Source organism: Clostridium sp. CM028, from assembly GCF_030585565.1.
GTDB lineage: Bacteria > Bacillota > Clostridia > Clostridiales > Clostridiaceae > Clostridium_AD > Clostridium_AD estertheticum_B.
Genome location: NZ_CP077766.1, coordinates 1,557,128 through 1,614,798 on the forward strand (window position 1 = coordinate 1,557,128; position 57,671 = coordinate 1,614,798).

Annotated in this window: 51 protein-coding genes, 1 pseudogene and 1 riboswitch; of the genes and pseudogenes, 16 read left to right on the forward strand and 36 right to left on the reverse strand. The window is 30.8% G+C overall.

The window, feature by feature from the left end:
* Nucleotides 1-17 precede the first annotated feature (17 nt).
* From KTC94_RS07330 to KTC94_RS07385, 12 genes are all read right to left on the reverse strand, one after another.
* The gene (locus KTC94_RS07330) at nt 18-473 is read right to left on the reverse strand and encodes a PadR family transcriptional regulator (RefSeq protein ID WP_165411550.1); all 456 of its coding nucleotides are present in this window, start codon (nt 471-473) and stop codon (nt 18-20) included.
* Nucleotides 474-479: 6 nt separating this feature from the next.
* Nucleotides 480-1,328: a DegV family protein gene (locus KTC94_RS07335; RefSeq protein WP_216303414.1), complete on the reverse strand. Its 849-nt coding sequence runs from the start codon at nt 1,326-1,328 to the stop codon at nt 480-482.
* Nucleotides 1,329-1,541: 213 nt separating this feature from the next.
* The gene (locus KTC94_RS07340) at nt 1,542-2,309 is read right to left on the reverse strand and encodes a cobalt-precorrin-6A reductase (RefSeq protein ID WP_216303413.1); all 768 of its coding nucleotides are present in this window, start codon (nt 2,307-2,309) and stop codon (nt 1,542-1,544) included.
* Between the two features lie 99 nt (nt 2,310-2,408).
* Nucleotides 2,409-3,125: a precorrin-3B C(17)-methyltransferase gene (gene cobJ / locus KTC94_RS07345; RefSeq protein ID WP_216303412.1), complete on the reverse strand. Its 717-nt coding sequence runs from the start codon at nt 3,123-3,125 to the stop codon at nt 2,409-2,411.
* A 20-nt stretch (nt 3,126-3,145) separates the two neighbouring features.
* On the reverse strand, nt 3,146-3,898 hold the full coding sequence (cobM, locus tag KTC94_RS07350; RefSeq protein ID WP_220286413.1) for a precorrin-4 C(11)-methyltransferase: 753 nt from the start codon (nt 3,896-3,898) through the stop codon (nt 3,146-3,148).
* Nucleotides 3,899-3,979: 81 nt separating this feature from the next.
* Nucleotides 3,980-4,645, reverse strand: a complete 666-nt coding sequence (locus KTC94_RS07355; protein ID WP_220286414.1) for a cobalt-factor II C(20)-methyltransferase — start codon at nt 4,643-4,645, stop codon at nt 3,980-3,982.
* A 67-nt stretch (nt 4,646-4,712) separates the two neighbouring features.
* The gene (gene cbiE / locus KTC94_RS07360; RefSeq protein WP_220319946.1) at nt 4,713-5,318 is read right to left on the reverse strand and encodes a precorrin-6y C5,15-methyltransferase (decarboxylating) subunit CbiE; all 606 of its coding nucleotides are present in this window, start codon (nt 5,316-5,318) and stop codon (nt 4,713-4,715) included.
* 59 nt (nt 5,319-5,377) lie between these two features.
* Entirely contained in the window at nt 5,378-6,463 is a 1,086-nt protein-coding gene (gene cbiD, locus KTC94_RS07365; RefSeq protein WP_220286415.1) for a cobalt-precorrin-5B (C(1))-methyltransferase CbiD, read from the reverse strand.
* 92 nt (nt 6,464-6,555) lie between these two features.
* Nucleotides 6,556-7,182 carry a precorrin-8X methylmutase gene (locus KTC94_RS07370; protein WP_165411542.1) on the reverse strand — a complete coding sequence of 209 codons (627 nt, stop codon included), beginning with the start codon at nt 7,180-7,182 and terminating at the stop codon, nt 6,556-6,558.
* A 77-nt stretch (nt 7,183-7,259) separates the two neighbouring features.
* The gene (locus KTC94_RS07375) at nt 7,260-8,585 is read right to left on the reverse strand and encodes a cobyrinate a,c-diamide synthase (RefSeq protein WP_220319945.1); all 1,326 of its coding nucleotides are present in this window, start codon (nt 8,583-8,585) and stop codon (nt 7,260-7,262) included.
* 41 nt (nt 8,586-8,626) lie between these two features.
* Nucleotides 8,627-9,745: a histidinol-phosphate transaminase gene (locus KTC94_RS07380; protein WP_220286417.1), complete on the reverse strand. Its 1,119-nt coding sequence runs from the start codon at nt 9,743-9,745 to the stop codon at nt 8,627-8,629.
* Between the two features lie 69 nt (nt 9,746-9,814).
* Entirely contained in the window at nt 9,815-10,648 is an 834-nt protein-coding gene (locus KTC94_RS07385) for a sirohydrochlorin cobaltochelatase (protein WP_165411539.1), read from the reverse strand.
* 144 nt (nt 10,649-10,792) lie between these two features.
* A riboswitch (cobalamin riboswitch) is annotated at nt 10,793-10,977 on the reverse strand.
* A 214-nt stretch (nt 10,978-11,191) separates the two neighbouring features.
* Between KTC94_RS07385 and KTC94_RS07390 the strand changes: the two genes are divergently transcribed.
* The gene (locus KTC94_RS07390) at nt 11,192-12,103 is read left to right on the forward strand and encodes a transposase (RefSeq protein WP_216303405.1); all 912 of its coding nucleotides are present in this window, start codon (nt 11,192-11,194) and stop codon (nt 12,101-12,103) included.
* Nucleotides 12,104-12,425: 322 nt separating this feature from the next.
* Here the strand turns inward: KTC94_RS07390 and cobS are convergent, their stop codons facing one another.
* From cobS to KTC94_RS07410, 4 genes are all read right to left on the reverse strand, one after another.
* Complete coding sequence (gene cobS, locus KTC94_RS07395) at nt 12,426-13,178, reverse strand: adenosylcobinamide-GDP ribazoletransferase (RefSeq protein WP_216303404.1); 753 nt, start codon at nt 13,176-13,178, stop codon at nt 12,426-12,428.
* A gap of 118 nt (nt 13,179-13,296) precedes the next feature.
* Nucleotides 13,297-13,887 (reverse strand): alpha-ribazole phosphatase, encoded by a 591-nt coding sequence (cobC, locus tag KTC94_RS07400; protein ID WP_220286418.1) that lies wholly within the window; start codon nt 13,885-13,887, stop codon nt 13,297-13,299.
* A 19-nt stretch (nt 13,888-13,906) separates the two neighbouring features.
* A complete protein-coding gene (cobT, locus tag KTC94_RS07405) occupies nt 13,907-14,989 on the reverse strand; it encodes a nicotinate-nucleotide--dimethylbenzimidazole phosphoribosyltransferase (protein WP_216303402.1) in 1,083 nt (360 codons plus the stop codon).
* Between the two features lie 190 nt (nt 14,990-15,179).
* Complete coding sequence (locus tag KTC94_RS07410) at nt 15,180-15,440, reverse strand: DUF3892 domain-containing protein (protein ID WP_258280749.1); 261 nt, start codon at nt 15,438-15,440, stop codon at nt 15,180-15,182.
* A gap of 304 nt (nt 15,441-15,744) precedes the next feature.
* Between KTC94_RS07410 and KTC94_RS07415 the strand changes: the two genes are divergently transcribed.
* The 3 genes from KTC94_RS07415 to KTC94_RS07425 all read left to right on the forward strand — a co-directional run bounded on the left by KTC94_RS07415 (nt 15,745) and on the right by KTC94_RS07425 (nt 18,073).
* Nucleotides 15,745-16,404 (forward strand): metal ABC transporter ATP-binding protein, encoded by a 660-nt coding sequence (locus tag KTC94_RS07415; RefSeq protein ID WP_220286420.1) that lies wholly within the window; start codon nt 15,745-15,747, stop codon nt 16,402-16,404.
* 9 nt (nt 16,405-16,413) lie between these two features.
* Nucleotides 16,414-17,211, forward strand: coding sequence for a metal ABC transporter permease (locus KTC94_RS07420; RefSeq protein WP_165411532.1), 798 nt, complete (start codon nt 16,414-16,416; stop codon nt 17,209-17,211).
* An 85-nt stretch (nt 17,212-17,296) separates the two neighbouring features.
* On the forward strand, nt 17,297-18,073 hold the full coding sequence (locus KTC94_RS07425) for a nitroreductase family protein (protein ID WP_220319944.1): 777 nt from the start codon (nt 17,297-17,299) through the stop codon (nt 18,071-18,073).
* Between the two features lie 162 nt (nt 18,074-18,235).
* Here KTC94_RS07425 and KTC94_RS07430 read toward each other — a convergent pair whose 3' ends face one another.
* Both KTC94_RS07430 and KTC94_RS07435 read right to left on the reverse strand, forming a co-directional pair.
* Nucleotides 18,236-19,159, reverse strand: a complete 924-nt coding sequence (locus KTC94_RS07430) for an alpha/beta hydrolase (RefSeq protein ID WP_220319943.1) — start codon at nt 19,157-19,159, stop codon at nt 18,236-18,238.
* A 362-nt stretch (nt 19,160-19,521) separates the two neighbouring features.
* The gene (locus KTC94_RS07435) at nt 19,522-19,878 is read right to left on the reverse strand and encodes a hypothetical protein (protein WP_220286422.1); all 357 of its coding nucleotides are present in this window, start codon (nt 19,876-19,878) and stop codon (nt 19,522-19,524) included.
* A gap of 182 nt (nt 19,879-20,060) precedes the next feature.
* Here KTC94_RS07435 and KTC94_RS07440 point away from each other — a divergent pair, with 182 nt between their 5' ends.
* Nucleotides 20,061-20,663 (forward strand): flavin reductase family protein, encoded by a 603-nt coding sequence (locus KTC94_RS07440; RefSeq protein WP_220286423.1) that lies wholly within the window; start codon nt 20,061-20,063, stop codon nt 20,661-20,663.
* 16 nt (nt 20,664-20,679) lie between these two features.
* Here the strand turns inward: KTC94_RS07440 and KTC94_RS07445 are convergent, their stop codons facing one another.
* Together KTC94_RS07445 and KTC94_RS07450 are read right to left on the reverse strand one after the other, a co-directional pair.
* The gene (locus tag KTC94_RS07445; protein WP_216302762.1) at nt 20,680-21,645 is read right to left on the reverse strand and encodes an SPFH domain-containing protein; all 966 of its coding nucleotides are present in this window, start codon (nt 21,643-21,645) and stop codon (nt 20,680-20,682) included.
* Nucleotides 21,646-21,675: 30 nt separating this feature from the next.
* Complete coding sequence (locus KTC94_RS07450; RefSeq protein ID WP_220286424.1) at nt 21,676-22,104, reverse strand: NfeD family protein; 429 nt, start codon at nt 22,102-22,104, stop codon at nt 21,676-21,678.
* Between the two features lie 430 nt (nt 22,105-22,534).
* Between KTC94_RS07450 and KTC94_RS07455 the strand changes: the two genes are divergently transcribed.
* The 4 genes from KTC94_RS07455 to KTC94_RS07470 all read left to right on the forward strand — a co-directional run bounded on the left by KTC94_RS07455 (nt 22,535) and on the right by KTC94_RS07470 (nt 28,463).
* Nucleotides 22,535-24,445: an NAD(+) synthase gene (locus tag KTC94_RS07455; RefSeq protein ID WP_220286425.1), complete on the forward strand. Its 1,911-nt coding sequence runs from the start codon at nt 22,535-22,537 to the stop codon at nt 24,443-24,445.
* 266 nt (nt 24,446-24,711) lie between these two features.
* A complete protein-coding gene (locus tag KTC94_RS07460; protein ID WP_220319941.1) occupies nt 24,712-25,230 on the forward strand; it encodes a chromate transporter in 519 nt (172 codons plus the stop codon).
* On the forward strand, nt 25,231-25,755 hold the full coding sequence (locus tag KTC94_RS07465) for a chromate transporter (RefSeq protein WP_165411523.1): 525 nt from the start codon (nt 25,231-25,233) through the stop codon (nt 25,753-25,755).
* A gap of 44 nt (nt 25,756-25,799) precedes the next feature.
* Nucleotides 25,800-28,463: a cation-translocating P-type ATPase gene (locus KTC94_RS07470; RefSeq protein ID WP_220286426.1), complete on the forward strand. Its 2,664-nt coding sequence runs from the start codon at nt 25,800-25,802 to the stop codon at nt 28,461-28,463.
* Nucleotides 28,464-28,520: 57 nt separating this feature from the next.
* Here the strand turns inward: KTC94_RS07470 and KTC94_RS07475 are convergent, their stop codons facing one another.
* Together KTC94_RS07475 and KTC94_RS07480 are read right to left on the reverse strand one after the other, a co-directional pair.
* Entirely contained in the window at nt 28,521-29,360 is an 840-nt protein-coding gene (locus KTC94_RS07475) for a S1 RNA-binding domain-containing protein (RefSeq protein WP_220286427.1), read from the reverse strand.
* Between the two features lie 164 nt (nt 29,361-29,524).
* Nucleotides 29,525-30,055: a gamma carbonic anhydrase family protein gene (locus KTC94_RS07480; protein ID WP_220319940.1), complete on the reverse strand. Its 531-nt coding sequence runs from the start codon at nt 30,053-30,055 to the stop codon at nt 29,525-29,527.
* A gap of 563 nt (nt 30,056-30,618) precedes the next feature.
* On the opposite strand from KTC94_RS07480, the gene KTC94_RS07485 reads away from it, so the two are divergent.
* The gene (locus tag KTC94_RS07485) at nt 30,619-33,651 is read left to right on the forward strand and encodes a vitamin B12-dependent ribonucleotide reductase (protein ID WP_220319939.1); all 3,033 of its coding nucleotides are present in this window, start codon (nt 30,619-30,621) and stop codon (nt 33,649-33,651) included.
* Between the two features lie 118 nt (nt 33,652-33,769).
* Here the strand turns inward: KTC94_RS07485 and KTC94_RS07490 are convergent, their stop codons facing one another.
* Nucleotides 33,770-34,156 carry a hypothetical protein gene (locus KTC94_RS07490; protein ID WP_216302754.1) on the reverse strand — a complete coding sequence of 129 codons (387 nt, stop codon included), beginning with the start codon at nt 34,154-34,156 and terminating at the stop codon, nt 33,770-33,772.
* A gap of 322 nt (nt 34,157-34,478) precedes the next feature.
* Here KTC94_RS07490 and KTC94_RS07495 point away from each other — a divergent pair, with 322 nt between their 5' ends.
* Nucleotides 34,479-34,700 carry a DUF378 domain-containing protein gene (locus tag KTC94_RS07495; RefSeq protein WP_165411517.1) on the forward strand — a complete coding sequence of 74 codons (222 nt, stop codon included), beginning with the start codon at nt 34,479-34,481 and terminating at the stop codon, nt 34,698-34,700.
* Nucleotides 34,701-34,823: 123 nt separating this feature from the next.
* Here KTC94_RS07495 and KTC94_RS07500 read toward each other — a convergent pair whose 3' ends face one another.
* Nucleotides 34,824-35,543, reverse strand: coding sequence for a 1-acyl-sn-glycerol-3-phosphate acyltransferase (locus tag KTC94_RS07500; protein ID WP_220286430.1), 720 nt, complete (start codon nt 35,541-35,543; stop codon nt 34,824-34,826).
* Nucleotides 35,544-35,696: 153 nt separating this feature from the next.
* Between KTC94_RS07500 and KTC94_RS07505 the strand changes: the two genes are divergently transcribed.
* Nucleotides 35,697-36,563: a ComEC/Rec2 family competence protein gene (locus KTC94_RS07505; protein WP_216302752.1), complete on the forward strand. Its 867-nt coding sequence runs from the start codon at nt 35,697-35,699 to the stop codon at nt 36,561-36,563.
* Between the two features lie 101 nt (nt 36,564-36,664).
* Here KTC94_RS07505 and KTC94_RS07510 read toward each other — a convergent pair whose 3' ends face one another.
* On the reverse strand, nt 36,665-37,492 hold the full coding sequence (locus tag KTC94_RS07510; RefSeq protein WP_220286431.1) for an undecaprenyl-diphosphate phosphatase: 828 nt from the start codon (nt 37,490-37,492) through the stop codon (nt 36,665-36,667).
* A gap of 416 nt (nt 37,493-37,908) precedes the next feature.
* Complete coding sequence (pckA, locus tag KTC94_RS07515) at nt 37,909-39,486, reverse strand: phosphoenolpyruvate carboxykinase (ATP) (RefSeq protein WP_216302750.1); 1,578 nt, start codon at nt 39,484-39,486, stop codon at nt 37,909-37,911.
* Nucleotides 39,487-40,228: 742 nt separating this feature from the next.
* On the opposite strand from pckA, the gene KTC94_RS07520 reads away from it, so the two are divergent.
* Together KTC94_RS07520 and KTC94_RS07525 are read left to right on the forward strand one after the other, a co-directional pair.
* Entirely contained in the window at nt 40,229-41,587 is a 1,359-nt protein-coding gene (locus tag KTC94_RS07520) for a Mur ligase family protein (RefSeq protein ID WP_220319938.1), read from the forward strand.
* Between the two features lie 31 nt (nt 41,588-41,618).
* The gene (locus tag KTC94_RS07525) at nt 41,619-42,344 is read left to right on the forward strand and encodes a type 1 glutamine amidotransferase (RefSeq protein WP_165411511.1); all 726 of its coding nucleotides are present in this window, start codon (nt 41,619-41,621) and stop codon (nt 42,342-42,344) included.
* 36 nt (nt 42,345-42,380) lie between these two features.
* Here the strand turns inward: KTC94_RS07525 and KTC94_RS07530 are convergent, their stop codons facing one another.
* From KTC94_RS07530 to KTC94_RS07550, 5 genes are all read right to left on the reverse strand, one after another.
* Nucleotides 42,381-43,676, reverse strand: a complete 1,296-nt coding sequence (locus KTC94_RS07530) for a helix-turn-helix domain-containing protein (protein ID WP_220286433.1) — start codon at nt 43,674-43,676, stop codon at nt 42,381-42,383.
* A gap of 222 nt (nt 43,677-43,898) precedes the next feature.
* Nucleotides 43,899-45,197 carry a helix-turn-helix transcriptional regulator gene (locus KTC94_RS07535; RefSeq protein ID WP_165411509.1) on the reverse strand — a complete coding sequence of 433 codons (1,299 nt, stop codon included), beginning with the start codon at nt 45,195-45,197 and terminating at the stop codon, nt 43,899-43,901.
* A 263-nt stretch (nt 45,198-45,460) separates the two neighbouring features.
* A complete protein-coding gene (locus KTC94_RS07540; protein ID WP_165411508.1) occupies nt 45,461-45,637 on the reverse strand; it encodes a YtxH domain-containing protein in 177 nt (58 codons plus the stop codon).
* Between the two features lie 179 nt (nt 45,638-45,816).
* On the reverse strand, nt 45,817-48,549 hold the full coding sequence (locus KTC94_RS07545) for an ATP-binding protein (RefSeq protein WP_220319937.1): 2,733 nt from the start codon (nt 48,547-48,549) through the stop codon (nt 45,817-45,819).
* A 23-nt stretch (nt 48,550-48,572) separates the two neighbouring features.
* A complete protein-coding gene (locus tag KTC94_RS07550) occupies nt 48,573-49,502 on the reverse strand; it encodes a viroplasmin family protein (RefSeq protein WP_220319936.1) in 930 nt (309 codons plus the stop codon).
* Between the two features lie 416 nt (nt 49,503-49,918).
* Here KTC94_RS07550 and KTC94_RS07555 point away from each other — a divergent pair, with 416 nt between their 5' ends.
* On the forward strand, nt 49,919-51,682 hold the full coding sequence (locus tag KTC94_RS07555) for an ATP-dependent metallopeptidase FtsH/Yme1/Tma family protein (RefSeq protein WP_220286436.1): 1,764 nt from the start codon (nt 49,919-49,921) through the stop codon (nt 51,680-51,682).
* A 57-nt stretch (nt 51,683-51,739) separates the two neighbouring features.
* On the opposite strand, the gene KTC94_RS07560 is transcribed toward KTC94_RS07555, so the two are convergent.
* The 5 genes from KTC94_RS07560 to KTC94_RS07580 form a co-directional block, all read right to left on the reverse strand.
* Entirely contained in the window at nt 51,740-52,744 is a 1,005-nt protein-coding gene (locus tag KTC94_RS07560) for a rhomboid family intramembrane serine protease (protein WP_220319935.1), read from the reverse strand.
* A 139-nt stretch (nt 52,745-52,883) separates the two neighbouring features.
* A complete protein-coding gene (locus KTC94_RS07565; RefSeq protein ID WP_216302742.1) occupies nt 52,884-53,282 on the reverse strand; it encodes a DUF6762 family protein in 399 nt (132 codons plus the stop codon).
* 15 nt (nt 53,283-53,297) lie between these two features.
* On the reverse strand, nt 53,298-53,705 hold the full coding sequence (locus tag KTC94_RS07570) for a Fur family transcriptional regulator (protein WP_216302741.1): 408 nt from the start codon (nt 53,703-53,705) through the stop codon (nt 53,298-53,300).
* A 204-nt stretch (nt 53,706-53,909) separates the two neighbouring features.
* Nucleotides 53,910-55,370 (reverse strand): aminoacyl-histidine dipeptidase, encoded by a 1,461-nt coding sequence (locus KTC94_RS07575; RefSeq protein WP_220319934.1) that lies wholly within the window; start codon nt 55,368-55,370, stop codon nt 53,910-53,912.
* A gap of 17 nt (nt 55,371-55,387) precedes the next feature.
* The gene (locus KTC94_RS07580) at nt 55,388-55,936 is read right to left on the reverse strand and encodes a manganese efflux pump (RefSeq protein ID WP_165411501.1); all 549 of its coding nucleotides are present in this window, start codon (nt 55,934-55,936) and stop codon (nt 55,388-55,390) included.
* A gap of 234 nt (nt 55,937-56,170) precedes the next feature.
* Between KTC94_RS07580 and KTC94_RS07585 the strand changes: the two are divergent.
* A pseudogene (locus tag KTC94_RS07585) lies at nt 56,171-57,104 on the forward strand (magnesium transporter CorA family protein).
* Nucleotides 57,105-57,671 lie beyond the last annotated feature (567 nt).

A 57,671-nucleotide genomic window follows, 5' to 3' on the forward strand; every position in this document is an offset into this window, starting at 1 on the left:
TTCTTTTGTTATAATATTTAATTGTATAAATCACTATAAATAATTTTAAATACTTCTAAAGCCTCTTCTATTTTATCTTGTAGTAGGTATTTTTTATTTTCTAGCTGCCTTCTACCTTCCACCGTGATTTTATAAATTTTCTGTGCTTTCTTGGAATTACTCCATTCCCCAATAATCAATTTTTCTTTTTCTATTTTTTTTAAAAGAGGATATATTCCGCCTGTACTAGGAATCCAAAGACCATTTGTTCTATCACCAATTTTATGAGATATATCGTTTCCATTAGTTTCGCCTAAACTTAGAATGTATAGCACGTACAAAGGTAGTAACCCTTTTGTGAATACTTGACCTACAGCTTCTTTTTCCTTTTGAACTTTTCGAAGCTGTAAAAGTTTTTTCTTGTATTCAACATACAACCTCTTTTCCTGCACCCTAATGTCTATCTCACTTTCTTTATTCACTATATCATCCATTTTTATTTAAGGTTCCTCTATACAAACCATTCCTACCAAACCTGGTCCACTATGAACCCCTGATACAGGACTTATATATCCTCCGAATTCTACGGAAATAGCATTTGGATGGAGACTTATACTTTCCATTACTTTTTTAGACTCTTCTAATGCATCACCGTGTAATATATAAACCCTACACTTCTTTTTATCTAAAATGCTATTTGTAAGTTCTACAAGTTTATTAAGAGATTGCTTTCTACCCCTTACCTTTTCACATGTACAATACTTACCTTCATCATCAAACGAAATTATAGGTTTAATGTTTAAAAGCTCAGCTATTGTGCCTGCAACTTTCCCTATTCTTCCACCTTTTTTTAAGTACTCTAAAGTCCCTACTACAAAGTATAGATGGATTCTTTTTTTAATAGACGGAATAGCTTCAACAATTTCTTCAAAACTCTTTCCTTCTTGTATCAGCTTTCCACATTCCGTTACTATTAATCCTTCGCCTAGGGCTATAGATTGTGAATCACATACATGAGTAATAATACTTGGATGATTTTCACTTGTAAGCTTCACAGCATTAAATATACCTGATAACCCAGTAGATAAAGTTATTGCTATAACATGAGTGTATCCTTCTTCTTCTAATTTCAAAAACAGTTCTTCCATATCCTTCATTGATGGCAAAGAGGATGTAGGTACTTCTGTTTTCATATTATCGTAAACTTCTTGTGGCGATATATCTATATTATCCAAATATTCTCTATCAGAATAGATAATCCTAAAGGGTAATACATTTATATTATATTTCTCTATTGTTTCTTTACTTAAATCGCTTGTAGTGTCTGTAATCAACGCTATTTTATTCAAATTAAATCCTCCTACATTACATAATATCAATATTATATCACTATAATATATGTGTATCAATAGTGATACATCCACAATCATTTTAATTAGTTTGTACAAATAACTACAAATGTATGCATACAGGTATGTGAGACAGTTAATGAATTTAAATAATACATAATTATAAACCCCTTTAGCTAATATTAAACTAAAGGGGTTTGTATAAACTAATTTTTACATCGTTAATTCCGATATATATTTTATAAGTTCTATTTCACTATAAAACACCTGTGAATATACCATTGGTTTTCTTCCTATTATAAACGCTGGTATATTATTATCTATAGCTGCTTTTATTTTGTCGTAAGTTCCACCTTGAACTCCGCTATCCTTCATGAGTATTGCCTTAGCCTTGTATTCTTTAATAAAGCCACAATTTAATTCATAGCCTACAGGACCCTTCATCGCCACTATATCCTCAACTCTTATTCCTAATTCTAAAATCTCTTCTAGAACCTTAACAGAAGGTAAAACTCTATGTATTATCCTATTATTTAAATTAAAACTTAGAATTTTATCTATATTTCTGCTACCAGTGGTATTTAAAATATTTCCCTCTACTTTTGTAAGCTGTGTATATAGACTATCATAATCCTCCACCACAATAACATTTTTATTTTTCTTAAATTTTTCCACAACTGATGGCCTCTCATATCTAACATATTGTACTCCATAGATTTTACATGCTTCCATTGCATTTTCAGTAATTTCTAGAGCATAAGGGTGAGATGCATCAATTAATATTTTAATATCATGTAATCGTATGACTTTCATTAACCCTGAAAGGTCTAATGGTTTTTCATTGAAAATTTTATATTTATAATTTTTCAAAAGCTCTGCGCCATAAGCCGTAGCTGTTGAGATGAAAATATCCTCTGTAAACCCATTCAGTCCTGCAAGAATATTTTTCCCCTCTGAAGTCCCTACAATTAAACCTATCATTTTTATTCACATCCTAAAATAGTTGGGGACGGTTAACAACTTTTTCTTACTTATTAGTTTACTAATAGCTAAAAAGTTGTTAACTGTCCCTCAATTTTTTTAAACCTTATAACCTCTTGGTGTTATAAACTTACCATCTTTTACATAGCTTTGACTGTTACCAATTATAACAATTGAAAGCATATCAACTATGTTTTCATCAAAGGTATCTAATGTAGATATACTTACTTCTTGTCCATCCCTAAGCGCGTTTTTAACTACGGCTATTGGTACGGTTCCTTCTCTATATTTTTTTATTAAATCTATACTTTCTTTTAAATAATGAGGTCTACCCTTACTTTTAGGATTATATAATGAAATTATGAAATCGCCTTCTGCGGCTAACTTTACTCTTTTTGTAATTAATTCGTATGGAGTCATTAAATCGCTTAAGCTTATGTTACAATTGTCATGCATTAAAGGTGCTCCTAGTACTGAAGCTGCAGCTGACGATGCTGTAACTCCCGGAATAACCTCAACCTCCTCATCTATTCGAAGCTGAAGAATTAATCCCGCCATTCCGTAAATTCCAGCATCACCAGTACTTATTACACTAACTATCTTACCACGGCAAAGCTCTAATGCCTTTTTGCATCTTTCTTCTTCTCCCATCATGCCTGTAGAGAATACTTCCTTGCCTTGTAATAATGGTTTTATCATATCTATATATTTGTTATAGCCTACAACTATATCACTCTCTTTAATGGCTTCCATTGCTCTTATTGTCATATGAGAAAGTCCACCTGGTCCTATTCCTATTACATATAATTTACCCAATTCTACATCCCCTTCGCTATCTATTTTTTTCCTTCTCTAAACATATGTGTAAAGGTCTTGTCATACAAAAGGCTCTTTTCATATTCACAATCTATAAAATCGCCTACAAGAATTTGAGCACATTTTGTTATTTTAGCTATTTTTACCTTTTCTGCTATATCATCTAAAGTCCCAATAATAGCTCTTTCATCTGGCCAAGTAGCTCTTTCAATCACAGCTATTGGAACATTCCTTCCGTAACCTGCTTTAAGCTTTGCAACTACCTTGTCTATCATACTTATAGATAAAAAAATAGCCATAGATGCTCCAACTGATGCAAGTTTTTCTAAATCTTCTGTTTCAGGTACTGGGGTTCTACCCTCTACTCTTGTTAAAATTAAAGTTTGAGTTACACTTGGAAGTGTGAATTCTTTTTTTATAACAGAAGCTGCCGCTGAAAAGGAGCTTACTCCTGGTACTATTGAATAATCTATATTTAGTTTATCTAACTCATCCATTTGTTCTTTTATAGCTCCGTATATAGCTGGGTCTCCAGTATGTAGTCTTACTACATTTTTATTTTCAATATGTGCCTTTCTCATAACCTCAATAACTTCTTCGAGTGTCATTGAAGCGGAATTATGAATTGCTGCATCTTCCTTACAGAAAGTCATATGCTCAGCACTCACAAGCGATCCCGCATATATAACTACATCTGCACTAGATAATATATTTCTTCCCTTAACTGTTATTAAATCCACATCTCCTGGCCCTGCACCTATAAAATAAACCATAAAATCCACCTATCCCTTATTAATTATTATTGATATAGTTGTTAACCGTCCCCGCTTAATTAGTTGTTACCTGTCCCTACCCTATTCCTTCTTAGCAATTATTAAACTCATGTACTCTTTATTTTTTAATATATCCAAACGGCTTCTTAGAACTTCTTGTCCTTCCCTACCTGCTTTTTTAACATATACATAGCTATATCCCTTTGCTTCTAGATGATTTATTACTTCCTCTTCTACTTTATAAACCTTCATAATTACTAAGAATTTTTCATCCTTTATAGTATCAAGCCTAGATGCTGGAAGTATTAAAAGAGGCTCATTACCAATTACTAAATACTCATTTGCAATACTCGCACAAGCACAAAATGATGTTATACCTGGAATTGTTTCAACTTCATATCCGCTTTCCTTTATATAATTTAAAAGATATATATATGTACTATATACAAACGGGTCGCCTATAGTTAAGAAAGCCACATCTTTCCCAGCTTTTAGCTTTTCTTCAACAGCTTTAAATGCTTCATATATTTTAGATTCCTGCTCTTCTCCCCCCATAGGAAAATGCTTAACTAGCACCTCAGAGTCCTTATTAATATACTCTTCTGCTATTTCATGTGCTATACTTTTGCCTCCATTCATAGCACTAGGCACTACTATTACATCGCATTTTCCAATAGTTTTTATTGCTTTTATTGTAAGTAATTCCTTATCTCCTGGTCCTACCCCTACACCATATAATTTTGCCATGTTTAATCCCCCATATCTAAGTAAGCACAAACAAATCAATATTATTGTTTATTTTTATGTATCTTACTTAATTTAAATTTTCTATAACAACCACACTAAGGTCATTAAAAGTTTTTTCCTTAATTTCTTCCACTGTACCTTTTATTATTCTTTCATCCTCGTATGATAATTCTTCCCCAACATATGCTGTGGCTTTAATATTATTTTCATAGAGCTTTCTACATAAAGCCTGTGGCGAATTACTTTTATCCGTAAGCCACACAGATATCTCGTGTTCCCGCACTATTTTTATGAATTCTTCTCGTCTTCCATGCATACTACCTAAATAAGCGTTTTGCCACGGCTTTTGGAGCTTACACATTAAGTATTGAAAAGAACTTATACCAGGTACTATTTCTATTTTGCTTTTAAAATTACTCTTTATATAATTTGTGATACCATAAAAGCATGGATCACCTGATGCTATTATTGCGATATCCTTCTCTATGTTTTCTGTTATAAAATTCATAATATCCTTTAATGTTTTCACTACTATCTTTTCGACATTAATCTTTGGTATACTCATTGCAGCTCTTTCAAATCCTATGATTACATCAACCTTTTCCATAGTCTCTACTGCCAAAGGAATAATATATTTAGGGCTTCCAGGCCCAATACCCACTATATAAACCATATACTCTGCTACCTTTCATTATTTATTCATCTATTAGTTGTTAACTGTCCCTAACCATTCTAACTATTCTTTCTTGTGTCACAGAGAATTCCCTTATCCATCGAAAACATAATAACCTCTGCCGGAATTGTTTCATAAGTATACTGGAATAATCTTCGCTTTACCTTATTTGCAATGTTTTCATATATATCCTTATAATTTTCACCTACTAGCTTTATTGCTCCTTCAGTAGTTTTTTCCTTATATACCTGTGTAATAAGCTGCGTAGGTGCTCCAGCCAACGCCAGTTCTAAAGCTATTACTTCAAGCCTCACATCACATACTCTACTGTGAGTTTGAAAACATCCCGCTGCAATTTTACTTACCTTTCCTATATGTCCTACTAAAATTACACTTTCTACTTCCTTTTCCATACAGCTGTTTAGTGCAAATCCTATGAAATTTGAAATCATTACTATATTGTCAACTTTAAGGCCTACCTGTGCAGCCACATCCTCACCCATGTTACCAAAAACTAAGGTAAGATTTTTATGCCCCGCAGCTACCTTTTGACATATTTCTATATGTATAGATTGTGTGAGAGCTTCTTCTGACATTGGTGTCACAATTCCTGTTGTTCCGAGTATTGATATACCACCTTCAATGCCAAGTCTAGGATTAAATGTTTTCTTGGCTATTTCTTCTCCCTTAGGTACAAATATAGTTATTGTAATCCCAGATTTCTTAGGAAGCACCTCTTTTACTTCTTTTTCTATCATTTTTCTAGGTACTGGGTTTATTGCCCATTCCCCTTTGGGTACATATAATCCTTCTCCTCTAACTATCCCTACACCTTTTCCACCTTTTAATGTATATACTGATTCTGCTTTTTCAGCCCTTGCCCAAATTTCTATACCATTAGTTGCATCAGGGTCATCCCCCGCATCTTTTATAATACAACACTCAGCAAAATTTTCTCCCTTTGCTACCTTAGATATTGGTAGCAATAATTCTATACCCTTTGGAGTATCTATCCTTATCTCGTCTATTTCGGTATCATAAAATAAAATTTGTGTGGCAGCTTTTGCTGCCCCAGCAGCACAAGAACCAGTGGTATATCCACATCTAAGCTTTTTTCCATTACTATTAACATATAAATTCAGCATTATTACGTACCCCCTGTTAAGTTTCTTATTCATTTAAAGATACCTAACATTTATTTCAAAATGCCTAATAACTATGAAACTCTAGCGGATTACTAACTCCTATCTACTATCATGTACATCAGTGCATTTAAAATGGATGCAGCTACTGTGCTTCCACCTTTTCTTCCTCGCACTGTTATCATTGGCAGATCTAATTTTTCAATTTCTTTCTTAGATTCTGCTGCTCCAACAAAACCTATAGGTGCTGCCAATATAAATTTAGCATTACACTTTCCTTCCTCGATTAGTTCCTTTAATCTAAACAAAGCTGTAGGTGCATTACCAAATATGAAAAATTCTACTCCATCATCTACCGCTTTTTCAACTGCTGCCATAGACCGCGTTATGTGACGCGCTTTTGCTATCTCTGCCACTTTTTCATCACTTACATAGCATAAAGCCTTACAATTTAAATCTTTAAGAGCTTTTTTGTTTATACCTGCCAGTGCCATTTTTGTATCAGTATAAATGGTAGCTCCATTTTTAAGTAACTCTACAGCCTCATCAATAGCTCCATCCCTAATATAAACTATGTTTTTATAATCGAAATCTGCTGTAGTATGTATTACTCTTTTGATTATTGAAAGCTCTTTGTCAGAAAATTTATGTTCTCCCATTTCTTCTCCAATAATTTCGAAGCTTTTTTTTTCTATATCCATAGGAATCTTTATATAATCCATATTTTAATCTCCTTTTCTTTTAATTTAAATAATTTAAATAAGTGTTCATAGGTAGGGACGGTTAGCAACTAATTAATCTATTTGAAAATCTCCTTAAACCATTGTAAGTTTCCCCAAAAATGCACATGTCCATAAGCTGCCATAGTATTTTTTTTAACATATCCGCATTGCCAATTTTTCTCATATCCATCATAACCCTCTTTAGAAAGCTTAAATACCTTTTCTTCAGATAAATTAACAATAGATTTATGAAACTCATGACAGTTTATACTCATATTTTGTGGTAAAATATTATTTTCTACCCCTACCTTTATTTCTGCATACCCAAAGTTCTGAAGCTTTTTTGTTAAGGTGTAATACCCCTTAAAAAAGCCAACAGTATTATGTGATATTTTTTCTTCGCCTTGCAGTTTTTCTCCCTCAGTAAGATACATTAATCCTCCACATTCGGCGTAACAGTGTAGCCCATTATCAAGAGCTTTTTTTATACTGCCAAGCATTGATGTATTTTCAGATAGCTCCTTTATAAAAACCTCAGGGTACCCTCCACCTATGTAAAGAAAATCAATATTACTGGGTAGCTTCTTATCTTTAATTGGACTAAAATATATAACTTGTCCCATTTCCTCTAGAAGCTCTAAATTTTCTTTATAATAAAAACTAAAGGCCTTGTCATAGGCTACAGCTATCCTTTTCCCCTTATTCTCCACATGGAAATCATCTATATGCCTTTCACTTTCTTTAAATTGTTCTAACAATAAATCCATATCCAAATGCTTTTCTAATAACTTGGCACAGATTTCAATTTTCTCATCTAAATCCTCTGTTTCACTGCTTTGAATTAGCCCTAAGTGCCTACTTTTTAAGCTTAATCGTTCATCTTTTGGAAGATAGCCTAACACTTTCAAGTTACAGTTTTCTTTAATTGCTGCCTTAAGTAACTTATAATAATTTTCTGTTATATTATTTAGTATTATGCCCTTTATATTCGCATCTTTAAAATTTACTATTCCATTAATTTCTGCACAGAGGGTTGCTACCTGAGCCTTTGGAGACAATACAAGTATGATAGGCAAGTCTAAAACCTTTGACACGTGATACGTAGAATAGGATGTATTTATGCCTTTTCCATCATATAAACCCATTACACCTTCGACTACACCCAATTCTCCGCATCCTCTAGAAAAGCTAGCCTTAACTCCCGCCTCTCCCATAAGATACAAATCCAAATTTCTTGAACCTTTACCTGTTATCTTTGTATGAAAAGCTGAGTCTATATAATCAGGTCCTACTTTATACCCTTGTATCTCAAATCCCCTATTTTTAAACGCTTTCATAATTCCGAGTGTTACTGTGGTCTTACCACCACCACTTGAATCTGAAGCTATGACTATACTCTTCATTTATATTCACATCCTTTTGCGGACTATCCCCTAATGTGCAATTAGTTGTTAACTGTCCCCAATGTTTTCACTATCAATTCTAAGTTTTTCAAACACTGAATCAATTTTCTATTCCTATCATTATCCTTAATAGCAAGCCTTACATATTGTTTATCTAGTCCTCTAAAATTATCTGCTTTTCTTATAACAAATCCTTGAGCTAGGCATAGTTTATAAAGTGCCTCTGAGTCCAGTCCTTTTAATTTGCATAATACATAATTTCCATAGGTTAAATACACTTTATCTATAAATGAAATATTTTCAAGTGATCTTATAAACCTAGGCCTTTCCGCTCTTATCCACTCTTTGCTTTTTTCAATATAAACGTTATCTTTTAACACATGACGTGCAGCCATTTCTGCAAAACAGTTTATGTTCCAGGGGTTTTGTTTTTCTTTAACTTTTTTTAATAGGTCTACGTTACTACTTATTCCATACCCAAACCTTATACCAGGCATCGCAAAAAATTTGGTTAATGCTCTTATTATAAATAAACATTTGTATGTTTTAACTTTTTCACTGAAACTGTGCTGTGAATCTCCAGTAAATTCTATAAAAGCCTCATCTATTATTATGACTTTGTCGTTACATTCACAATATTCAAGAATTTTTTGAAACTCAGCCTTATTTATGATATTGCCATTGGGGTTATTCGGATTACCTAAAACCACACCTTCTACACTCTGTAATCTATTAAGAATATCCTCATAATCATAGGAAAGCTCAGCATATTCATGCTTTAATAAGGTATTCTCATTAATCTTCTCTTTTAAATAAGAATACTCTATACTACAATTCCACTTTTTAGCATCAATTTCGTACTCTACAAAAGATGGCACCACAATTAGTAGATTTTTATGACAAGCTATAACTAAGTCAATTATTTCTGCAGCCCCATTTCCTAAAACAAAATATTCTTTTGGGCAATCAATGTATTCTTTTAATTCTTTCAATACCTCCCTATATTGAATATCTGGATATCTTGTTAAAGCATCTACGGCTTCACTAATGTTATCAGTGAAACTTTTAGGAACCCCTAATGGATTAATATTAGAACTGTAATCTATTAATTCTCGCCCCTCAAGTAATCCATTAGTATAAACATCTCCACCATGTATCATTGAATACCTTCCTTTCTACTTGTAACTCTCATCTACCGTACTTTTGTTACTTATAACTTACGCAGAATTTTAATTTCCCTTATGTGTTTTCCCTACATTCTTAAACTTTTCATTAATTACATCATTAATGTGCTGTATATAAATGTCTTGAACGTCACTATTTTCCCCTAACCCATGCAGATATATTTTAACTTTAAACCCTTTTGCCTCTAAAATACTCTTCCAGGAGTCCTCTGCATCTCCCGCCATGTCATTCTTGGCATGGTCTCCTGCTACGAGCAGTAGTGGCATTAAAGTGACTTCGCTAATACTCTGAGTCGTAACATTAGGTATTACTCTTTCCAAAGTTGGATACCCTTCCACGGTTGCTACATGGACATTGTTAAAACCTCTATCCCTTAAAACGCTTTCAAAACAGCAATATACTGCATTTGCAATATGGTTTGTACCATGCCCCATCAAAATTACTGTATCCATTGGTTGCAATTGCTTTGATAGAGCATCCACCATTATTGAGTAATCATCTGGCACGCCTGCTTCTTCACCCTTAAAGCATAAAAGAGGTCTTCCTATTAAGATATTTTTAAATGCTTTACATTCTTTGTATCTATTAACTACATTATTTATATAATCAAATTCTACTCCAGGAATAACATGCAAAGGCTGAACAATTACCTCATTATATCCTTCGCTTTTTAACTTTTCCAAAGCTTCTTCTGGAGTATCTACATGAATATTATCCCTATTCTTAAGTACTCTAAGAATAATATGTGAAGTAAATGCTCTTCTTATATCATAATCTTCAAAAGTATGTCTTATTTTATCTTCTATTGCATCGATAGTTACTTTTCTTGCATCTTCATGTGTTGTTCCAAAACTTACAATTAAAATTGCCTTCTTCATTTCGATCATCCACCTTGCTAAATATTTTCCGAAATCTATCATAACATTTACATATAATGCTTTTTAAAACAAAAAAAATAGTACGCATACGATAGCGACTACTTTTTAATTAATCCATAATTAAATAGTTCTTTCCCTCCGAAAGCTTGTTAACATCATTTAGGCAGGTCTCCTGGCTTTTGATTCTTCCTTTAATTATCCTTCCTCATTTTTAATTTACGAAGTAGCATTTAAAAGTTTTTCATCAATTACAGTAGCGGGGGCTGCTGCGGATTTAAACCGCATTCCCTTTTCACCTATTTCAAGGCACCTAAAATCATATTCAATTCTCTATTAATTCTAGTTTATTATATTTAAGCCGTACTGTCAATATTTAGAGTGTCTCCTTAGTTTAATAGGCAAAAAAATGATTCAGAAAAATAGTTAGGGACGGTTAACAACTATTTAAATTATTTATATATATATATTAGCTTAAGATTATGAATATCATCCCGATTCATAGGCAATAATTCAAATAAAAATCTATGAGGAAGGGTGATTTTAATGCCAAGAAAGGCAAGAGAAAAAACAGATGACTCGATATTTCATATTATGTGCAAAAGTATCAGCGAAATAAATTTATTCAAGGATGATGAGGATAAGAACAAGTATTTATCACTTGTAAAAAAGTATAAATATCTCTATAATTTTAAAATCTACGGTTACTGTCTTATGGATAACCATTCTCATTTAATGATTGATGCTAATGGCACTGATATATCAAAGGCAATGCATGGAATAAATTTTTCTTATGCAATGTACTTTAATAAAAAATATAAAAGGGAAGGACATCTTTTTAAAGATAGATTTAAGAGTAAAATAGTTAATAATGAACGATATTTGAAGACTTTATCTCTATATATACACAATAATCCTACGGATATAGATGAATATAAAAATTGTCCTGAAAAATATGCTTTTTCTAGTCTAGCCATATTTTTAGGAAAAAGACATGATTCTTTTAAATTAGTTGATTATGGATTTATTATGAGCTCTTTTGGTAATAACCTAAAAAATGCAAGAAAGAATTACTATAATCTTGTCTTTCGCTGTAATGGAGAAAAATTAAAACAAGAAATAGAATTTAAAGATGAAAAATCAGAGTATAAATGTGAACGAAAAATACTTGTAAGGAACTTTAAGCCAGAAGATATAATAGAATATATAGCGTCAAAGATGAATGTATCAAAGACTCATCTTTATATGAAGTACAGCAGAAAGCTTGTACGGGCAAAAGCCTTAACCGTTGTTCTAATGAGGAGCCTCTGTAATTTTAAATCTAGCGATATATCCAGCACTCTTGGAAACATTACACAGGCTAGAGTATCAAAATTAAGCACTATTGGCATCGAATTAATTGGAACAGAAGATAAATATGAGAATATTATCATGGATTTTATTAAACGTTATGCTTAGTAATAATTTATTAATATAATCTTCAATATTATGATTAATAACTTAATGACAATCATTAAAATTCATTCTAATTATTTACTTTAACCTACCTATTTATTAAATCTGTTATATTAAATAAAAAAAATTAGAATAACAGATGGATATATGCATTTAATAAACATGGACAAGTATCAAAAATATACATTTTACTTATGTATAATATAAAAATAATTAAAATTAGTGTTCAATAAATTAATTCAACGATAAAAAGGTACAAGTTTCCATAAACAACTTGCACCCAATTATAATATAAATAATTGTTAACCGTCCCCATTATCTTACCTTAACTTATTGCTATAAATAAGATCATAGTTAGAATTTCAACTAATTCATTATTAGCTCCTAAGCTATCTCCCGTAAGTCCCGTAATTTTACTCTCGCAAAACTTATTAAATAGGAAACTTAAAAGTAACGCTGATAGTATCAATATAACACTTTTGTTAAATCCTATTAATAAGGTTCCAAATACAATAGTTATAATACCTGAAATTACCACCCTTTTGATGTCAATATTTCCAATAAATATATTACCCGAGCCTGTTTCTTTAGCATTCTTACCAATAAAAGATATAAAAACAACGGTAAATCTTGCAATTATTGGCGTTGCAATTAATATGAGTGGTAAATTCTTTCCTATGATAGTGCAGACCGCTGCATATCGTGCTAACATATCAAATACTATAGCAATAGTTGCATAAGTGCCTACTGTGCTGTCCTTCATAATTTCTATTATTTTATGTTTGTCTCCTTTAAACGAAAAGAAACCATCACAAGTATCTCCAAGTCCATCCACATGTAATCCTCCAGTAATAACTATCGGTATAATAACTACAAATATTGCTGTAATATCTACTGGCAGCACTTTTATTAATATATAATAAGTTATCCACTGGACAATTCCTATAAATAATCCTACCACCGGAAAAAATACAGATCCCCGCCTAAAGTTTTCCTTGTCACAGTTTAAACTTTTATTTATAGGTATCCGTGTGAAGAATTGGAAAAACAGTAAAAAATCATTTAAATATTCTCTCATTTTATTTGCTCGCAAAGACTTGTCCTTGCAAAGCTCACCTCTTTCCTAAATAGTAATGTTTATTTTAATTTTAAAGTTAATCGGCAAGAACTAAATATACCTCAAATCAATTTTCTAACTATGCATTATGAATAATAGCATCAATATATAAATTACCATATTCATATTTTATAATGCTTATATCCCCATTTTTACAACCAAATTTCCAAAACAAATCTATATTTTCATTCATAATATAACAATATATAGCTCTTATGACTCCCGAATGAGCGCATATTAAAATATTATCGCATTCTAGCTTTTTAATATGCTCCATAAAGTTCTTAACTCTTTCACATAGTTTAATATAACTTTCTCCATTCGGAGGTACAAATTCTTTCCAATTATTTTGCCAACAAATACACTGTTGGGGATATGAAACTTTAATTTCCTCGTATGTTTTCCCTTCAAAATCTCCAAAATCAGTTTCATTTATTCTATTATCTTGTATAACTGCAATTTCCTGTTGTCCTAAAACTAACTTTGCCATCTCTAAAGTTCTTTTTTTATCACTAACGTATACTCTATCTAATTTTATGCCATCAAAGAAATCTTTAGCCTTATTGCCTTGAGCTATGCCAATTTCATTTAGACTTATATCCAAATTACCATAATAAGACCCTTTTCTATTTTCTTCAGTCTGGCCATGTCTTAACAAATAAATATTCATAAATTCTCACACCTAAATTTTACCCTACGGTATTCTCCCTTATATCTATATACTTTTTACTATCAAGCGTTGCCTCTTCAAATGTCCCCATATTATCCATAGTGAAAAGCGCCGCCTCAATTATATTAAAAGCAAGTGGACAACCTGACCCTTCCCCCAGTCTCATGTTCAAATTAAGCATAGGTTTTAATCCTATTTCCTTCATTATAAAAGCTGCCCCCGGTTCCGCAGATAAGTGAGATGCAAATATATATTCCTTCACTAATGGGTTTAGTCTATAAGCACATAATGCAGCTGCTGAGGCTATAAATCCATCAATAACAATAGGCACCCTATTCTTCGCAGCTGACAGGAAGCACCCACATAGTCCCGCAATATCAAATCCTCCAACTTTTGAAAGTACATCGATAACATCATTTTTATCTGGTTTATTTACTTCAATAGCTTTCTTAATTACCCTCTTTTTATTAATAAATTGCTCCTGCGTAATTCCTGAACCTTTACCTACTGACACCTCTACTTCAAGTCCTGAAAGAACGCTCAAAATTGCTGCACTTGTGGCAGTATTTCCTACCCCCATTTCCCCGGTACCAAACAAATCATACCCCTTACGCGCTAAATCATCAACTGTATCGATTCCAACCTCTATAGCTTTAATTGTTTGCTCCCTAGTCATTGCGGGCCCCTTCATCATGTTCATGGTACCATATGCAATTTTTTTATTTACAATTTTAGGATTGTTAAAGTCTGCATCAACGCCTATATCTACAACTGTAATCTCACTTCCAACAAATTTTGATAAAACATATACACCCGTGATTTTTTTAGTGAAATTATTAGTAACTATAGCCGTTACGTTTTTAGGACAGTTAGACACATCTTCTTCCACCACTCCATTATCGCTGCACATTATAACTACATTCTTTTTATTAATTTTATTATGTATGTCTCCAGTAATCCCTGCCATCTTAGCTATAATATTTTCTATTTCACCAAGACTTCCTATAGGTTTTGATAAACTATCAAGTCTATCCCACGCTTTTTTCATAGCCTCTTTATTTAGTGGTTTAATGCACTGTAATGTGTTGTTTAGCAATACCATTTGTTTACCCTCCTGCTTATATAGTTATTACATAATATTAACACATTTAAACACACCTTCCCCCTTTTTCAAAGGAAAAACTTTTTGGATATAAATTACAGCTAACAACTAATGTGAATTAGTTGTTAACCGTCCCTCATTAAAAACATTAAAAAACAGGGACATTCGTTATCCCTGTTTTTTAATGTTTTTAATAGATATCATTATCATCTATAACTGGTAAATTGTCTAAATTATTGGATTTATCTTGATCAGGTAGACTTTTTAAAAATTCTTCACCTTTTTTTGAAGTTGAGACAGATACTCCAATTATATTTCCTTGTTTTGCAAGCAGCACTGCTTGTTCTTTTGAAACTATTTCTCCATTTTCAAGTTCGTAAGCTGTAATTTCTCCTTGATTGTCTTTCGCTACTCTACTAATAACATGAGCTGAGATTTCGTTTTTATTCAAAATAACACTACCTTTCTTAATACATATAAACATGTATCTCTTATTGGTAGATACTTAAACAATATTATATATACTTTTAAATTAAGTATCGCCATATACAGTTTTACCAATTATATAAATTTTATGAAAAATATTAATATATTTATTTACCAATAACACTAAGAGATTATTGCAAGTTATTCGCATTTGGGTGTATACTATTTGTTGCTACTATTTTTGTGCACATATTATTATTGCCTTTTGCATAGTTAATTTTGTAATAATTAATAGTTGTTAACTGAAAGAATTAGTGAGGAGGATTTACATGATTAACATAAAAAATTTATGTTTTACATATACAAATTCAAAGCCATATATATTAGATAAGGTTAATCTTAAAATTGAAAAAGGTAGCTACGTCTCAATACTAGGTGAAAATGGTAGTGCCAAGAGTACTTTAGTTAAATTAATATTGAACTTATTAAAACCTAATAGTGGTCAAATTATTATATTTACTTCTAAAATCGCATATGTAGCGCAAAAAGTTGAAAATTTTAATGCGCAGTTTCCTATAACAGTTTATGAGATGCTAAATTGCCACAGGAAAGTATTAAAGCTTAAAGATAAAAGTTTAATTTTAAAAAGTCTGCAAGCTGTAGGTATGGAAAGTCATACTCATACGCTTATTGGAAATCTTTCTGGAGGTCAGCAACAAAAAATCTTTATTGCTAGAAGTTTAATTGGTGACCCTGAGTTATTAATTTTAGATGAGCCTTCTACTGGTGTAGACATTCAAAGTATGGAAGATATATATAGAATTATTAAAGGCTTAAATAAAAACCTAGGTATTACAGTTGTTTCTGTAGAACATAATTTAAAAGCTGCATTAGATAATTCAACTGATATTTTTGAAATGGGTAATGGTAGCGGAATACTTTATAATATACATAATTATAAAAACAAATTAAATGAAGAAAGGGGGTAACATTACTTTATGTTTGAATATGGTTTTATGCAAAATGCTTTAATTGCATCAGTTTTAATTTCTATTTTGTTCCCAATTGTAGGGGTTTTTCTTGTATTAAAAAGGTATTCCATGATGGGAGATACTATGTCGCACGCCTCCTTCGCTGGGGTGGCTATTGGCTTAGTTCTTGGATATAACCCCATAATTTGTGCTTTTGTTTTTACAGCTCTATGCGGTTTATCTATTGAATTTTTAAGAGATTATTATAAAAAATACGCAGAATTGATTTTGGCAATTTTACTTACATTTAGTGTAGGTGTTGGTATAACTTTAGTAAGTACAGGCAAAGCAGGTGCCAATGTTAATTCTTATTTATTTGGAAGCATTCTGACTGTTACAAAAAATGATTTATACATAATGCTTGTACTTAGTATTATTTCTATAGTAACTCTACTTTCTTTATATAATCAATTATTATATATTACCTTCGATGAAGAGGGTGCTAAGGTTTCTGGTGTAAAAGTTAAGGTGATTAACTATGTTTTTGCGCTACTCGTAGGCGCTACTATTTCAGCATCGCTAAGAATACTTGGAATACTTGTTATGTCCTCTATGATAGCGTTACCTGTAGCAACATCACTGCAGCTCAATAAAGGTTTTAAGCATACCCTACTTTACTCAATAATGTTCGGATTTATTGACATAATTTTAGGACTTCTTATATCTTACTACATAAACTGTGCCCCTGGGGGAACTATAGCCCTGACTTCTGTCTTTGTCTTAGTACTTGTAATCGGCAGCAAAAAAGCATTGTCTAGAGTTTAATTGTCACCTGTGCAGCCGTTCATCATATTCGATGCTGTAATATTAAATAGCAGTCGAAAATTTAGATAAAGTAGAGGAATTTATTATGATACAAGCTATAAATTTAAGAAAATCCATAAGAAATTATAAAGATAAAAAAATATCCGGGGAACATTTGCAAAAGATTAAAACTATTATAAATGATGCTAAACCTTTGTTTGACAATATACCTATGGAAGTATTACTAATTGAAGATGGTGAAAAAATTACGGATACATTTAAAGGTCTTATTTCCAAATATACAAAAGTTAAAGCTCCACATTATTTAGCCTTTACTTCCGAAATTAAGGAAGGTCATTTAGAGAATATAGGCTTCATTGGTGAGGAAATAGTTCTTAAGTTAACAGAGCTTGGTATTGGAACTTGTTGGTTAGGAAGTGCGATTAAACAGGAGTTATTTAAAACAATATTCAAAGTAAAAGACAAACAAAGTTATATAATTTTAGTTGCTTTTGGGTACCCAACTTCTCAATTAAAACCAGTTGTAAATAGAAAGAGATTTAATAAAATCAAACTAGTTACTGGTGATTATGAAAATCAATATGAAACTATAATACAATCACTTATTGATGCCCCCTCTGCAATTAACTCTCAACCTTGGAAATTATCAATTAACAATAATAAATTTGACTTATATCTAGATAACAGAAATATTTTAACTAAAAAGATGCTTAAAGACACCAACCGTATAGATATGGGCATAGGGCTTAGTCATTTATATAATTCGGCAATTGAATTAGGCTATAAGGTCGAACTAAAGCAAAGTTATCATGACGTAGGCAACTCCCTTTATATTCTTAGTGCCATATTAAATAAATCTTAATTAATATATTGACGTTTGCAACTTGTAAACATATAATATTCACAAGTTCACTCTACAGAAGTTATTAAGTTAAATTAAATTTTCAATAGATATTTCTTAAAATTAAAAGCAACAGTAGACAATACCCATGTCTCCTGTTGCTTTTACTATTTTATAATAAACTCAATGTTCCTTAATCCATCTTATTACATCCACAATTACTTCTTCCTTGTTGGTTTCATTAAGCATCTCATGTCTTCCATTCTTATAAAGTTTATAAGTTAAATCCTTGATCCCATGTCGTTTATAAGTCTTAACCAGTTTTAGAACACCCTTTCCATTCTTTCCTACGGGATCTTTATCTCCCGAGAAAATATAAATGGGTAAATCTTTAGGAATATTTTTAATTTCCTTGTCGTCAGCTATACCCTTTAGTCCACCTAAAAAATCATAGAAAAATCCCGTTGTAAAAACCGTCCCACAGAATGGATCGTCTATATATTTATCTACTTGTTTGTTATCCCTACTTAACCAATCGAATGCTGTTCTATTTGGTTTAAAAGAATTGTTATACCTTCCAAAAGATAACCTATCTAGTTTCTTGCTTTTTGCAATTTTTCCATTTTTCTTAATCTCTCTTTTTGCTATTAGTCTTGCTATCTCTATAATAATTCCCTGTTTGCCGCAGGATCCTGAAATAATTGCCCCCTTTAATCCACTTCCATATAAACAAATATATCTTTGTGTTAAGAAAGATCCCATACTATGCCCAAATAAAAATATAGGTAAATTAGGATTTTCTTCTTTAATCTTCTCATTTAGTTCATGCATATTTTCAACCATCGAATTAAATCCATTCTCACCTAATTCTCCTAGTTTTCGGACTTCGCCTGCAGTTTTTCCATGCCCTCTATGGTCATTAGCATAAACAATGAACCCATCATTTGTTAGCGCACTTGCAAAATTTTCGTACCTAGCTGCTGTCTCTGCCATTCCATGAGCTATCTGAACTATCCCCTTAATTTGTACGTTCACATTAGGTAGCCATTTGTACACAAATATCTCTAAGTCACCCTTATCTTTAAACTTAAAATTTTCTACTATCATAACTTCATCCCCTATTTATATTTTGAAATGTCATTAAATCATCTCCTGGGTCGCTACAATATTAGCGACTTCAGAAGGAGATTTATACTCCCACTGAAGTTTTCTCTTTGTTATAGTATTGAACTCCCCCTTATATAAGCGGAAGGCTTTCCTTCTGAAATGTCGTTAAACACAAAAAGCCACACTAATTAATCCATTATTTAACAGATTGGTTAGTGTAGCTCTCATTTTTTTTAGCAATATTTCATATTTCACATTTACTCTCATATAAATTATATCACTAAACTATATATTTGCAAAGTAATATTATTTAAATAATTAATTAATATTGCATTAAAGTATCTTTTTTAACATATTACCATTTATTTCTCCAGGACCTCATAGTTAACCTCTATATATTTATCTTTATCGTAGAATTTCTCTGATTGCCCATAAACCCGCACTTTTGTTTCCACAGCGTTTTCTTCAATATATTGTGCAGTGTTTAAAGCTACATCAATAGTTTTATCTATTACAACAGCGGTTACTGCTGCTGTTATTTTCACAGCTTTATCAATCCCTTTAGAAGCTATCGTAGCATACTCCTTAGTGTTTATGGCTAATTTTTCGTTTCCTGAGATTTCCGCTATAGATGATATAACATTACCCGTTAGTTTAACACTATATCCCGCGGTATTTCCAACTAATTTTCCAAAACCATATATTATTTTTCCTGCCATCGTCATAATTATCACCATACCTATATTTATATACACTTATTATACCATATTATCAAAAAATTATTATTAATAACCTTTTTTAAAGACTTCTTTAAATCAATTTACTCTCATCTGTATAAATCTTTTAAGGTATTGTATAATGGGTAATGTTATACAATATAAAGATATAGGAGTGAAAATATATGACAAAAACTATATTTAAAGGCAGTGCAATGTTAAACCCTGTTCCCGTGGTATTAATCACCTCAAAAAATAAAGAGGGAAAAATAAACGTTTTTACAGTAGGGTGGATAGGAATGGCTTGTACTAAACCACCAATGATAACTGTAGCCATAAGACCCGACAGACTTTCTTATGAATATATAAAAGAAAGTGGTGACTTTGTAGTAAATCTACCTAATTCTAGAATGGTTCGTGAAGTTGATTATTGCGGGGTACGCTCTGGTAAGCAAATAGATAAAATTCACGAAATGAACTTCACTATTGAAAATGGCAAGGATGTCATAGCGCCTCTAATTTCTGAATGCTCAATAGCTTTAGAGTGCAAAGTTAAAAGCATTACACCTTTAGGTACCCATGATTTATTTTTAGCTGAAATTGTGAATACTCATGTAGATAATAGCTTAATAGATGCTTCTGGAAAAATTCATTTTGAAAAGGCAGATCTTATTACCTATTCTCATGGCGAGTATTTTAGTGTTAATTCTAACGCTTTAGGAAAATTTGGTTATTCAGTTCAGAAAAAAAACAATAAATCTCATTCAAAAAATAAAAAGAAAGCCTGATCGCTCAGGCTTTCTTTTATATTGATTTATTTTCACAGTTCTTATTCATTTTTAACATATCAGCTATGGCTGCTATACTGCCTAAACTTGACAATGTTTCATTTGGAAGTATAAGTTTATTAGCTGGATTTTTTGCCATTTCTTTAAGAGCTTCTATCTGTTTTAATGCTATTACTGTTTCATTTGTACCTGACTCTATAATAGCTGTATTTATTTTTCTTATTGCATCTGCTTCTGCAATTGCAATAGTCTCTATAGCACGAGCTTTACCCTCTGCTTCAAGAAGTTGAGATTCCTTCATTCCTTCTGCATGTCTAATATTTGCTTGTTTTTCAGCCTCTGCATTTAATATTTGAGCTTGCTTATGTCCTTCAGCTTTTTCAATTAGACTTTGTTTTTCACCTTCTGCTGTAAGAATAAATGCTCTCTTATCTCTCTCTGCTCTCATTTGTTTTTCCATAGCCTGTTGAATTTCAGCCGGTGGAATTATATTTTTAATTTCTACAGATAATATTTTTATTCCATAAGCATCCGTGATTTCATCGATTATTTCAAGAAGCTTAGAATTTATTCTATCTCTTCCTGATAATACTTCATCTAAAGTCAAATCTCCCACGATATTTCTCATATTAGTTATAGTTGAGTAAACTATACCTGATTTATAATCCTCAATATTGTAGACCGCGTCCCTTGAGTTAATAACCTTATAAAATATAACATTATCAATCGATATATTAACATTATCCTTAGTTATAACATTCTGTGGTTGTATGTCTAATATTTGCTGCTTAGTAGAAATCCTTCTTCTAACAAAATCTGCAAATACAATTGTAAAATGCCAGCCTGGTTCTAGTATCCTATGAAACTGACCAAATCTTTCTACTAAATACACAGATCCAGTATTAACAATCTTAATCGATGATAAAATCATTATAACTATTACAAATAATATAAACAAGCCTATAACTGTTCCTATTCCCATTACAAATTCCCCCTTATATTTTAATATATCTTATACTTTAGTTATTAGTAATTTATTCCCTTCTATACCGATAACTTGAACTGATTCACCTTTTTTCAAAGGTTTTCCAACATTTTTTACAGTCCAATAAATCCCTTGAAACTTAATGTTTGCTTTTTCATCAATATCTTTTGTTATTGTAAATTCTTTCCCAACATACCCTTCCTCCATAGTTAAAGTTTTTTTCACAGTTTTTTTTATAGTTTTCTTGACTATAGGATAACCCACAGCCATAACCACTGCACTAACTGCTACAAAAACAATTGCTTGAACAATTATTGATGCACTTAGCCCAATAGCAATTATTGCCGCCATTGCACCTACAGCAAACCATATAAACATAAAACTACTAGTTGTAATATCAATAACTAATGCTGCTAATGCTACAACTATCCAAAATATCATCGGCGTCCAGTTCATGTTGTACCCCCTTACGAATATCACTTAATATTATACGCTCTTTTCAACTACGTATTACTAACTTCTATCTTAATTATACATCTTCTGTGCATTTTATAATACAATTTTATTATGTTACTACAATAATTATATATTTTATGTTTTATATATTAAACTTAATAAAGTTTAATATTAGTGCATTATACATCTTCTTATTGTTTTAGACTTCTTCTTTCTCATGTCTGCTCTCATTCTCTTCACAATTAAAATTGTCACAATAGCAAGGGACAGTTAACAACTATTAAAAAGGCAATAAAAAATAATGGTAAAATAATCATTAACCGACCCTACTAATCTAGCTAATATGATATAATTTCAGTAAATATTTATTATTTAAAGTCAATTTTACATATACTATATTTGAAAAACTAAAGAAAGGTCGTGAATTAGTTTGGAAACTTCTTTTATAAAGGTTTCTGTTGCTTGTCCAATTGTAAATGTAGCAGATATAGAATTTAACTTAATCAACATAAGAAACTGCATTAATCAGGCTTATGATGAGAAATCAAAATTCATAGTTTTCCCAGAACTTTGCATAACAGCTTACACATGTGCGGATTTATTTTTACAACATCAGCTAATTGAAAAATCTGAAAATGCAATTAAATCTCTATGTGAGTTTTCTAAAAATAAAGATATCCTAATTGCTGTAGGGTCTCCTTTATACTATAACAATTCTCTATATAATTGTGCTTATATAATATTTAATGGTAAACTTTTAGGAATAGTACCAAAAAGCTATATTCCAAATTACTCTGAGTTTTATGAAAAAAGATGGTTTACTGAAGGTCTTGGCCTCATAAGCAAAACCGTAAACCTTTCTTTTGCAAAAGGCATCCCTTTTGGGACAAATTTATTATTTACCAGTGGCAATATTAAATTTGGTTTTGAAATTTGTGAAGACCTTTGGGTAACTATTCCTCCAAGCAGCTATTTAGCTCTTCAAGGTGCAAATATAATTGCTAATCTATCTGCATCAAATGAATTAGTTAGCAAAGCTGATTATAGAAAATCCTTAGTTTCATCCCAGAGCGCAAGATGTATGTGTTCTTATTTATATGCATCCTCTGGTGTTTTTGAATCCTCTACAGATTTACTTTTCAGTGGCCATCTTTTAATTAGCGAAAATGGTTTAGTATTAAAAGAAAATAATAGATTTCAAAGAGAAAATGAAGTTGTTACTTCAATTATTGATATAGATAAATTAAACAGTGAAAGATTAAAAAATACCAGTTTTAGAAATAGCATTTCTATATGCCCTTTTGAAGCATGTGAAATTCCTTTTGAATTTGGGAGTGCAGGTTTTGGCGTTTTTGATAGAAATATTGATAAGCATCCTTTCGTTCCTTCTAATTTATATAAACGTGAAATACGTTGCAAGGAAATATTTAATATTCAATCCTCAGCCCTTGCTAAAAGATTCTCTTATACTGGTCTTAACAAGGCTATTATTGGGATTTCTGGTGGGCTTGATTCAACTTTAGCATTACTCGTTATAGTTAAAACCTTCGACCTGTTAAAAATACCCAGAAAAAATATTATTACTATAACTATGCCTGGTTTTGGAACTACAGATAGGACTTATATGAATGCAATAAACCTATGTAAAAATTTAGGAACAGAACTCAGAGAAATTAATATAGTAGATGCATGTCTGATGCATTTTAAAGACATAGATCATCCAGTGGAAAAACATGATATAACTTATGAAAATGTTCAAGCGAGAGAAAGAACTCAAATTCTTATGGATGTTGCAAATAAGGAAGGTGGACTCTTAATAGGTACTGGAGATTTATCAGAACTCGCCTTAGGTTGGTGCACATATAATGGTGATCATATGTCTATGTATTCCGTAAACTGCTCAATCCCTAAGACTTTGGTGAGATATTTAGTTAAATATGTAGCAGATAAAGAAGCTTCAAAGGAAGTAACAGACATTCTTTTAGATATCCTTAACACTCCTATAAGTCCTGAACTTCTACCCAAAGATAAGAACGGTCAAATAACTCAAAAAACTGAAGACATAGTAGGACCATATGAATTACACGACTTTTTCCTTTATTATTTTATGAAGCAAGGTACTTCGCCAAGTAAAATATTATTTTTAGCTAAGGAAGCCTTCAAAGCTGATTACTGCGAAAAAGATATACGCAAATGGTTAGATAAATTTATAAAAAGATTCTTTACCCAACAATTTAAACGTTCAGCTCTGCCAGACGGTCCAAAAGTAGGAACTATAAGTGTATCCCCAAGAGGAGATCTTAGAATGCCGTCAGATGCTAGTTTTAATTCTTTCCTTTAGATTTCTGAAAAAAGTGCATATATTTTGTGAAGTTTATATAACAACCTTTACAAAATATGTGTACTTTTTCATTTATAAATATCTACAATTAATCCTGAAATTTCATCAATAGTGTTTATATATTTGCCTATTTTTTTTATAATAGTATACTTATATGGTAACTATTATAGATTAAAAGTATAGGTTCATACTTTTAAGGGCATTTCTATTGATATAATCAAAAATTTAAACTATTTGAGGTGAGAAAAACGAAAAGATTACTTAATATGTTTTGGACTTTCTTTAAAATTGGAGCTTTTACCTTTGGTGGAGGTTATGCAATGATACCACTCATTGAGACTGAAGTTGTAAGTAAAAAACAATGGCTTTCAAAAGAAGATTTCATGGATATAATTGTTGTTTCCCAAACTTTTCCTGGAGCTTTAGCAGTTAATAGTAGTATATTTATTGGTTATAGAATTAACGGCCTACTTGGCGCTATCATCGGGCTTCTAGGTGTGATTTTACCTTCATTTTTCATAATAATATGCATTGCAGTTTTCTTTATGCAATTTAGAGATTATTATTATGTTGATTTAGTTTTCAAAGGCATTTCGGCTGCAGTACCAGTTCTTATACTCATAGCTGTAGTAAGCTTATCCAAATCTTTAAAGAAAAGCTATGTAAATCTTATTATAATCTTAATTTCTATGGTAAGTATATTATTTTTTAATGTACACCCTGTTATAGTTATACTTTTATCTGGTTTATACGGGATTATATTTCTTGGAAAGAAGGTGAAGTAAATGTCTATTTTAATTAAAATTTACCTATCGTTCTTTAAAATAGGTGCCTTTAGCTTTGGTGGAGGCTATGCTATGCTTCCACTTATCGAAAGAGAAATTGTATCCACTAATAATTGGATTACCTTTAAAGAGTTTGTTGATATTATTGGTATATCACAAATGACTCCGGGACCTATAGCAATAAATTCAGCTACCTTTGTAGGTTATAAAGTTTCTGGAGTACTCGGTGCTATTTCTGCAACCCTAGGCGTAGTTTCATTTTCTTTTATCTTAGTTTCCATAGCTAATCACTATATTTTAAAATTTAAGGAATCCTATATAATGAAGGCCGCACTATCCGGTATGAGGCCTGCACTAATTGGCCTTATAATCTCTGTATTCTTATCCATGGGAAGGGAATCATATAAAGATATTAAAAGTATAATAATTGGAATTATAATTTTAGGAATATTATTAACTAATAAACTCCATCCAATTTTAGTAATAATAATTTCAGGAATATTAGGTATTGTATTTTATTTTTAATAAATTAAACGGTAACAACAAATACTATACACGAGGTGGTATTTATGTTTTTTAACAAAACTATAGAGGAAGTTCTAAAAGAATTAGGCTCCAATCCACTAACAGGACTTTCTCAAAAAGAAACAGCCCTAAAAAGAGAAAAATTCGGACTAAATGAGTTAGAAAGTAAAAAGCCTAAAACTTTAATATCTATGTTTTTTTCCCAATTAAATGATATTTTAATTTATATTTTAATTGCAGCTGCTGTAATTTCTGCCCTCCTTGGTGAAACAAGTGATGCAGTTATAATTGCTATTGTAATTGTTATTAATGCTACAGTCGGAATTATTCAAGAGTCAAAAGCTGAAAAAGCTCTTGATGCACTAAAAAAATTATCTACACCTAAGGCTGTAGTTAGACGCGATGGGCAGTTAAAAGAAATTCCATCTAACGAAGTTGTACCCGGTGATATTATTATTATTGACGCTGGAAGATACGTGCCTTGCGATTTACGGCTTATTGAAACTGCAAATTTAAAAATTGAAGAATCTACACTTACAGGAGAATCTGTGCCAGTAGATAAAGATGCATCCCTGGTCTTAACTGGTGATGATATTCCACTCGGCGATCAAAAGAATATGCTCTTCATGTCAACACTCGCAACTTATGGTAGAGGTATAGGCATTGCCGTATCTACTGGAATGAATACTCAGCTAGGTAAAATTGCTAAAATGCTAGATGAAAAAGTAGACGACCAGACCCCCTTTCAAAAAAAACTGGCTGAACTTGGAAAATACCTAGGAATAGGTGCGTTGTTTATATGTGCTCTTATGTTTATAGTAGGCGTTCTTCAAAAAAGAGATATTTTTGAAATGTTACTTACATCTATTAGTTTAGCAGTAGCTGCGATACCTGAGGGTCTTCCTGCAATAGTCACTATAGTACTTGCTATGGGCGTTCAAAAAATGATAAAGAAGAATGCAATTGTACGTAAATTACCCGCAGTTGAAACTTTAGGTTCAGTAAATATTATATGTTCAGACAAGACAGGAACATTAACTCAAAATAAAATGACTGTAACAAAATTCTATACAGATGGCCTCTTAGGTAATATAACCAATTTAAACATTAATGACAATGAGCATAAGCTCTTACTTGAGAATCTTATTTTATGTAATGATGCTACGTACTCTGAGGGTTCAAAAACAGGTGACCCAACTGAAATTGCTTTACTAGTAGCTGGGGTAACTTACAATATATTTAAAGACCATTTAGAAAAAATCCATAAAAGAATCGCTGAGATTCCTTTTGAATCAGATAGAAAATTAATGACTACTGTAAATAAATATGATAATGAATATTATGTAATGACAAAAGGGGCTATTGATAATCTCTTAAAACTATGTACTAAAGCCTGTATTAAAGGCAATATAATAGAAATTACTCCAGTCATAAAAAAAGAAATATTAGATGTGTCTAATAAAATGTCTGATGATGCTTTAAGAGTTCTAGGCGCAGCTTATAAAATTCTTCCAACATCTCATGTGGATATTGATTCTTTAGAAAGTGATTTAATACTTATTGGCCTGGTAGGTATGATAGATCCACCTAGACTGGAAGTTAAGGATTCTATTTCTGTGTGCACGAATTCCGGAATAAAAACTGTAATGATAACCGGCGATCACCAAAACACAGCTTTTGCTATAGCGAAAGACCTTAATATTACTAAAGATCCCCTAGCAGTTATGTCTGGCTCTGAGCTTGATAAACTTTCAGATGAAGAACTAAATAGTAAAATTGATAATATAAGGGTATTCGCAAGAGTGTCTCCAGAGCATAAAGTAAAAATTATAAATGCTCTTAAATCCAAAGGAAATATTGTATCAATGACTGGTGATGGAGTAAATGACGCGCCATCCCTGAAAATGGCAGATATAGGTGTAGCCATGGGTATAACAGGTACTGATGTAGCTAAAGGTGCTGCTGATATGATATTAATAGACGATAACTTTTCAACTATCGTTTCCGCTATAAAGGAAGGAAGAAATATCTTCACGAATATCAAGAAAACTGTAGTATTTCTTATTTCCTGTAATGTTGGAGAAATTATTGCTTTATTTCTTGCAATACTTTTAGGTTGGGCATCGCCACTTAGACCTATCCATATATTATGGGTTAACTTAATTACAGATACGCTTCCAGCTTTAGCTTTAGGTGTAGATCCTGGCGACCCCGACGTAATGAAGTATAAACCACGCAACCAAAAAGATGGTTTATTTAAAGGTTCAACATTAAGTTTACTTCTTAACGGATTGTTAATAGGTTTAGTAACTTTAGCAGCCTTTATAATAGGTGCAAAATATTATAGTGGCATAACTAACTTATTCCCACTATTCCCTCAAAACATTTCACAAGATGCTTTAAAACATGCACAAACTATGGCATTTGTAGTACTTAGTGTTTCTCAGCTTGTTCATTCTTTAAATATGAGAAATAATAAAAAATCCATATTCCAAATAGGTTTATTTTCAAACAAATATTTAATTGCAGCTATAGTTTTAGGTATACTGCTACAAGATTTGATAATAACTATTCCACCTCTAGCAAATGCTTTTAGTGTTCATGCTTTAAGTTTAGCAGATTGGGGTATCGTTACTATTTTAGCCTTAATGCCATTACTTTTTAATGAAATTGTAAAGATATTTAAACGTAGTTCATCTAAAATATAAATAGTAAAAGGCCGATGAGTTAACTCATCAGCCTTTTACTATTATAAATATATCTAATTACTTTAATCTAGTACCTTCTTCATCTTGATGGATTAGCCCATTTTTCATAAGTCCTCCTAATGCCCTTTTAAATGCATTTTTGCTTGTTTTAAAAACTTTCTTTATATCATCTGGAGAACTTTTATCATTGTATGGCATAAAGCCATCACTTTTATCTAAGTATTCTATTATTTGTTCCTCAACTACATCTCTTTCTTCTAGTCTTGGTTTTCTTGCTGTTACGTCCATTTTGCCATCTTCATAATATTTTTTCACTCGTACACTTAATCTATCTCCTGGTATTACACTCATATAATTCTCATTTCTTAGAATAACCGCCCTATAAATATCATCAATAGCTATCATTACTGTACCATTAGTCTGGATTCCGTATACTGTTCCTTCCACTTCCTCATCAATATCATATGAATCTGTATCGTATAAATATTTATCAATAAAAGTAGTGGCCGCTATTCTTCCAGTCTTATCTAAATATATATAAAAAAGATATTTTTTGCCTGTTTCTAATTTGTAATTTTCCTCCTTAAAAGGAACTAATACGTCTCTTTCTAAACCAATTTCTACAAAACTTCCTATTGCAGTCATGTCAATTACTTTAAGGTAGGCTAAATCACCAACCTTTGCAAGAGGTTTTTTTAAAGTTGAAATTAACCTATCACTTGAGTCCCTATATACGAAGGCTTCAACTTCATCATCAATATTAAGTGCTCTACCTAAAGTACTTTTCATTGGCAATAATATATCATCACTAGTGTTTTCAGTCTCTGCGCCCAAATAGTACCCAAATTCTGCTCGCCTAACTACTTTTAAATTATTAAATTCTCCTATTTTTATCATTTATTATCTCCTACCTTTTTTAAACTTTTGACCAATCTATATATTTGTTAAATTTATCAACATATTGTACTAAATATTTTCTATAAACATGTATTTATATTTCTGCTCATCTGTCACCTTTTCTATTCCATTTAATATTATCATTTTTCGCGCTCTATAACAATCTAAATTAAGGTATGGTCATTTATTTGTTTTGTATTATATTTCATTGAAAGCTCTACATAATGCTGAGCTGATTTTTTTAATCCTTCCTTTTCCTCTGTAGTTAGTTCGCGAATGACCTTTGCCGGCACTCCCATACAAAGAACCCCTGAGGGTATTTTCTTTCCTTGAGTAACTAAGCTACCAGCGCCAATTATAGTATACTCCCCTATTTCTGCTCCATTTAGTATAGTACTTCCCATTCCAATTAAAGCATAACTTGAAATTTTACAACCATGTATTATGGCATTATGTCCTATAGTTACATACTCTCCAATATTAACCGAAAATTCATCATCATTATGTACTGTACAATTGTCTTGAATATTTGTATAAGAACCTATAGACATGGAATTCATATCGCCTCTTAATACAGCTCCAAACCAAATACTACTGTACTCTCCTATAGACACATTTCCTATAACATCTGCACTGCAAGCAATATAAGAATGTTTATGTACATTAGGTATTTTTCCATCAAATTGATGTATCATAATTTCATCATCACCTCTTCCAAAATAATAAATACGTAAGTTTATTTCTACATATAATAAACTTTTAAGTCTATTATTTTACATAATAATAAACTTTTAGGTTTATTATTTTACATAATAATAAACTTTTAGGTCTATTATTTTACATAATAATAAACTTTTAGGTCTATTATTTTACATAATAATAAACTTTTAGGTCTATTATTTTACATAATAATAAATATTTAGATTTATTATTTTACATAATAATAAATATGTATTTATTATACTACTATATTATATAAATTTGCCGTTTATTCGTCATATTTTTGGTTAATATTTAATGTTGATTTTTATTTGATTCTATTATATAATACCATCTGTAGTTATAATTCTTTTTCTACTTACTACATATGGTGTTATACTAATATAACACATAATAATTAAACTAAATAATCAAGAAAATCTTTTAGTGTAGTAATATCAACCATACAGAAGTATGTTTTACATAATTTAGACTTAATCTTAATTATCATGCAACTAATAGGAGGTGAATATACTAGCTTTTTAAGCTAGTATTAATTATGGCGGAGATAAAAAATTTAATCAAACGATTTTATACAAAGGAATTAGAAAAAGATAAAACTATTACTGTTTTTGATTTGTTCAAATGGAAAAAGGTAAATGTTTTTTTAAAAGACCATAAAACAAATAAAGTGCTTTTAGATATGAAGGCTTTAGAATTTCCAGAGCATTACTCTCAAAATTCTTGCGATATTATTGCTTCAAAATATTTCAGAAAATCTGGTGTTAATAATAAGCAAGGTTATGAGGATAGTATGAAAATGGTAGCTCATAGACTTGTTAATTTTTGGTGTGAATCCTTGACTGATGAGACTATTATTAAATCTCAAGAGGAAAAAAGCATTATTTATGATGAATTAATATATGCATTTTTAAATCAAATGTTTGCACCAAATTCTCCTCAATGGTTTAATACGGGCCTTAACCTATCCTATGGTATAAAAGGCGAATCATTAGATAATTTTTATTACGATGAAAAAGAAAAAATGATAGTTAAAAGCGAAGATGCTTATACAAGGACTCAAGCTTCAGCTTGTTTCATTCTATCAATCCAAGATAAACTACTTGGCAATCATTCAATCTCTGAGCAGTATGTAACAGAGACTAAATTATTTAAAGGTGGCTCTGGCACCGGAACTAACTTCTCATCCATAAGAGGTATAGGTGAAAGCTTATCTAGTGGTGGAGTTTCATCAGGTCTTATGAGTTTTTTAAGAGGACTTGACAGAAATGCTGGAGCTATAAAATCTGGTGGAACTACAAGGCGTGCTGCTAAGATGCTATGCCTTGATATCAATCACCCTGAAATAATGGAGTTTATGACTTGGAAAGCTAAAGAAGAAGATAAAGTACGCGCTCTTACTAAAATGGGTTATGATGGTAGCTTTGAAGGAGAGGCTTATGAGACTGTATCTGGCCAAAATGGAAACAACTCCATAAGATTCTCAGATGAATTTATGATGAAAGTTGATACCTTATCGAAAAATCCTAATCAGACTATTACTCTTAAAGGGAGATGTGATTCCACAGTTGATGCAGACATAAGTGTTAAGACGCTATGGGATACCTTTAATACCGCTGCTTGGCAATGTGCTGATCCAGCGCCTCAATTTGATGACACCTTTAATGCATGGCATACTTGCCCCGGTGGAGAAGATGGAGTAGTTAATGCTAAACATAATAGAATTAATTCGACTAATCCTTGTGGAGAATATGCTTTTTTAGATGATACCTCTTGTAATTTAGCTTCTATTAATATTTATAAATTTTATGATGCTTTGACTAAAAAATTTGATGTAGATGGATATGTCCATCTAATAGGACTTACTCAATTAGTCCTTGAATCCTCCATTCATTGGGGCCAGTTTCCAACTGAAGATATAGCAAGGAAAAGTTATTTATTTAGAACCACAGGTCTTGGGCTTTCAAATTTAGCTTCTTTATTTATGGTAATGGGCTATGCCTATGACTCAGAAGATGCTAGAAATATAGCTGCAGCGCTAAGTGGAATAATGACTGCACAGGCTTATTATGTATCATCCCTACTTTCAAAAGAACTAGCTCCTTTTGAAAAATATGAAATCAACAAAAAACATATGCAAATAGTTATAAGGAATCATGCAAGAGCTGCTGGAGCTCTAAATAGTAACTATGAACATTTGAATTATGATCCTATAAAAGTTAACCATGATATTTTAGGTAATGATTCCCTAAGCAATATAAGTGAAACCTTAAAAAACTGTTGGTCAAAAGTACTAAGCAGTGGTGAAAAATATGGGTTTAGAAATGCTCAAGTTACAGTTCTAGCTCCTACTGGCACTATTTCTTTTGCAATGGATTGTGGTGCAACCTCAGTTGAACCATATTTCAGCCATTTTATTTATAAAAAATTATCTGGTGGTGGATTTATGACCATCGTAAACCCTGTAATTAAAGACTCATTGGATAACCTTGGATATTCCGAAAGTGAAACAAATGATATTCTTGATTATATTCTAAGAAAAGAAAAGGTTGATGAAAACGGCTTTGAATATGAAAAAATCATTGATGGAAAAATTGAGGGTGCTCCACATTTAAAGGTAGAACATTTGCCTATATTCGATACAGCAAACAAATGCGGTAGCGGAAAAAGATATATTTCATTTATGGGACATGTTCTCATGATGGCGGCAATAACCCCAATGATATCAGGTTCTATATCAAAGACTGTAAATCTACCTAAAAATGCTACCATAGAAGACTTTAAAGAAGTGATATTAAATTCTTGGAAGCTAGGCGTGAAAGGTATCTCCTTATATAGAGATGGTTCAAAAGCAAGTCAACCTTTAAACACTACTTTATCTGTTGACAAAGAACTGTTACTTGAGGATTTATCATACGAGGCTCTTTTAAAGAAAGCAAAGTCATTACAAGAAACTTCAAACCACTCCACAAGAGAAAAGCCAATTGGAATACGTTATGGAACTACTCATCCTGCTCAAATTGATGATGTAAAAGTCTATACTACGATAAATAGGCGCTCAAATGGAGAAATTTCTGAAATATATATAACTACAGATAGGGAAGGTACTATAATTACTGGATTATTGAATTCTCTTTCAAAGGCAATTTCAGTAATGCTTCAGCATCATGTACCTGCGCAAGCCATTTCTAAAATGCTTCGCGGACAAAAATTTGAACCTTATGGTTTTGTACAAAAGCATCCTTATATTAAATCTGTTTCTTCTATATCTGATTTAATTAGTAAGATTATTGATATAGAACTAGGAGATTATAGTAGATGTCAAATCAAACCTGAAAATTACGACAACGCTAATATACCTAAAAATCCACTAATGCCTGGTGAGACTGAAATTTCAACTGGCCTAGCAGACGCTGAGAATGTCCTCGCCCCTACTAACATAAGCACAGACACTATCCAAGGGGAAAGATTATACTCTGAAACCTGCTCTCATTGCTCAAGTACTAGGCTTGTTAGAAACGGTACTTGTAAAGTTTGCCTTGAATGTGGAACTACTACTGGATGTAGTTAGCTTCAACAAACCAAAATCTCACAATTATTTTGTGACAGTTAAAAAGTATTAAATATTATATATATATACACATTCAAAAGGAGTACAAATTCCCCATGGAAATTTGTACTCCTTTTTATTATTTTTTATTATTTTTATTCCTATTAGGTTTAGCCTTGGACCTAATTACTACATCGTCCTTCTTATCTTTTTTAGCATTAATATTTGCAGAACCTATGCTTGTTGAATTTTTTTTAAAAATATTCGAATTTTTTAAAAAACCTGATAAATCCGTAAACCATAAAATCATAATAGCAGATATTCCTGTCATTACATAGTAAGTTGCATGATTTATAATATTAGGCCATATGAGCACAGGAACCACATATATTGCAATAGCTAATAAAAGTACTATCCACTTGTTAATATTTAACTTATCTAGTACATAAGCTTTTAAAACATTATATATTACAAGAACAATAATTGCAAATGCAACAACGCTAAGTATTTGTATTAAGATATTCATATTTTATCCCTCCCTTTTTTATAGATAATGTTAACACTATCTTTCTATAAATAAATGTATACTATACATTATCAAACATATTTTAATATATATCAATAGCTTATGCATTAATTTATCTATTTATATTTGTATTTAAAAAAAGTTTATACCAAAATATCTGTGAGCAGTATTTAATAAGAACTGTACTTAATTATTTAACATATTATTAATAATCCACTATTAAATACATGGGGAAATTAAATATTTTTTTTTTAATATAGTAATAATTTTTTAAAAATTGTAAACAATAATACTAAGACTTATGAAAGAGGAGATGTTTACAATGAAAGCATTAGATGGTACTGCACTAGTATTAGTTATCATAGGCGCTATAAATTGGGGACTAATTGGATTTTTCAAATTTGACCTAGTATCAAGCTTATTTGGCACTGGAACAGCATTTACGAGAATTATTTTCGCTCTAGTAGGTTTATGCGGTCTATACTCTTTATCTTTCTTAGGAAGAGACAGAGCTAGCGACAGCGATAGAACTGAGGTTAAATAATTTTCAAATAAATATTTCTATACAATATAAAAGAAGCTGAAGTTTCAAATTCAGCTTCTTTTATATTACTTCAGCTTTAGGGCATTTAAATAAATAACAAGTAACCATATAAATCTATTTTTCCTAACGTTCCTTATTTAAATTATTTTGGATTATATTTTGTACTACCTCTGAAATTTTTACTTTTTCTTCCTTTGACATACCCTCAATATATATAGGTTTATCTATTATAAGCTTAGCATTTGTCTTTTTAATTTTCCCATTATTACCTTCCATCGCTTTATAAGTATCATAAAATGTTATAGGAACAATAGGTACCCCAGCCTTTATTGCTAGCCTCATACTACCTTTTTTAAACTCACCTAAGCTGTTACTTCTACTTCTCGTACCCTCTGGAAAAATAATCATAGAATATCCATTCTTTAAATTTTGAACACCTTCCGAAATTGCCTTCAAAGCTTCTCTTGGATTTTCCCTATCCATAAATACACAATGTATTTGCCTCATCCAATAGCTCATTATTGGTATTTTTTTCATTTCTTTTTTAGCAACTGCACCAGTAAGTCTATTCATATTAGATAATATTACTGGTGTATCAAAATTACTTTGGTGATTTCCCACAAAAACACAAGGCTCATTTGGTATATTTTCTTTTCCTACGACTGTTAAATTTAATCCTGCAACCCTAAGCACAAAATTAGACCACTTCGTAGCTACTTTGAATATATACACATCTGCCTCTTCTCTAGTTTTATGTTTTTTTATGCTATTAAATTTTATCTTCTCAAAGCTTTTACCGATCAAATTGATAATAAAACACAAATAAAAATATATAGTTCTCATATCACTGTTCCTTTCATTTTACGATTGAATTACAACTATAATTATACTAGTTTATAAGACTTATTTCAAATTTGTCCTTGGATATTGATATTTTTTTATATAATTGGATAAAATCATTTATATGCTTCAAATATTTCATAGGAGATTAATCATATGCCAAAGAAAACCTGGTTAAAATATATTTTACTTTGTACCGTCTTAGTTTTTATATCTGTCTGTGTAACTATATGTCATAAATCTACTATAAAAACTAACTTAAATTTAGAAAATAATATGGTTACTCATTTTATTGATGTAGGACAAGGTGATTGTATACTTGTTCAAGTAAATAATAAAAACTTACTAATTGACAGTGGCACCGTTGATTCAACTCAAAAGTTAATTAGATATCTAAAAAAAAATAATGTTAAAAAACTTGACTATGTAGTTGCAACTCATCCCCACGAAGACCACATAGGCGGTATGGCTAAAATAATTAAAACCTTCGATATAGATGAATTCTATGCCCCTAAAGTCATATCTTCCTCGCAGTCATTTGTTGATATGATCAATTCTCTAAGAAATAAAAATCTTAAAATAAAAGTATCCGCCCCTAATATATCTTTAGATTTAGGCCCTAATACAACATGCGTTATGCTATCACCTAATAAAACAAGTTATGAAAATACTAATAATTACTCCTGTACAATAAAGGTATCTTATAAAAATTCAACTTATTTATTTACAGGTGATATAGAGTCCCTAGCTGAGCAGGAACTACTAGACAATGGTTACAATTTAAAATCTCAGGTGCTTAAAGTAGCTCATCATGGCAGTAAGTCATCAACCTCACAAGAATTTCTAAATAAAGTTTCTCCAAAAATTGCTGTAATAAGTTGTGGAACTTACAACACTTATGGTCATCCAAATAAAGGAACCTTAGCTAAATTGAAAAAGATAAATTCTATTGTCTATAGAACTGATTTAGATAAAAATATTATACTTATAAGCGATGGCACGAACATAAATAAAAAAAACTAGTTACCTAGTTTTTTTATTTAAATCAAGAAAACATTAATTTAAATCTTCTTCGAATCTATGTAGCGAATCATGTAATGATCTAATTGCCATAATATTATTATTTATAATGAAATAGTACCAATTTTAATTAATAATAGCAAAACTACACCAACAATTATTCTATAAATAGCGAAAACCTTCATAGGTTTTTTCTTTAAATAAGAAACAAATTTTTCAACCACAATTAATGCAACTAAAAAGGCTGTTACAAATCCAATAACCAAAGTTATAATTTCTCCACTACTAAAATTCATTCCGCTTTTAAATAAAGTTAATGCTGTAGCTCCAACCATAGTTGGTATCGCTAAAAAGAAAGAAAACTCAGTTGCAGCAACTGTAGAAACGCCACAAATCCAACCTCCCATTATCGTCGATGCTGATCTTGACATACCTGGCCATAGTGCTAAGCATTGAAAAAAACCTATTTTAAATGATTGCTTAATACTTATTTTCTCTATACTTTCCGTTGTATACTTTTGCCTAAATCTACCTTCTATAATAATCATTAGAACTCCGCCAACTATTAACCCCACGGCTACAGTTCCTGAATTAAAAAGATATTTATCTATTTTATCATTTAGAACAAACCCAAAGACTGCAGCTGGTATAAATGCAACTATAATATTAGTCCAAAACTTAATACCTGAGGGTTTCCCTTGAAAAAATTCCACAACTGACTTCCATATTTTATTCCAATATAAAACTATAATTGCAAGAATAGCTCCTAATTGAATGACTACCTCAAATTGATTTGCAAATGCCCCTTTAAAATTTATAATATCTCCTACAATGATCATATGTCCAGTAGAGGAAATAGGAACAAATTCTGTTACCCCTTCTACTATAGCTATTATTATAGCTTTTAACACCAATATAACGTTTAAATTCATCTAATGTCTGCTCCCTTCTAAGCATAATTTATTATATTCTATTTGTATGTAGATATGTTTATTTTTCTATTAATAAATTGCATGATTTTTATTGAGTTCTCAAATTTATTATCATTATTATCTATAAGTTTATTTAGTCCATACTTTGTTTTAAATTTTGATAAGTTCTCATTTCGAGAATTCAATTAATAAAAATGAATAACTTAAATCCGTTCCAGCTTTAAGATTCTAAATAACTATACCTATTGTTATAATAGCAGAAATTAAAACCCTATAAAAAATACCATTCTTTCATTATTCCTCCTTATTCAAAATACCTATAGATACTCATATATTTAATGAGTATATCATATTTACACAAAAAATCACATAAAAACCCGTCGGATTATAATGCTTCTAGCCGTCGGGTTTTTATATTATTTATATATAGGTCCAGCTTTTTTTATGTTTTCTGCAACTCCTTTAAATTTGCTAAAGTTCTCAGCAAATTTGAATGCTAATTCTTTAGCTTTTAAAACATAATTTTCTTTATCTCCCCATGTATTTTGTGGATTCAACATTTTTGTTGGAACATTTGGCACCGCCACCGGTATATCTACTTTAAATATTGGATGTTCTTTATACTCAACATCCTTAAGCTTACCTTCAAGAGCAGCTTTTACCATAGCTTTCGTATATGATAGTTTCATTCTTGAACCTACCCCATATTCTCCTCCAATCCAACCTGTATTTACCAAAAACACTTCAGTGTCATATTTGTCTATTCTCTCACCTAAAAGCTTTGCATAAACTGAAGGGTTCATTAGCATAAAAGCTTCTCCAAAGCAAGATGAAAAAGTCGCTTTCGGTTCTGTAATCCCACGCTCTGTACCCGCAAGCTTACTTGTATATCCCGAAATAAAATGATACATTGCAGCTTCTTTTGAAAGTTTTGAAATTGGTGGAAGAACTCCAAAAGCATCTGCTGTTAAAAATATTATAGTGCTTGGTTGTCCACCAATTCCACTTAGTTCTGCATTTTCGATATATTCTATAGGATATGCGCCTCTGGTATTCTCTGTTAAGCTATCATCATCATAGTTAGGCATATTATTATCATCAAGCACGACATTTTCAAGCAATGCACCAAATTTTAATGCTGAGTAAATTTCACTTTCATTATTTTTATCTAATTTTATAGTTTTGGCATAGCATCCACCTTCAAAGTTAAATACTCCTTTATCACACCAACCATGTTCATCATCTCCGATAAGCTTTCTTTCTGGATCTGCCGACAATGTGGTTTTTCCTGTACCTGAAAGGCCAAAGAATACTGCTGTGTCTCCATTTTTACCTATATTGGAAGAACAGTGCATTGGGAATACGCCTTTCCCAGGCAATAAAAAATTCATTATTGAAAAAATTGATTTTTTAATTTCTCCTGCATACTGTGTTCCACCAATTAAAACAATTTTCTTATCAAAATTTATTATAATAAAAGCTTCAGAATTTACTCCATCTTCTGCTCCTTTTGCTTTAAATCCCGGAGCCGCAATTACTGTGAATTCAGCCTTATGATACTCAAGCATTGTTTTATCTGGTCTTCTAAATAATTGATTAGAAAGCAATGCCTCTGATGCAAATTCATTTACTACTCTAATAGGTAGTCTATATTCTTCCATAGCACCAACATAACCATCAAATACAAATATATCTTTATCACTTAAATATTTACACACTTGACTATACAAATTTTCAAAAATCCCCTCTTCAATTGGTAAATTTATATCGCCCCAATTTATTAATTCTTCAACACTTTCTTGTGAAACTATAAATCTATCCTTAGGCGATCTGCCTGTATATTTTCCTGTGTTTACAACCAATGCACCCGATTCTGATAAAGTGCCTTCTTCTCTTTGCAGCGCAAAACTTACTAGATCGGATACAGGTAAATTCCTGTATATTTTTTTTGATGTTCTTATATTTAAATAATTCAAGTTTTTTAAACAAACCACAATGTTACCCCCAATTACATAATATCATTATTTCTATATCTAATAATTTTAAAAATAATTAGTATATTTAACCTGCCTATAAAATTAGTTACTATAATAATATAGTACAACATTCCAACAAAAATGCAAGATAAAAATTGAAAAAAATTCTTTCGATGCTTTTTATGCATAAATTCCTTCATTATAGCAATTTATTATTGTTATAGATAACTAAATCTTATTAATATAAAAAAATGTTTTCGGCTTCTGTTACTAACAGTATTTGTTACAGTATGGAACCCCCACTTAAAGAGGTTTGAAACTTTCCTTCTGAAATGTCGTTAAATCTAACGTTTTGTGTGTTATAGTTATATTCTAATAAATGCATAACTAAAAATCCAAATTATTTAATTTTGAGTTACATTAATATGTTAGAGATTTATGCAAATATGTTATAATTATATATTGGCTTAAATATATAATTATTTATTTAACAATGGTGGGGTTGAGGCATTTTCTTAAAAGGATCACCTATAAGAATAATTAACAGAAAAAATGAAATAAGCTATTCATCTTTACTACTGACTTTTTTTATGAATTATACAAATGACTATTGCCCAACGCCTATAAATGGCTATGCTAAGCTAAATTTACTAAGTAGATTAAGTAACCTCTCCAAAGATTCACGTTTTAAAATAAGTGATGAGTTTTTCTATATAAATGTCAATAATAATAACTAAGTGCATAAGTACAATTAAAGGATGTGTTCAACATTAAAATTCAGTCGTTACTCAGTATATTAGTTTCAAAGTCTATTATGAAATTATCAAAATTTTTATTTCAAGGTGGCACAAATTTCCCCGGCAAAATTGCCTTAAAGCTTGATAAAAATATTTTAAAAACAATTGCTAATAATTATGAGGTTATACTCATAACCGGTACAAATGGAAAAACCACAACAACAAGCATGATTTACAGCATCGTAAAAGATAGCAATAAGCAAGTAATTACTAACAATACTGGAGCAAATATGTATACAGGAATAGTTGCGTGTTTTATTTCAAATTATTCTTTTAAAAAGTCTTGCGAGAAAAAAATAGCTGTTATAGAAGTAGATGAAGCCAATGTAAAGTTTGTAACTGAATATATATCTCCGCGTATAATTACTGTTACCAATTTATTCAGAGATCAACTGGACAGATATGGTGAGGTGTATACTACGCTCAAGAAGATACTAGAAGGTGTAGAAAAAGTTCCCACAGCGACACTTCTTCTTAATGGGGACGAATCTTTATTCGGAAACTTAAACCTCAAAAATGATATTGTATACTATGGTTTCGGTACTAAAGTTAATGATAACAACATTGTAGATATCAATGCTGATGCTAAATTTTGCACAATCTGCAAATCTCCTTATGAATATAATTTTATTACCTACAACCATCTAGGGGACTTCTATTGCAGCGGTTGTGGATATAAACGTCCAAAGCTTACATACTCTGTGGATAAAATTGTTGATTTAAACACCAGTGGTTCCACTGTTCATATTAATAATAAAGAGTATTACATAAACCAACCAGGTACTTATAATATTTATAATGCCCTATGTGCATATTCCGTAGCTAAGTTACTTGGCCTTGAAGATACCTCTATAGAGCACTCTCTTAAAACAGTAGCTAGTAGCTTTGGCAGACAAGAAACCCTTAATATTGAAGGCAAAGAGGTTAAAATAATATTAGTTAAAAATCCAGCTGGCTATGATGAAGCAGTAAACACTATTAATCTTGATAAACGGAAAATAAATTTATCGCTTCTGCTAAATGACAATTATGCTGATGGAAAAGATGTTTCATGGATTTGGGATGTTAATTTTGAACGTCTAACTAGCCTTAATATTAACAAAATTATGATATCAGGAATACGTTTGTATGATATGGCCATAAGACTTAAAGTAGCAGGTTTTACCTCAGAATCCTTCCTCTTATGCAAAAACGAAGAGTCCTTACTACATCAAATCAAAGCTTGCGATGGTGAAATAGTTTATATACTAGCTACCTATACTGCCATGATAAATTTAAGAAAATCTTTACACGCTAAAGGATACATAGATAAAATTTGGTAATATAAAAAATTTAAATTAGAAGGTGAATATTATGGAAATTAACATTTGTCATTTATATCCTGATTTATTGAATGTTTATGGGGATGTAGGAAATATTTTAATATTGAAACATAGAGCTGAACTGCGTGGCATTAAAGTAACCATTGTTAATATATCTATGGGCGATATTTTCAAAGTAGAGGATTATGATATTGTATTTTTTGGTGGAGGACAAGATTATGAGCAGGCCATAGTTTCCCCTGATTTAATAGAATTCAAAAAATCTGCTATAGAAGAATATATACAAAGTGGAAAAGTGTTTTTAGCCATTTGTGGTGGATATCAATTGCTTGGTAAATATTATACTACTCCTGAGGGCGTGCAGCTTGAGGGTCTTGGTATTTTAGATATTTACACTGAAGGCGGAGATAAACGTTTCATAGGCAACACAGTTATTCATAATGAAGCTTTTGATGAAACCTACGTAGGCTTTGAAAATCATTCTGGAAGAACCTACATTAACAACTTAAAGCCACTTGGCACAGTTGAAGTTGGCTATGGCAACAACGGAGAAGACGGTTATGAGGGCTGCGTTTACAAAAATACATTCTGTACTTATTTCCATGGCTCCCTTTTATCTAAAAATCCTGAGCTCGCAGACAGAATACTTACACTAGCATTAACTAATAAATATAATGAAGTAGCCTTAACTTCTTTAGATGATAGTTTAGAAATTAAAGCTAAACAATTTATAATAAATAGAGAAACTTCTAAATAAAATAAAAAAAGATGTAGGACTTGGATAATTCCAAACCTACATCTTTTTTTCTAATTGGACCGCTAAACTGAAATACTTTATAGAATCAGCTACATTACCAAGTTTATGATACATACTTCCCATTTCTAAGTAACGCGAATATATATTTTGCTTCGCACCGAATTTCAATAATGAATCTAAAGACAAGTTCATATACATCTCTGCATTAGATGCCTTTCCTTGTCTGTCAAGAATAATAGCTTTATAATAATAGCTTTTTTCAATTAATTTAATATCATCTAAATTAATTGCATAGTTTAACACTTCATCCGAAATAGACTGTGCGAACTCTATTACGTCATTTTTAATAAGCTCTTTAACGATATCTAGCATAAAGCTAACTAGTCCTCTCTTATCGCCCCTAGGATATACGCTTAAACCCTTATTGATATATTCAACTGCTCTATCTTTCATATTACAGTCGAACATTGTGGATCCATAATTAAAAATAGCTATTGCCTTACTAGAATTTTCATCTTTATACAGCTTATACGACTTTTTTTCATATTCTTGGAACTTACCATTGTTCACTCTTATAGATAGCATAGCCAACATATGATATATCTCGGCCGCTTTAAATTCTGTATCCACGTGCTTAAGTAAATCTAATAATCTTATTCCCACATGATAAGCGCGTTCAAAATTTCCAAGCATAATGTTACAGGCAGCCTCACTATAAGTTACCGTTATTATTTTTTTATAATTAGGCGTCTTGCTCGCTTTTAACCCTTTTCTCACATTACAATAATAGCTCGAGGCTTGAAGATAATCTTCTTTTATATATAAGCGTCTTGCCATGTCTATATAGTAAGTTAATTGATTATCCTCTATTGATGTTTTTAGGTGTAAATCATAATATTTTGAAGTAATTAATTGAGTCTTCTCAAAGTCTTTTTTATCTAAGTAAAAATTAAACAACATATGTATTAGTTCAATTGCTAAATCATAGTAATTATATTTTTCAGCAAACTTCAAATTATAAGATACTTTAGCTTCAAATGCATCATCATTGATATCATTTGTATCATTTACATGAATGACATTCATGTCATTCTGTTTCAACTCCTTAATGTTTTCCTCAATTTGATCAAACACATTTTCATTTAAATATTCAAGATCTATGTCCAATTTATTACTAATCAGTTCAAGTACCCAACGTTCCGCCATGACCTTGTTATTTTCTATACAGCTCATTTTAGACACTGAGATCTTGTCATCGCATATTTCTCTCAAGGTATATCCTTTGTATATTCTAGTCCTTTTTATTTTTTCTCCCGTTGATAATATTTCCATCCTCATCACCCATCCACAAGTCAAATAACTAATTTATGAAGCTAACCATAAAATAGCTTTACTTAAATCATCTTCTGAAATGTCGTTAAATCATCACCTGCGGTGCTGCAATATCAACGACTTCAGAAGGAGATTTATATTCCCACTAAAGTTTTTTCTTTGTTATAGTCCGTAACCCCCTCTTATAGAAGAGGGAGACTTTCCTTCTGAAATGTCGTTAAACTACTTAATTATTCCTAGTTTTTTAAATAACTCTACACCTTCGTTTAGGTATTTAGCTGCGTCCGTACCTCTACCGCCTTCAATATAGAACTTTCCAATCATTATAGATATCTCAGCGGCTTCCTTTATTTGCCCTTGTTCTTTCACAAAATTTAGTGCTTGTACTAAAGTGTTTTCTGCTTCATTCTTATTGTCTTCTAATAAATCGACCCTATATTTTAATAAATAGTAATGGCATAACTCTTTATAATTTCCATCTTCTATATATTCTATAATACGATCTAAAGCTTCCTTAGCTTCATTTACATACTTAAGCTTAATATAATTTTCACAAATATTTACTAAGGTATCTATTAACTTTAAGTCATTAGTCTTTTGCCTTATTTCCTTAGCTTTATTTAAATGTATAAATGATTCTTCCATGTTTTCAAACTCATAGAATAATCTTCCTAAATTGTTTTCTATATCTGACACATAACTTAAATTGTTAATTTCATAAAAAACTTTTAAAGTAATCTCTGAATATTTTATAGCATTCTTAATATCGCCTTTTTTATTATATTCATGTGCTAATAATAAAAGTGAATTAGCGTATTCTTTCTTATTATCTATTTGCTTAAACTTTTCTTGAGCTAAATATGAATATTCTATAGCCTTTTCTATATTTTCTAATTTGAAATAAGTAAACCCTATGTAATAATATATTTCACCTAATAAAAAATCATTTCCAATCTGGTTATCCGTAAAAACCTTTTCGGCTTGCTTAAAATAACTCGAAGCTGACTGATAACCCCTAAGTTCAAGTGTTATTTTCCCAAGCTTCAGAAAAGTTCCAATTATTTCTTCATAAGAGTTATTTTTGATGAATATAACATTTGAGGAAATGAAAGCCTGTTGAGCTGATGCGACCTCTTCCCTAGCCATATATATATCCCCTCTTAATGATAAATTTCTGGCTTTTCTATATTCCAATTTATATTTTTCAGAATAACATATAGATTTTTCGATATTTTGCTCCGCTTGTATTAAGTCACTATTTAGAATAAGTGCTTCAGCAATATTTTCATAAAATAAACATATTTTCTCAGCTTGAGCCTCTTCCGATTCCATTAGATATTCAACAGATGTATTTAAGGCATTTGCCAAATATTCTAATAAATCCATGCTGGGGTTAGACTTCCCAGATTCAACCAAACTAATTTGTCCAGGAGTTATTCTGCTTCCTGCAAGATCCTTTAATGTCATATTGAAATTTTTTCTTTTCCTCTTTATCTTTTCTCCTAAAGACAATATTTCCATAATCACTCTTCCTTTACAACATGGTAATATATATAAAATATTATTAATTTAAACAATCTTAGACAATTTTAATTCAATTATAACATAGTTTACCTATAAAATTAAAATTTTATGAACAATTCTTTGATTCTCATTAATAAAATTAAAAATTGTAAACTATACATTTATTTGTATATTTTGGAATTTTAATTCGTAATGATGATCTCAATTAAAAACTCCAAACTATATATTTATTAATATAGTTTGGAGTTTTCTAATTATGTTTATAAAATATAATCCTTCACGTTATCATACATATCTCCTGCCATATTCATTACCACTTTACCAGCTTTTTTAGCTCTTCTTTTTGTGCTCCTGTCCATATTAGGAATTAGCATTACACCTGCTGCTACTCCAATTATTGCCCCTGCTGTAATTGTTGATATAAATTTATTATGCATAAGTTACACATCCTTTCCTTCTTTAGTTTATTTACTCTTTATAGGATGTGCATTTTTCAAATAATTAATCTCTTTTTTTTAAACTTTATCTTTATATCTGACATTAAAAAAGCTAATAATTCACAAATATTAATGTCATAACTTAAAGTTTTTATAAATTTTCACAAAGTATAACGACATTACGAATAAATATCTGACAGTTCAACTTGTATACTTTCGTTTTTACTTCTCACATTGCTACTATATATCATATTTTCATGAAGTACCTTTTTTGAAGGAAGCAAAACTGTAAACTTACTTCCTTTGCCAAATTTACTTTCAACATATATATTGCCACCATGTAATCCTACAATCGACTTAACCAAACTTAAGCCAATACCTGTACCTTCTGCATTTCTTGATAGCGATTTATCTACCTGCTTAAATCTATCAAATATCATATCCAAGTGCTCTTCTTCAATACCAATACCATTATCCCTCACTGATATTTCTACATACTCGTTCATATCCTTAATGTCCACAAATATTTCATCACCTTCATCTGAAAATTTTATCGCATTTGATATAAGATTCAATGCTATTCTTTCTACCTTTTCTGTATCACAAGCAATAATTTTTTCTTCTATATCCGTATCGAAAATAATATTTAATCCTTTACTTTCAGTTAGTGCAGTTACAGACATAACTATTTCTTCTACAACTTCAACTATATTGTTATTTGATAGATTTAGTTTAAAGAATCCTGCTTCAATTTTTGATAAATCAACTATGTTATTAATAATTTTAGATAATCTATAGGAATTTTGCTTAATTGATTCAATGTATTTAATAATTGAATCCTTTTTCTCGTCCAGGGACCCACTATTGCAATACATATTAAATAACTGAGCTGTTGCAAATATAACATTTAGAGGTGTTTTAAGCTCATGTGATATGTTAACAAGAAATTCTCCCTGTAATTTCAATGCTTTTTCCATGATCATATTAGATTTTATTTCATTAGTAACATCTATTATTAAAATTAATATTTCTCTGACCTCTCCATTTAATTCAATCATGGGTTCAAAAATGATATTCCAATATACTTCGTTCCCATTTATTAAAAGATTTTTTTTATTCAAATACTTAATTTTCTTTTCTTTTAACACTTCACCAATACACTGGTAATATTCTCTTGTCTCTAATGTTTTAAATAACCCTTCAATCCCATTATTTTTTATTTGCTCCATTGATTTAACGGTAGGTCTGAGCAACTTAATTATACTAAATGCCTTTTTATTAATATCCACAATCTTTAAATCAGGACATGATAATCTGACAAGAGGTAAATCAAAAGTATTTACCATTCTGTTCAAAAATTCATATCGGCTTCTTATAGCTTCTTCATGCTTTAAATAGGTTGTCATATCTTTGCTGCAAATCACACCTAAAGTAAATTTCCCTTCGAGGTCATATATAGGCGTTCCACTAACATCTAATTGTAATGTTTTATAAGGAGACTTTACTATAAGTCTCATGTTTTTAAATTTTTCACCCCTCATAACTCTATGAGATGGAATATTTTCAGTCTCAATTTTTTCTCCAAAAGCATCATAAAACTCAGATGTTTTATACCCATCAACTATATTTTCCATGCAATTATAAGATTGGAAAAACATTTCCCTCGATGCTTTGTTAATTAATACATATCGTTCTTTATTGTCAAAAATAGCAATAGAATCAGATATATTTTCTATGATAGCTTCTAATTCCTTTTTCTGTTCTTCAATTTTTCTAGATTGTTTAATTGTTTCAGTAATATCATGAAAGCATGATACTATCATAGTTAACTCTCCACTCGCATTATAAATTGGAATTGAACTAATTTCAGCAAAATACTCTTTATTAGGATGGCATACGAATATCTTAATATTTTTTATTCTTTCGCCTCTTAATGCTCTAACTGAAGGAAAATTTTCAAATGGTATCTCCTTGCCTTTCATATCAAATGCTTTAGTGTTTTTATAAGCATCGCCTAGGGTAATTCCTATGTCTGATTGACAAACTAACCTCTTCGCTTCTGCATTCACCATTATAACTTCACCTTTATTATCTGCAAACATTACTCCCTCAGATAAATTTTCAATTACGCTAATTAACTGTATATTCTGTTGTTCTAATTGTTCTAACTTCTCCTTTTGCTGTTCTAATATCTTGTTTTGTCGTTTTATACTTTTATTTTTTAAAACCCTTTCAGTAATATCATTAGCGGTTACAAATCTGTATTTCATCTTTCTGTTTTCATATATAGGCATTTGCGTAGATTCCCAATAAGTTGTACCTCGTGCAAACTCATCAAATCTGACTTCATTTATATATCTGGTCTTTTGCGAAACAAGAACATTATTCCAAATAGCTTCAACTTGACTTCCTGCAAACCCTGTTAGAATTTCCTTAATAGATCTACCTATACTATTTTCTTCTTTATTAAAAGGTGAATCTAAAAGATTAAGATACGTCTGATTTGCTCTAAGCAGTATTAAATCGGGCAAACTGTAAACAGCTGCGCCCGATATCTCATCTACAAATATTTGTTCTACAAAAATGAGTTTTTCATCAAGTCTAGAATTTAATTCCTCAACAAAAGTATATTTTTTTATATTTGCCTCGGTATCATGAAAAAGAGATATATTTACTTCTCTTGCACTGAGGGATTTTGTGAATATATATCCCGAGTACTCACTGATTATACTATCAAGAAATATTTGTGAATTGATTTTAAGCATTTCCCCTATTTCTATAAGTGATTTACCTAACAATTCATCCAATGAATATCCTGTAAAATCAAGAAACCCTTGATTAACCTCTGTTAAAATACTCCCACTACAATAGAAATATGGTTCTATTATTCTGCTATTAAAAATATTTCCCAATGTATTCCTCCCCCATATTCATATTATATTTGTGTTTTTTTAATTTTATCTAATAAATAAGTAATAAAATTTGTTTTATCGGAACTACTTAGATTATCTATTACCGACCTTACATCTTCTGGATTTAAGATATATTCACTAAGAATATTGCTAAACCCATCTACCTTAATTTCTTCTTTACTTTTCTCATCATTAGAATTTATAACAATTATGTTCGACTCTCCATTGCTCGCTATTTTTAGAATTTCTTGTTTTACAACGTCACTTGCTACATTTATAATATTTTTAAGTAACCATTTTTCTACAACTTTATCTGATTTTATACCTAACCTTTCTTTGCATTTTTCATCAACAAGCTCATTAAATAAATCTCCCGTGTGACTATCCACCTTAACAAATATAACTTCTATTCCACTACTCATTAATTCTTGCATTTTCTCATAATATTTTTTTGATGATTCTTCTTTTCTATCCCAAAATCCTGTAGCATGGTAACAAATCCCTACATAATCATGAAATATTACTACTTTCTTTTCACCTTTGTTCTGAGCATACTGCACACCTTTTAATGCACCTTCTAGTTCTCCTGCTATTTGTCTTATATTTTTTGCTGTATCGCTTTTCCCTGCACCGCTCTCTATATGTATAACTACATCATTCCGCGTAGCTACCATTCCATAACTATACTCCTCCGTGGCAGAATTGTAGCTGCCATCAACATAAATATGAAGGCAATTTTCCGGATAATTATTATCTATTTTTTTTAATACATCTCCTACCCCACTTAAGAACTTTTTAGCTTCATTTATATCCTCAAAACTCTTATATTTAGCACCTTTTACACCTTTTACATATTTTAAGCACTCTGCCCAAGTGCCAACTATTTTATTCACTATCTTTTTATTAGTACTAAAATTAAATCCTTCCTTTATTGCATAAACTTTCTTTCCCATTTTATCTGTTCTCCTTTTTTAAATCTATCCTAAGTGTTAAACCTTAAATAAAGTATACAACAAATAATGATTTTATCAAAAAAATTTTTACATTATTTACATTTCCAAATTCTATTAGGTTCAATGGACAAGGCCTCATAAAAATATTATAATAGCCATTATAAGTTGATATTTCTTCAATACAATTTTGTATAACATTTGAAATTCACAAACTACTATAACAGATATATTAGTATACCATTTAAATATTAGAAACAAGGAAAAAAATATTAGGCACATTCAAATAAATGTACTAGCCCAGTATAGGCCCCTATACTGACTTATTGTTTATTTGAATGTGCCTTACTCGAAAGGATGGTGAATGAGGCGATTCCACGGCTGATTTAAACAGCATAGTGGTTTCTCGCTTCTATCATATGATTAAACTTAAGAACAAATATATTTTACTTCCTGTTATCACCGCAATTTGCTCGTTAGTATTACTTGTTTTTGTGAGTAATCCCTTTAAACCACCTACAAATAAACAATATACCGATTTTCTTAAAGATGCCTCGTTAAGGACTGTCTCAACTGTATACGTAACAACCGCTCCTAAAATTCAAGTTAAACTTAAAGATGGCACTGTTTATGAAACTGATAATCCAAGAACTAATAATTTCAAAGAAGGTTTATTAAAGAATGGTATAGATGTTTCTGAGCAAACTCTAACAAATCCTGCTGAAATAGCATCAATTGCAGGATTTGTGCTTTCACTTATAGCACTTGGAATTATGTCCTTCAAACATACAAAGATAAAATCTAAAAGTATGTTCTCATCTACGAATCTTGATGTTACCGCAGTAAAGGATATAGGTTTTAACTTTGATAGTTTAGCAGGTAATGATGAGGCTAAAGATAGTGTACAGGATGTAGTGGATTTCCTTAAAAACCCTGAAAAATATTCCGCATATGGTGCTAGAATGCCAAAAGGAGTAATTTTATATGGAGACCCTGGAACTGGTAAAACCTTACTTGCAAAAGCCGTAGCAGGAGAAGCAAACGTTCCATTTTATGCGGTATCCGGTTCTGATTTCGTTCAGATATATGTAGGGGTTGGAGCTGGGAGAATTAGAAGCTTATTCAAGAAAGCAAGAAGTCATGGCAGAGCAGTTATCTTTATTGATGAAATCGACGCTATTGGTAAAAAAAGGGATAACGGACGCGGCGGGGGCTCTGACGAAAAAGATCAAACACTTAACGCTCTTTTAACTGAGATGTCTGGTTTTAATGAAACAGAGGGCATAATTATAATTGCAGCAACCAACAGGCTTGATATGTTAGATGAAGCTCTACTAAGACCTGGACGTTTTGATAGGCATATTGAAGTTACTTTGCCTGATGTATCTGCCAGAGAGAAAATCTTAAAACTTCACCTTAAAAATAAACCTATTAAAGATATAGATTATAGTGAATGGGCACATAAAACTTCATCTTTTTCAGGTGCAAAGCTAGAGAACTTAACTAATGAAGCTGCTATTATTGCATGCAAAGACAATTCTGTGTTTATTGGAAATGAACATTTAGATAAAGCTTATTCAATAATGCTAGCTGGTTATGAAAAAGTTGATAGGGATTACATTAAAGACAAGGATAGAAAAATTACCGCTTTCCATGAAGCAGGACATGCTTTTGTTTCACTTAAGATGTTACCTAAGGATAAAGTCTCTAAAGTAACTATAATTCCAACTACCAAAGGTGCAGGCGGCTATACTTTAAGTATTCCTGAAGACACGCTATACCAGAACAAGGAACATTTAAAGAAAAAAATAATGGTACTTTTAGGTGGTAGGGCTGCTGAAGAAATTATCTTTGGATCAGACCATGTAACCACAGGTGCTTATAATGATTTACAAAGGAGTACACAGCTTGTAACAAATATGATAACAGAATATGGTATGGGTGAATCTTTAGGACTACTTACTATGAACCAATTAAAAGACTCAGGCTTTACGAATCAAGAAGCAGTACTTTCAGAATGTAAAAATTTAATCTCAGAACTATATGAAGATGTTAAAAATATCCTATTAGGTGATAAAGAAACTTTAGAGGCTATGACTGCTTTATTAATTGAGAAGGAAACTATAGATCATGAGGATTTAATTAATATTATCAGAGATAGACATAATAATGGAGTTGCCTAAAGTTTTTAAGACCCTCGAAGTTAAATCTTCGGGGGTCTGTTTATTTAATGGTGACTATTAGATTTCCGCTCTAAAACTAATTAAAAATGATGTAATTATGCCACCAATTAGTCCACCTATATGACCAAAATTATCAATGTTTGGTAGAGTAACTCCTATAAATATATTTATAAATATAACCGATAAAATACTTCTTATAAAATCATTTCCAGTTTTTCCTTTAGACTTAATTGCGAAAATAAGCACTGCCCCGAGTAGTCCAAAGATTGCACCAGAGGCACCAATAGAAACACTTGTTGAAAAGATATAACTAAGCATTGATGCACATATTCCAGAAACAAAATAAATAGCAATATACTTTATCTTTCCATAAACCCTCTCAACCATTGCCCCAATGGCATAAAGTGAATACATATTGACCCCTAAATGCACAAGTCCGCCATGTAAAAACATACAAGAAATGAGTCTAAAATACTGGCCTCGTGCAATTAGCCCATTAACTTTCGCACCTAGTAAAATTAGAATTTTGATGTCACTATTAAATATGCTACCTTTCGCATAAACATAACTCAAATAAGCTGTAACTATATACATCATTACATTTATAGCTATAATTATCATAGTAACCCAAGGTCTATCTCTTGCACTTGTTTTTTCACTATCACTATGTAAATTTGTATTATTCATTACGGAAGCTAAATCTTGAACCACTTGTGAATTTACATTTCCAGAATAATTCACTTTTTTCTCCAAAACATTCACTCTAATTAAGGATTTCTCTAATAAATTATTTATTGCAATCTCTTTTGAAACTTCTTCCTTATTGATTTCATCATTAGAAAATAGTATATATATATTGTTTTTGTCATCTGGAATGTCATATTGTATTAATTGATGCAGGCTAAGCGACATCATAAATATTAACCGATACGACTCTCCACCTATAACTTTGCTCACTGTCCACATATTCGAATTGTTATTCTTACTTCTTATTTCCTCTAAAAAATATCCATTTTGCTGAGTAAAACCAGTTATAATGGCTTTTATATTTTTTTCTTTCATATTTTTCTCCTACTCAAATTTATATTTTTTATATTATTGACTGCACCGCAATGTTATTGCATTTCAACAAATCTATTTCATAAAATTTAATAGGTTCCCTAGTTTATTTTTCATATAGCATCTTCTACGTATACAATCTCTATTTGTACTCTTCTTCTTTTTCTTTAATTTTAATAAAAACTTCTTTAAGTTCTTGCTTTATTAATTCACAAATTTTGATTAAATCTTCCCTAACAATCATATGCTCGTCAGAATATTTGAACTTAACTAACCAAGTTGGGTTATACTCATCATCTACTGCTTCAATAGAATAACCTTTAGACCTAAAAATTTCTTCATTAAAGCAATCATAAATTGCTGTAAATTGCCACTCTTCCACATCATCATGAGTATCAAACGTCAAGTTGATCAGTTCTCCAGAATAATTTAATTTTGTAACAAATTCTGCCCCTTCAGAAGTTTCATAACTTCCAAGCTCTTTAACAAATTGATTAGTTTCTTTATCTACTTCCATTAATACCAATGAAGAAAATTGCATAAATCTCATCCTCTCTTATTTTTTACATTCTTTACATATGCCTTTTAAATAAACATGGCTTTCTGTAAGAGTTATTCCTGTCTTTGCTTTTATTTGTTCTTCTATTTGGGGTATTGGACAATCTATGACCATTTTCTTATGACATAAATCGCACTCAATTACATGGTTGTGGGAATTGTTATTTATAGTGTAATTATACATATTATTCCCCAAATCAAACTTATTTAAAATCTTTTTACCCTCTAGCAAATCTAGGGTTCTATATACCGTGGACAAATCTATTTTTATATTCTCTTTTTTAAGTAGAGCATATATTAGGTTTGCATTTATAGCATCTTTACTGCAAATTATAATTTCTAATATGCTTTTTCTTGCATTAGTTACTTTAATATTATTCTCTTTTAAATATGAAATTATATTCATCTATATACATCACCTTACTACATTATTATAACAATTATAATATACCTCAATATGGTCATGAATACAAGCAATGCTTATAAAAAGGCTTCTACAAAAGTAGGAGCCTTTTTATAAGCCATTAAAATAGCTTTATCTACTAAAGTAGCCTTATCTACTAAAGTAGCTTTATTTACTAAAGTAGCTTTATCTATTTCATGTACCTGATCATTTTATTTCTTTTAATATTGCTACTAAGTAATCCCATGTCCTCTCTGTTGATGAAATACTTAGGTGTTCACTCGGTGTGTGTACATCATACATATTTGGTCCAAAAGATATTTGATCAATATCTCCTTCAAACTTTTCACTAAATAATCCGCACTCGAGGCCTGCATGAATAGCTGCTATTTCAGGCATTTTACCATATAAATCAGTATATGCTTTCTCTAGTATACTCCTTATTTTAGAATCTGGATTGTATTGCCACTCTGGATATTCAGATTCAAATTCAATAGTTGCTCCTGCCATTTCTGCAAGCACTATAGTTTCATCGCATATTGCTTTCTTTAAAGTCTTTACAGAACTTCTTATTGCAGAGTCAAATACTATATTTTCATCACTCGTCGTAAGAATCCCTATATTTGCTGAACTTTGCACTAATCCATCAATCGCCATACTCATACTTTTAACTCCATTTGGAATTAAGAAAAGTATTTGAAGTGCTTTTGTAGCGGTGTCATCTGAAAAAATCTTATTTACTTTATTTTCCAATATTTTAATAGTTAAATCAACATCTGGATCAATAGTATTTAATTCATTTTTCAATGTAGAATTCCACTGTGATATTTTTTCATTAACTATTTTTTTATCATTTTCTCTAAACAATATAATAGCATCAGCATCACGAGGAATTGCGTTATTTTTAGCTCCTCCATTTATAGAGTTTATTTTAAAATCTATAACTGATCTTAAATCCATTAAAAAACGTCCCATAATTTTGTTAGCGTTTCCTCTTTCTTTGTTTATTTCCATTCCAGAATGGCCGCCTCTTAATCCTCTTAGTCTTATTTCACAGCTTATAAAGTTTTTATCTGCTTCTTCCCAAATTATTGGAAGCCTTATTTTTTCACGCACTCCCCCTGCACAACTTACTAAAAGTTTTCCTTCTTCTTCTGAATCTATATTTATTAATATTCTTCCATCTAAATTCTTAGGATCTATTGCCTGAGCTCCGCCCATACCCGTTTCTTCCTCTGTAGTTACTAATAACTCTATTGGTGGATGCGGTATATCATTAGACGCAAGTACTGCAAGACTTAATGCTACTGCGATTCCATCGTCCGCGCCTAGTGTAGTCCCATTTGCCCTTAAAAAATCATCCTCTACAATAAACTCAATAGGGTCTCTTAAAAAATCATGCTTTATCCCTATGTTTTTTTCACAGACCATGTCCATATGACCTTGAAGTATTACCTTTGGAGCATTAGCTCGACCTTCTGTACCAGGCTTTTTAATTATAATGTTTAATGCGGTGTCTTGGATAACTTTCAAATTATGTTCTTTTGCAAAGGTTACTAACCAATCACTTACAGCTTTCTCATTGCCGGAACCTCTTGGGATCTCGTTCATCTCTTTAAAATATTTAAATGCCTTAAATGAATTTAAATCCTTTAATTTGTTTAACATTTATATCATCCTCCCTTTCAAAAAAACATCATTTTTAGACCGAAAATTATTAAGATTATTCCTCCAATGTAGTCTGCATATTTTCCTACAATTTCTATTTTTTTTAGGTATCTAGAAATTACAAAGGCCATTATTGACATTACTAGAGTTATTCCCCCAATGAATAGTGTATTTTTTAATAATATAGCATTTGTTATATTATTTAATACCGTAAATCCTACCACCATTGCATCTATACTTACGGATATCCCTAAAACAAAATACATTTTAGGTTTAAGCAGTGGACACTTCCCTTGATTTTCAAAGCCTTCCTTAATCATAATCACTCCAACGAAAGATATAATCATACCACCAATTATGGTAGGCATTGAAGCTACATATGTATTGAAAAGGAAGCCTGCATAAGCTCCTATATATGATAATAAAAATTGAAATAGTCCAAAAGAAATTGTAAAACCTACCTTATTTATAAATCTAGTTTGATTGTTTAATCCTATACATAAAGCTACTCCAAAAGCATCTAAAGATAATGCTAAAGCAATTGTAAATAATGGGTACATATCCATGAATTTTTACGCCCCCCAATAATACTCCACAATATATTTAGTCTGTTTTCTTTATTATTATTCCATTTTTTTAAATTTATGTGAAAAACTTTACATATACTATTATCAATTATTCGAGCTTCCTTGTCAACTGTGGTTTAGTATTCGAATTGCTATGGTTAAAATAATTATGAGTTGTCTATCCTGCCTTTTATAGACTATAATATAAAGGGAATTACACTAGGAGGTGTTGCAATGATTTCAATATATAGTAGTGTAGAAAACAACCAGCTAGCAAAGCTAGAAAATATAGAGCCAGGTTGTTGGATTAACATGATTGATCCATCAGATGAAGAATTAATATTAATTTCAAAAACACTAATGTTCCTATGGATTTTTTAAGGGCTGCTTTGGATGAAAAAGAAACCTCCCGTATTGACATAGAAGATTGTACATTAATTATATTGGATATTCCCTTTACAGCTATGGATGATAACTCTTTACCTATGACACTTACCCTATAGCTATGATTCATACTGACAAAGTAATAATTACAGTTTGTTTGATAAACAGTAAAGTATTGTCAGATTTCGCCGAAGGGAAAATCAGCTCCTTTTATACCTTTAAGCGTTCAAGGTTTATGCTACAAATCTTATATAGAATTGCCAACTATTATCTAATATACTTAAGACAAATTGATAAAAAAAGCTACATAGTAGAAAAACAACTTCACAAGACCTTAAGAAATAAAGAACTTATTCAATTATTGGCACTCGAAAAATCTCTTGTGTATTTTTCCACTTCCTTAAAGGGAAATGAAATTACCTTAGAGAAAATGCTTAAATTAGACATTCTTCAAAAATACGAAGAAGATAAAGACGTATTAGATGATGTCATTATTGAAAATAGACAGGCTATAGAGATGTGTACTATTTACAGTAATATTTTAAATGGTACTATGGATGCCTATGCCTCTGTTATATCAAATAAACTTAATATAGTAATGAAATTTCTTGCTGCTATTACTATAGTTATGGCTATACCTAATATGATATCTGGGCTATTTGGAATGAACCTATCTGGAATACCGTTTTCCGCTAATGCTGTGGGTTTTTGGTATGTGGTTGCATTAATTGGACTTATCGTAATATTTGTTATATATTTCTTGAATAAGAAGGACATGTTTTAAACAATTGAAATGTAATATAGCTTGAGTAGCTACATTATAATAATAAAAAAATAATCTTTAATAGGATAAAGCCTCATACTAGATTTATAGTATGAGGCTTTTATAACAAATAAGAATCATATCGTCTTATTTACTCTTTACTTTGTTTCATTAGTTTATTTGTTACTACTCCACTTGAGTTATATATTTACACCTTGTATTTCAACTTATCTATATATATTATAAACAACCATATAATCATTGATATTAAGCCATCTATGAGGTGTAAAATATTATTTTTGATTAAATATTAAGTAATTGTATCTAATTATCTTTTATAGAGCGGTGGCAAAAGGGTGGCATACGATAAATTTGCTACCCTTTTTATAACCCTTATATTTTCTAATCACACCATAAACATTTCTCTATTGTTCAATTATGTTCCTTTAGCTGGTATTCAATAGAATATTCATTACACATTTAACGGTTCCAATTTTGACCTGTACAACCTTCGACCTTCAGATTCGAAAGAAGCAGTTCTTATTAAGTTTAAAATATCGTCAATCCTTTATACCTAGCCATTTTGCT

What these genes read in the sequence shown, in the direction of transcription:
- KTC94_RS07330 (WP_165411550.1), bottom strand. Translation starts at nt 473, where the DNA reads ATGGATGATATAGTGAATAAAGAAAGTGAGATAGACATTAGGGTGCAG.
- KTC94_RS07340 (WP_216303413.1), bottom strand. Translation starts at nt 2,309, where the DNA reads ATGATAGGTTTAATTGTAGGGACTTCAGAGGGGAAAAATATTCTTGCA.
- cobM (WP_220286413.1), bottom strand. Translation starts at nt 3,898, where the DNA reads ATGGTTTATTTTATAGGTGCAGGGCCAGGAGATGTGGATTTAATAACA.
- KTC94_RS07355 (WP_220286414.1), bottom strand. Translation starts at nt 4,645, where the DNA reads ATGGCAAAATTATATGGTGTAGGGGTAGGACCAGGAGATAAGGAATTA.
- cbiE (WP_220319946.1), bottom strand. Translation starts at nt 5,318, where the DNA reads ATGGTTTATATAGTGGGTATTGGGCCTGGAAGCCCTAAATATATTATT.
- cbiD (WP_220286415.1), bottom strand. Translation starts at nt 6,463, where the DNA reads ATGCTGAATTTATATGTTAATAGTAATGGAAAAAAGCTTAGATGTGGA.
- KTC94_RS07370 (WP_165411542.1), bottom strand. Translation starts at nt 7,182, where the DNA reads ATGGATTATATAAAGATTCCTATGGATATAGAAAAAAAAAGCTTCGAA.
- KTC94_RS07375 (WP_220319945.1), bottom strand. Translation starts at nt 8,585, where the DNA reads ATGAAGAGTATAGTCATAGCTTCAGATTCAAGTGGTGGTGGTAAGACC.
- KTC94_RS07380 (WP_220286417.1), bottom strand. Translation starts at nt 9,745, where the DNA reads ATGATACATGGTGGAGATGTTTATACTAATGGATTACTTGAGGGGCGA.
- KTC94_RS07385 (WP_165411539.1), bottom strand. Translation starts at nt 10,648, where the DNA reads ATGAAGAAGGCAATTTTAATTGTAAGTTTTGGAACAACACATGAAGAT.
- KTC94_RS07390 (WP_216303405.1), top strand. Translation starts at nt 11,192, where the DNA reads ATGCCAAGAAAGGCAAGAGAAAAAACAGATGACTCGATATTTCATATT.
- cobS (WP_216303404.1), bottom strand. Translation starts at nt 13,178, where the DNA reads ATGAGAGAATATTTAAATGATTTTTTACTGTTTTTCCAATTCTTCACA.
- cobC (WP_220286418.1), bottom strand. Translation starts at nt 13,887, where the DNA reads ATGAATATTTATTTGTTAAGACATGGCCAGACTGAAGAAAATAGAAAA.
- cobT (WP_216303402.1), bottom strand. Translation starts at nt 14,989, where the DNA reads ATGGTATTGCTAAACAACACATTACAGTGCATTAAACCACTAAATAAA.
- KTC94_RS07415 (WP_220286420.1), top strand. Translation starts at nt 15,745, where the DNA reads ATGATTAACATAAAAAATTTATGTTTTACATATACAAATTCAAAGCCA.
- KTC94_RS07420 (WP_165411532.1), top strand. Translation starts at nt 16,414, where the DNA reads ATGTTTGAATATGGTTTTATGCAAAATGCTTTAATTGCATCAGTTTTA.
- KTC94_RS07425 (WP_220319944.1), top strand. Translation starts at nt 17,297, where the DNA reads ATGATACAAGCTATAAATTTAAGAAAATCCATAAGAAATTATAAAGAT.
- KTC94_RS07430 (WP_220319943.1), bottom strand. Translation starts at nt 19,159, where the DNA reads ATGATAGTAGAAAATTTTAAGTTTAAAGATAAGGGTGACTTAGAGATA.
- KTC94_RS07435 (WP_220286422.1), bottom strand. Translation starts at nt 19,878, where the DNA reads ATGGCAGGAAAAATAATATATGGTTTTGGAAAATTAGTTGGAAATACC.
- KTC94_RS07440 (WP_220286423.1), top strand. Translation starts at nt 20,061, where the DNA reads ATGACAAAAACTATATTTAAAGGCAGTGCAATGTTAAACCCTGTTCCC.
- KTC94_RS07445 (WP_216302762.1), bottom strand. Translation starts at nt 21,645, where the DNA reads ATGGGAATAGGAACAGTTATAGGCTTGTTTATATTATTTGTAATAGTT.
- KTC94_RS07450 (WP_220286424.1), bottom strand. Translation starts at nt 22,104, where the DNA reads ATGAACTGGACGCCGATGATATTTTGGATAGTTGTAGCATTAGCAGCA.
- KTC94_RS07460 (WP_220319941.1), top strand. Translation starts at nt 24,712, where the DNA reads ATGTTTTGGACTTTCTTTAAAATTGGAGCTTTTACCTTTGGTGGAGGT.
- KTC94_RS07465 (WP_165411523.1), top strand. Translation starts at nt 25,231, where the DNA reads ATGTCTATTTTAATTAAAATTTACCTATCGTTCTTTAAAATAGGTGCC.
- KTC94_RS07470 (WP_220286426.1), top strand. Translation starts at nt 25,800, where the DNA reads ATGTTTTTTAACAAAACTATAGAGGAAGTTCTAAAAGAATTAGGCTCC.
- KTC94_RS07475 (WP_220286427.1), bottom strand. Translation starts at nt 29,360, where the DNA reads ATGATAAAAATAGGAGAATTTAATAATTTAAAAGTAGTTAGGCGAGCA.
- KTC94_RS07480 (WP_220319940.1), bottom strand. Translation starts at nt 30,055, where the DNA reads ATGATACATCAATTTGATGGAAAAATACCTAATGTACATAAACATTCT.
- KTC94_RS07485 (WP_220319939.1), top strand. Translation starts at nt 30,619, where the DNA reads ATGGCGGAGATAAAAAATTTAATCAAACGATTTTATACAAAGGAATTA.
- KTC94_RS07490 (WP_216302754.1), bottom strand. Translation starts at nt 34,156, where the DNA reads ATGAATATCTTAATACAAATACTTAGCGTTGTTGCATTTGCAATTATT.
- KTC94_RS07495 (WP_165411517.1), top strand. Translation starts at nt 34,479, where the DNA reads ATGAAAGCATTAGATGGTACTGCACTAGTATTAGTTATCATAGGCGCT.
- KTC94_RS07500 (WP_220286430.1), bottom strand. Translation starts at nt 35,543, where the DNA reads ATGAGAACTATATATTTTTATTTGTGTTTTATTATCAATTTGATCGGT.
- KTC94_RS07505 (WP_216302752.1), top strand. Translation starts at nt 35,697, where the DNA reads ATGCCAAAGAAAACCTGGTTAAAATATATTTTACTTTGTACCGTCTTA.
- KTC94_RS07510 (WP_220286431.1), bottom strand. Translation starts at nt 37,492, where the DNA reads ATGAATTTAAACGTTATATTGGTGTTAAAAGCTATAATAATAGCTATA.
- KTC94_RS07525 (WP_165411511.1), top strand. Translation starts at nt 41,619, where the DNA reads ATGGAAATTAACATTTGTCATTTATATCCTGATTTATTGAATGTTTAT.
- KTC94_RS07530 (WP_220286433.1), bottom strand. Translation starts at nt 43,676, where the DNA reads ATGGAAATATTATCAACGGGAGAAAAAATAAAAAGGACTAGAATATAC.
- KTC94_RS07535 (WP_165411509.1), bottom strand. Translation starts at nt 45,197, where the DNA reads ATGGAAATATTGTCTTTAGGAGAAAAGATAAAGAGGAAAAGAAAAAAT.
- KTC94_RS07540 (WP_165411508.1), bottom strand. Translation starts at nt 45,637, where the DNA reads ATGCATAATAAATTTATATCAACAATTACAGCAGGGGCAATAATTGGA.
- KTC94_RS07550 (WP_220319936.1), bottom strand. Translation starts at nt 49,502, where the DNA reads ATGGGAAAGAAAGTTTATGCAATAAAGGAAGGATTTAATTTTAGTACT.
- KTC94_RS07555 (WP_220286436.1), top strand. Translation starts at nt 49,919, where the DNA reads ATGATTAAACTTAAGAACAAATATATTTTACTTCCTGTTATCACCGCA.
- KTC94_RS07560 (WP_220319935.1), bottom strand. Translation starts at nt 52,744, where the DNA reads ATGAAAGAAAAAAATATAAAAGCCATTATAACTGGTTTTACTCAGCAA.
- KTC94_RS07565 (WP_216302742.1), bottom strand. Translation starts at nt 53,282, where the DNA reads ATGCAATTTTCTTCATTGGTATTAATGGAAGTAGATAAAGAAACTAAT.
- KTC94_RS07570 (WP_216302741.1), bottom strand. Translation starts at nt 53,705, where the DNA reads ATGAATATAATTTCATATTTAAAAGAGAATAATATTAAAGTAACTAAT.
- KTC94_RS07575 (WP_220319934.1), bottom strand. Translation starts at nt 55,370, where the DNA reads ATGTTAAACAAATTAAAGGATTTAAATTCATTTAAGGCATTTAAATAT.
- KTC94_RS07580 (WP_165411501.1), bottom strand. Translation starts at nt 55,936, where the DNA reads ATGGATATGTACCCATTATTTACAATTGCTTTAGCATTATCTTTAGAT.